The organism is Rahnella victoriana (assembly GCF_004330295.1).
Lineage (GTDB): Bacteria > Pseudomonadota > Gammaproteobacteria > Enterobacterales > Enterobacteriaceae > Rahnella > Rahnella victoriana.
In genome coordinates this window covers 1-57671 of sequence record NZ_SJOJ01000023.1, presented here as the reverse complement: position 1 = coordinate 57671, position 57671 = coordinate 1, and the positions used below count along the sequence as shown (strand labels likewise).

The window sequence follows — 57671 nt, the reverse complement described above, 5'->3', positions numbered from 1 at the left end:
GGTCAATGAACTGATCGACCGTCCGTTCCTGCTGAAAACCGCCGAAACCATCCGGCTCGGCACCGGCATTCCGCAGATATTTAATGATGAAGTGGTGGTTCCGGCGTTTCTCAATCGCGGCGTGCGTCTTGAGGATGCGCGCGATTATGCCGTGGTCGGTTGCGTCGAGCTGTCGATCCCCGGAAAAACCTACGGGCTGCACGATATTGCCATGTTTAACCTGCTGAAAGTCATGGAACTGACGCTGCATGAAAACGAAGGCCACGCGGCGATCACCTATCCGGAACTGGTGGAACATATCCGGCAGAAAATCAGCCATTACGTCAGGCTGATGGCGCAGGGCAGCAATATCTGCGATATCGGCCACCGCGACTGGGCGCCGGTTCCGCTGCTGTCTTCTTTCATCGACGGCTGTCTGGACAGCGGGCGCGACATCACCGCAGGCGGCGCGCGTTACAACTTTTCCGGCGTGCAGGGGATTGGCATCGCCAACCTCAGTGATTCCCTGCATGCGCTGAAAGGCATGGTGTTTGATCAGCAACGCCTGACCTTTGATGAGCTGCTGGCTTCACTGAAAGAAAATTTCGCCAGCGAGGAAGGTCGCGCCATCCGCGCCCGTCTGATTAACCGCTTTGAAAAATACGGCAATGACATTGATGAGGTTGATCTGATCAGTGCCGATTTACTGCGGTTTTATTGCAAGGAAGTCGAGCAGTACCGCAACCCGCGCGGTGGTCAGTTCACACCGGGGTCTTATACGGTTTCCGCACACGTGCCGCTGGGTGCGGTGGTCGGCGCAACGCCGGACGGTCGTTATGCCGGTGAGCAACTGGCGGACGGCGGCCTTTCGCCGATGCTGGGACAGGATCATCAGGGGCCGACAGCGGTGCTTAAATCCGTCAGCAAACTCGACAATATGCTGCTCTCCAACGGCACGCTGCTGAATGTAAAATTCACACCCTCCACGCTCGAAGGTCAGCAGGGGCTGAATAAACTGGCCGATTTTCTCGGCGCGTTCACCCGCCTGAAGTTGCAACATGTGCAGTTCAATGTGGTGAATGCCGAACAGCTTCGCGAAGCGCAAAAACGACCGCAGGATTTCGCGGGGCTGGTCGTCAGGGTGGCAGGATACAGCGCGTTCTTTGTGGAGCTGTCAAAGGAGATTCAGGATGACATCATTGGCCGCACCGCGCATCAGCTCTGAGTTGCGCATTCCGGTAATCAATGCGCCGGAAAGACAGGGACGTATTTTCAATATCCAGCGTTTTTCCCTCAACGATGGTCAGGGTATCCGTACCCTGGTGTTCTTCAAAGGCTGCCCGCACCGCTGTCCGTGGTGCGCCAACCCTGAATCCATGTCGCCACGCATTCAGATCATCAAACGTCAGGCAAAATGTCTGAACTGCCGCACCTGTCTGCAGGATCCCAGCGAATGCCCGAGTGGTGCGATGGAATACGTCGGCGAAGACATCCCGCAGTCCGCTTTAATGACGCGACTGCTGAAAGATGACGTGTTTTTCCGCTCATCGGGCGGCGGAGTGACGCTTTCCGGCGGCGAAGTGCTGATGCAACACGCGTTTGCCGGTGAGTTGCTGAAAGCGTTGCAGAATTTAGGTATTCATACAGCAATCGAAACGGCGGGCGATGCACCGCAGGATCACCTGCTGTCGCTCACCGATCACTGCGATCAGGTACTGTATGACTTTAAAATCATGGATCCCGCTCAGGCGAGATCCGTGCTCAATATGAACCAGCCACGGGTGCTGGAAAACTTCACGGCACTGGCTCAACGCGGCGTTAAACTGCTGCCCCGCTTACCGCTGATCCCCGGTTTCACCCTGACGCTGGAAAATATGCGACACATTCTCGATTTCCTTAAGCCCTTCAACTTACATGAAATCCATCTGCTACCCTTCCATAAATACGGTGAAGCGAAATACCCGTTACTGGATAAAACGTATTCAATGCACAAAATCCCTGTGCCGGATGCCGCAACTATTGCACCGTTTCAGGCGATGGCCGAAAAATACGGTTATAACGTGACACTCGGTGGATAAATTTTTTAATCAGGGGAAATGATATGTCGCTCAAACTGGTTGCCGTGACTGCCTGTATCAGCGGTGTGGCGCATACGTATATGGCGGCAGAAAAGCTGGAAAAACTGTGCCAGCACGAAAAATGGCAGGTGAAAGTCGAAACGCAGGGTGCGCTGGGCGTGGAAAATGCGCTGTCGGAAAGTGATATTGCTCAGGCGGATCTTGTTCTGCTGATCACCGAAATCCAGCTGGAAAACAGCGGGCGGTTTACGCATAGCCGCTGTGTTCAAACCGGCATTCAGCCATTTTTGCGCACACCGGAAAAAGTGATGGCGGCCGTTAGAAAAATCGCCACCTCGCCGCAGGGCACAAAAATCGTGTTGTCTTAACGGCTACGGCTCAATATTTTCAAGCTGACTGCGGTACTGCCGACGGTACTCCGAAGGAGAACGCTCGGTACTTTTCCTGAACTGGCGGCAAAAATAGTTGCTGTCGACAAATCCGCAGGCATGCGCCACTTCCCTGACCTTCATGTCATAGCCTTTCAGCAAATTCTTCGCCTGCTCAAGTCGCACATAATTCAGGTATTCGTTCAGCCCGATACCGCCGCTTTTCTGGAACAAATGCGACAGATAATTCGGTGAAATATAGAAGGCTTGAGCAACAGAATCCCGGGTCAGCGGCTCGCGATAATGTTCCTCAATATGCTGGCGGATAGCCTCAAACAGCGCCTGACTGCGTGACGCGGTTTGTACGGAAGAACTGAACAAATCCAGCGCGTGGCTGAGTAAGCCTTTCACCAGAAACTGCGCCGTCGCCTGATCGCTGTGGTGCCAGGCCAGTTCATTTAGCGCCTGCAACATAAACGCCCCGACCCGGGGGCCGCGTCTGGCGACATTGCCTTTTTCGCTGGCGGTGAACTGCGCACCATCCCAGTTAAGCAGGCTGAAACCCAGCTGTTGCTTGCCAAATAACAGGCTCAGCGTCCGCACCGGTTTTTCCCACTGCGGACTGTTCCAGCCTTTTGCGGGAACGAACAACACATCGCCCGCCCGCAGCCGGGTGGGCTGATTATTCCCCTGCTCATCTTCCCAGTTCATCCGCTGCTCACCGTCGAGGATCAGTTCCAGTCGCGGGAAATCCACCTGATAAGCCAGTTCCGGCACAGGATGCTGAGCACCGGCAAAATACACCTGTCGGATACCGGCCGGATGTTCAAGTACCGGAGACAAAAGGGGAAAAAGAGAAGCAGTCATCGTCACGCCACCTGTCAGCAGAATATTTCTATGATAACCAACCTGCGCCGGAGACTGAAAAGGAAGTCGCAAATTTGCGGGAGGGAATGGAAAATCCGGCGCGCCGGAGAAGTGACGCGCCGGTAAACACCCCGTTTCAGGGGATTACGCCTGCGGAGGCTGGCCGTTAGAGGAAGAAAGACCGCCATCCACCGGCAGGTTTACCCCGGTAACAAAACGGGCGTCATGACTGGCGAGAAAGGCAATTACATCGGCAATTTCTTCCGGCTCTGCGCCACGCCCCAGCGGGATGCGTTCGGCAAATTTTGCCAGCAGCGGCTTATTGTCTTTAATGTCTGCCGCCATATCGGTGAACGTCAGCGACGGGCACACCGCGTTAACGCGCACGCCGTCCTTACCGTGATCCATGGCGATGGCGCGGGTAAAGTTGGTCACGCCGCCCTTGGCCGCATTGTAAAAACTCATGCCCCAGTCGCCGCCCATGCCGGACACCGAGGAGATATTGACGATATTGCCTTTGCTTTTAATCAGCGCGGGCATGAAAAAGCGCGTGCAGTAGAAAACACCGCTGAGATCGATACCCATGATTTTCTGCCAGTCATCGAGGCTGGCCTCTGTCACTTTGCCCTGCACCACGACGCCCGCGCCGTTCACCAGCACATCAACGCGGCCGAATTTATCCTCAATCACTTCTGCCATACGCTCCACATCTTGCGGGTTCGAAACATCCGCCAGATGAATGTAATACTGCGTACTGCTTAAGGTTTTGGCGACTTTCTCCAGCTTTTCTTTTGTCCGGCCGACCAGCACCACAATGGCTCCTTCCGACGAAAAACGCCGTGCCGAGGCAGCGCCCATGCCCGAACCTGCACCGGTCACGACCACCACTTTATCTTTAAATCGGTTCATATTTTCTCTCCCTGTCTGATGAGGCTTAAGATTGCGAAACCTGTCTTAAGCCTAGCGGAGAACCGCGCCGCGCGTGGAAGCCGGCCGGAGATAAGAACAGCAACCGCGCCACAGCCACCGCTGGACGCGGGCTGAAAGAGACGTAACAAAGTGCGAATGAGAACAATAAAAAAGGGGCACCGGAGTACCCCAAACGTGTCAGCAACAACACAACGTCATTTTACTCAGTGCAAAATCAGGCTTTCTCAGCGCGCAGGCGCCTGGCGGCTTTCACCATGTTTTCCAGCGACTCGCGGGTTTCCGGCCAGCCACGGGTTTTCAGGCCGCAGTCCGGGTTCACCCACAGGCGTTCTGCCGGAATACGATCCGCCGCTTTACGCAGCAGGTCTTCAATCCATTCCACGCTGGGTACATTCGGTGAGTGAATGTCATACACGCCCGGCCCGATTTCGTTCGGATACTCGAAGTCTTTGAACGACTCCAGCAGGTCCATATCGGAGCGTGAGGTTTCGATGGTGATCACATCCGCGTCCAGCGCGGCAATCGAGTCCATGATGTCGTTGAATTCGCAGTAACACATGTGGGTGTGGATCTGCGTGTCATCGCGGGCAATCGCCGCATTCAGTTTGAACGCATCCACGGCCCAGCGCAGGTAGGCGTTCCACTCAGACCGGCGCAATGGCAGGCCCTCGCGCAGTGCCGGTTCATCAATCTGGATAATACCGATACCGGCTTTTTCCAGATCTTCCACTTCGTCGCGCAGCGCCAGCGCAATTTGTCTGGCGATGGTTTCACGGCTGACATCTTCACGCGGGAAGGACCAGCAGAGAATGGTCAGCGGACCGGTCAGCATGCCTTTCACCGGTTTTTCAGTCAGCGACTGCGCGTACTTCGCCCACTCAACGGTGATGGCCTGCGGACGGCTGACGTCGCCGATAATCACCGGCGGTTTTACGCAACGTGAACCGTAGCTTTGTACCCAACCGTTTTGCGTGAACACAAAACCGTCCAGATGTTCGCCGAAATATTCCACCATGTCGTTACGTTCAGCTTCGCCGTGAACCAGCACGTCGATACCCAGACGTTCCTGTTCTTTAATGGCTTGTTTGATGTGCTCGCTGATGCCGGTACGGTATCTGGTGTTGTCCAGACGACCCTGTTTGAAGTCCAGACGCAGACCACGGATTTCGGTGGTTTGCGGGAATGAACCGATGGTGGTCGTCGGCCAGGCTGGCAGGTTGAAACGGGCGCGCTGCGCTTTGGCGCGTTCGGTGTAAACATTCGGGCGTTCAATATCTGCGGCAGTGATTGCCGCCACGCGTTTACCGACCGCCGGATTGTTCACACGGGCAGATTCACGGCGGGCGCGGATTGGCGCGCTGTACTCCGCCAGTTTTTGCTGCGCTTCAGCGGTCGGATTGTTCAGTGCCGAGGTCAGCAATGCCAGTTCTGCACATTTTTGCAGGGCGAAGGCGAACCAGCTTTTCACTTCCTCATCCAGACGGTTTTCGACGCTTAAGTCGATCGGGCTGTGCAGCAGCGAACAGGAGCTGCCGATCCAGATATTGCGCCCCGCCGCCAGCGGTTTCAGGCGGTCAAACCAGGTGCTCAGATCGGCGCGCCAGACGTTACGGCCATTGATGACACCCAGAGAAATCAGCCAGTCTTCAGGCAGTTTACTGATGACGGTTTGCAGGTCATCGCGACCGGCGACGGCGTCAATGTGCAGCCCCTGTACCGGCAACTGACGGATAGTGTCGAGGTTATGCCCGACGCTGTCGAAATAAGTGGTCAGCAGCAGTTTGGTTTTGCTCTGTTCCAGCGCGGTATAAGCCGGTTTATACGCATCCAGCCACTCCTGCGGCAGTTCCAGCACCAGAGCCGGTTCATCAATCTGCACCCATTCGATATCACGTTTTGCCAGTTCAGCCAGCACCTGCTGGTAGACCGGCAGAATGTCGTTGAGCAGGGAAAGACGGTCAAACTGTTCGCCTTTCACTTTGCCGAGCCACAGATAGGTCAGCGGCCCCAGCAGAACCGGTTTTACTTTGTGGCCGAGCGCCAGCGCTTCGTCCACTTCTTCCAGCAGTTGTGTCCAGCTCAGTTTGAATTTCTGCCCTTTGACAAACTCCGGCACCATATAGTGATAGTTGGTGTTAAACCATTTTGTCATTTCCGCAGCGGCAGCCGGTTTACCGGTCGGTGCGCGGCCACGGCCAAGACGGAATAAGGTATCGAGATCAACAGAGCCGTCGGCATTCTGGTGACGTGCGGGCACGTTTCCCAGTAACAGGCTGGTGGTGAGTACGTGATCGTACCAGGCGAAATCGCCCACCGGCACCAAATCCACGCCTGCTTCAGCCTGTTGCTTCCAGTGACGGGCGCGCAGTTCACGTCCGGTTGCCAGCAGTTCTTCCTGAGTGGAATTGCCTGCCCAGTAGCTTTCTTGTGCTTTTTTAAGTTCACGACGCAGACCAACGCGTGGAAAACCCAGAGTGTGATTTAGTATCGTCATCTTTTTAATTCCTGTTTAGCCATCCAGATGTTTACACATCCATAATCCGCAGGTACTGTATATTCCACAAGCGCAAATTATTCATGACACAGTGAAGGACTCTCATGATCGAACTGAAACACCTGCGAACGTTGCAAGCACTGCGCAACACCGGGTCACTGGCCGCAGCCGCCTCGCAGCTTCATCAGACACAATCGGCCCTGTCGCACCAGTTCAGTGACCTTGAGCAACGCCTCGGTTTCAGGTTGTTCGTGCGAAAAAGTCAGCCTTTGCGTTTTACCCCGCAGGGCGAAATCATGCTGAATCTGGCTGAACAGGTGCTGCCGCAAATCCAGCAGGCGTTACAGGCCTGCAACGAGCCGCACCAGACTTCACTGCGCATCGCGATTGAATGTCACAGCTGTATTCAGTGGCTGACGCCCGCGCTGGATAACTTCCATCAGAACTGGCCGCAGGTGATGATGGATTTCAAATCCGGCGTGACCTTCGACCCGCAGCCCGCGCTGCAACAGGGCGAGCTGGACATCGTATTAACCTCCGACATCCTGCCGCGCAGCGGTTTGCATTATTCGCCGATGTTCGATTTTGAAGTGCGTCTGGTGCTGGCTCCGGACCATCCGCTGGCGGCCAAAACGGTGATCACGCCGGAAGACCTCAGCACAGAAACGCTGATGATTTATCCGGTACAGCGTCAGCGTCTGGATATCTGGCGTCATTTTCTGCAACCGGCAGGGGTCAGCCCGTCACTGAAAAGTGTCGATAACACGTTGTTATTGATTCAGATGGTGTCGGCGAGAATGGGTATTGCGGCGTTACCGCACTGGGTCGTAGAGAGTTTTGAGCGCCAGGGTCTGGTGGTGACCAAAACCCTGGGCGATGGCTTATGGAGCCGCCTGTACGCTGCCGTGCGTGACGGCGAACAGCGTCAGCCGGTGACCGAAGCCTTTATTCGTTCGGCGCGGCAGCACGCGTGCGATCATCTGCCGTTTGTTCGCGACGCGGCACGACCCAACGCCGGTGTACCCACAGTGAGGACATAATCACGGCCGCACCGATGATAAAGCTCGGCCAGTGCGGCTGCTGTTGCCAGATCGCCAGATTCACCAGCAGCCCGGCCGGGACGTGAAAGTTATTCATAATCCCCAGCGTTCCCGCATCAACCTGCGTCGCCCCGTAGTTCCACATGAAATATCCCAGCCCGGAAGCGCCGATCCCCAGCCACACCAGAATGCCCCACTGTAAATTCGTGGTCGGCAGTTTCTGCGGATTGCCCCACAGGAACCACGCCACGACGGCACACAGCAGCGCGCCAAGATAGAACCAGGAAAACGCCGTGTGCTGCGGCATCGGCCGGGTTTCCATCAGTCGTTTGTAGCCCACCTGCCCGATGGCAAAACAGATATTTGCCGCCTGCACCAGCAGCAAGCCAATGATGAAGTGTTCGCTGATATGGTCGTAACGGATAATCGCTGCTCCGGCCACCGCCAGCAGGGCGCTGAGCGCATAGCCAATGCGGATTTTGCGGCCACTGATCAGGTCATAAATCAGCGTGACATACAGCGGCGTCATCACCGTGAACAACAGGAATTCCGGTACCGACAGGTAGAGATACGCCTCGAAGCTGATGAGATACATGATCCCAAGCTGCATCGCCCCGACCGCCATATACAGCAAAATGGTGGTGAGCTGATGGCCTTTCCAGCGCAGGAAAGGCAGAAAGACCAGCGCCGCCAGCCCTAAACGGACCAGCACGGAAAACACGCTGTCGACCTGTCCGGCCAGATAGACGCCGATCAGGCTGAAGGAGAAGGCCCACAAAATGGTGGTGATAATAAGTAAAGGCACGGCAGTTCGCCCTGTTTGTCAGTGAAAAGTGTGAAAGATGCACGATTGTAACGGAATGAGGGAAACCGCGACGGGTGAAGGTGGTTGACGTCTGTTCAATTATAGAGCAAACGAGAGCCACGCCACGCTTTGAGGGAATCGTGCGCTCAAATGACACGCCCGCCGCCGGGATGGCATACACTTAAACGATGACTGTAAATGGAGGATGACCTGATGAAATGTTTATATGGAATGCTCGCCGCGCTGCCATTGCTGTTTGCCGTGCAAACCGCCAGCGCCGCCGAAAAGGTACCGAATCCTAACGATCCGCTGCTGACCAACCCGTCGCAACAGCGTATGCAGCAGCAACAGCAAAACAATCAGCAGATGCAGAAACGTCAGCAGGAGCAGGATCTGCGTAACAGTCAGCAACAGCAACAACTCAAGCTGAAGTCGCAAATCCAGAGCAATCAGCAGCGTTTGCAGATCCAGCAAAATAACCAGACGCTGGGCCAGAAATTGAATCAGACACCTTAGTTAATCTTTCAGGCGCGGTGGTCACTGCGCCTGTTGTGTACTTTTAGCGCCATGTTCTAGGTAAAATCCGGTCCAATCACATCAATCTTATCGGTACAAATACAGTCCACGCCCCAGCCCAGTAATTCGCGGGCGCGCGCCGGATTATTCACCGTATACACCAGAATATGCAGTCCGGCGTCTTTGATGGCTTTAACGCGTTCTGCGTTGAGCAATTTATGATTGAGATGCAGCGAAACGCATTCCAGTTCGTCGGTCAGCGCTTTCCAGTCTTCGCGCCATTCGTCAATCAGCAGACCGCGTGGCAATTCCGGGGCGGCTTTTTTGGCGGCCATCAGCGCGTCGAATTCAAACGAGGAAAGCAGCGGCGGAATCGCCTGATCTTTCCATAATTCTCGGGCGGCCAGCGCGACGTCGGTGCCGGTTTTCTCATCCAGACCGGTGGTCGGTTTGATCTCGATATTCACCATCATGTGATGACGGGCGCAACGCTCTGCCACCTGCGCCAGCAGCGGCAGTTTCTCGCCTTTAAACGCAGCACCGAACCAGTCACCGGCGTCGAGTTGCTGAAGTTTTTCCCACGGCAAATCCCCGGCGACACCCCAGCCGTTGCTGGTGCGTTGCAGCGTGTCGTCATGCAGCAGGAAGATTTCCCCGCCCTGTGCCAGTTTGGCGTCAAATTCGATCATGGTGTGACCGTATTTTGCGCCCGTGTCGATGGCTGCGAGCGTATTCTCCGGCGCCAGTGCGCCGCCGCCACGGTGTGCCACAATGCGTGGATAGGGCCAGGCTTTCATGTTCATTCCATCCGTAATCCGCTGTGAGTATCGAAAAAGTGTAACGCTTTCGCCGGGAAATCCAAGCGCAACAGCGATCCGGCTGTCGGGAACACTTCATGCGATAAACGCACCACCACGCCGCTGCCCGCCAGCCTGCCGTGCGCCAGATTATCCGCACCCAGCAGTTCCAGCGTATTCAGCACCATCGGAATACCGTTTTGGGTGTCATCGGTCAGATGAATATGTTCAGGGCGAATACCGATCGTCAGCTCACGACCGCCCCATTCCGGACGCGGAACCGGCAGCGGCAACTCAAATCCGCCTTCCATCACCAGCGACGTACCGTCAGTGGTCAGCTGGCCGGGCAACAGATTCATGGCCGGAGAGCCAATAAAGCTGGCGACAAACAGGCTGGCCGGACGGCGGTAGACTTCCGACGGCGTCCCGATCTGCTCGGCGATGCCTTTGTTCATCACGATCACCCGCTCGGCCAGCGTCATGGCCTCGACCTGATCGTGCGTGACGTACAAACTGGTGGTGCGCAGACGACGGTGCAGTTGTTGCAGCTCGAGGCGCATCTGCACGCGCAGTTTGGCGTCGAGGTTGGAAAGCGGTTCATCGAACAGGAATACCGACGGTTCACGCACGATGGCGCGCCCCATCGCCACGCGCTGACGCTGACCGCCGGAAAGCTCGCGGGGCTTGCGTTTGAGCAGCGGGCCGAGTTCCAGAATACGCGCCGCTTCTTCGACGCGGGCGAGGATCTGCGCCTTACCGAAGCCACGAATTTTCAGGCCATATGCCATGTTGTCGAACACGGTCATGTGCGGATACAGCGCGTAGTTCTGGAACACCATCGCGATGCCACGGTCTTTCGGTTCCAGCTCGGTGACGCGCTGGTCGTTGATATAGATATCGCCGGACGTGGTACGTTCCAGCCCCGCCACCATTCTCAGCAGGGTCGATTTTCCGCAGCCGGAAGGCCCGACCATCACGATGAATTCGCCGTCGGCGACGTCCAGATCGATACTTTGAATGATCTGATTTTTGCCGTCGTAGGACTTGGTCACTGCCTGTAATTTCAAATTTGCCATTTCAGTTACTTCTCACTGTCTACCAGGCCGCGCACAAACCAGCGCTGCATCAGAAGCACCACCGCCAGCGGTGGTAATAAGGTCAGGATCATGGCCGCCATCACCTGATTCCATTGCGTCGAGCCATCGCCGGAGGAAATCATGCTTTTAATCCCCGCCACCGCCGTCCCCATCGAGGCATCGCTGGTGATCAGAATCGGCCACAAATATTGGTTCCAGCCATAAATAAAGGTGATGACGAACAGCGCCGCGAGATTGGTTTTCGACAGCGGCAACACGATGTCCCAGAAGAAGCGCATCGCGCCCGCGCCGTCGATACGCGCCGCTTCCAGCAGTTCATCCGGCAGGGTCATAAAGAACTGGCGGAACAGGAAGGTCGCGGTCGCCGAGGCCATCAGCGGCAACGTCAGGCCGGTGTAGCTGTCGAGCATATGCAGATTGGCGATCACCTGTACGGTTGGGAAAATACGCACTTCCACCGGCAGCATCAGCGTCATAAAAATCAGCCAGAAGAACAGGTTACGCAGCGGAAAACGGAAATAGACAATCGCGTAAGCCGAGAGCATCGACACCGAAATCTTACCGACGGTGATCACCATCGCCATGATGAAGCTGTTGATCAGCAAACGACCAAACGCCGGGCTGTTGTTGCCTGCGCCCTGCGTCCAGATGGTGCTGATGTTTTCCCACAAATGCGTGCCGGGGATCAGCGTCATCGGCACATCAAAAATCTGTGTGTTATCCAGCGAAGCCGCCACAAACGCGACGTACAGCGGGAATAAAATCACCAGCACGCCGAGCAGCAGCATGATGTGGCTGAAGATATCCAGCCCTCTGCGGTTTTCAATCATTGGTAACGCACCTTACGTTCGACGAAACGGAACTGAATGAACGTCAGGCCGATCACCAGCATCATCAGGATCACGGACTGCGCGGCGGAACTGGACAGGTCCAGACCGGCAAAACCTTCGCGATACACTTTGTAGATAAGCGTGGTAGTCGCCTGCACCGGGCCACCGGCTGTCGCGGCATCAATCACCGGGAAGGTATCAAAGAAGGCGTAAACCAGATTGACCACCAGCAGGAAGAAGCTCACCGGTGAAATCAGCGGCAGCACCAGATGGAAGAAGCGTCGTATCGGGCCTGCCCCGTCAATAGCCGCCGCTTCTACCAGTGATTTGGGGATCGACTGCAACGCCGCGAGAAAGAACAGGAAGTTGTAACTGATTTGCTTCCAGACCGACGCCAGCACCACCAGGAACATCGCCTGACCGCTGTTTTGCGCGTGGTTCCAGTTGTAGCCCATCGAGCCTAAGAAATGGGTGATCAGGCCCAGACCGGGGCTGAACAGGAACATCCACAAGACGGCGGCCACCGCAGGCGCAACGGCGTAAGGCAGGATCATCAGCGTCTGATAAATCCGGCTGCCGCGTACCACATGATCGACCAGCGCCGCGAAAAACAGCGAAACCGCCAGCCCGATAAAGGCCACCATAAAGCTGAATTTCAGCGTGGTGTAGAAAGAGTCGAGATAGTACGGATCCTGAAACAGCTGCGTGAAGTTAGTCAGACCGGCAAACTCGCTGGATAAGCCGAACGGATCCAGCGTCTGCACCGAATACCACAATGCCTGACCGGCAGGCCACAGGAAAAATATCGCGGTGATTAACAGCTGCGGCAACACCAGCGCGTAGGGCAACCAGCTGCAACCAAAACCGGGACGGTGTGAACTCATGATGGTTTACTCGTTGATATAAAAGACTCCCCGAAAGGGAGCAAACCAGGTTGGTTTTGAATTTAGCTTTTGGCTCCTCCCCCTGCGAAGGGGGAGGTTGGGAGGGGGTTTGGCAAGCGACTGAGTTGTCTTTGATACCCCACCCCAGCCCTCCCCTTCGCAGGGGAGGGAGCAAAACGGGATTACTTAGTAGAAGCTTCGAAGCGACGGAGTAACAAATTCCCGCGCTGTACTGCAGTGTCTAACGCTTCTTTAGCCGTTTTCTTGCCGCTCCACACGCTCTCCAGTTCTTCATCCACGATGGTACGGATCTGCGGCATGTTGCCCAGACGCAGACCTTTGGTGAACGGTAACGGTGGCTTGTTCAGCATCTGGCGGGTAGCAACGTCAGAACCCGGGTTTTTCTCGTAGAAGCCGTCTTTTTTGGTCAGCTCATACGCTGCCGTGGTGACCGGCAGATAACCGGTTTTCTGGTGCCATTCGGCGGCGATTTCCGGCGTGGTCAGGAATTGCAGGAATTCGGCAACGCCTTTGTAGGTGTCTTTGTCTTTGCCGTTCATCACCCACAGGCTTGCACCGCCGATGATGGCGTTTTGTGGCGCGCCTTTGATGTCCGCGTCGTAAGGCATCATGCCTACGCCGTAGTTGAATTTGGAATACTGACGGATATCCGCCAGCGAACCGGAAGACGCGGTGGTCATCGCACAATCGCCGTTGTAAAACTTGGCAGTGGATTCATCTTTACGACCAAAATAGGTGAAATCACCTTTTTTGTTCATGTCTTCCAGCATCTGAATGTGCTTGATTTGCTCAGGTTTATTGAATTCCAGTACCGCATCTGTGCCATCGAAACCGTTGTTTTTGGTGGCGATCGGCAGACCGTGCCAGGCGCTGAAGTTCTCAATCTGGATCCAACCCTGCCAGCCGCTGGCGTAACCACATTTCATGCCCGCTTCACGCAGTTTCTCGGTGTACGCGGCCATGTCCTGCCAGGTTTTTGGCGGCTGATCCGGGTTAAGACCGGCTTTCTTAAAGGCATCTTTGTTGTAATACAGCACCGGCGTGGAGCTGTTGAAAGGCTGCGACAGCAGACGGCCTTTGGAATCGGAGTAATAACCGGAAACGGTCGGCACAAACTGAGAAACGTCTTCTTTAATGCCTGCATCGCTGAACACTTCGTTAACCGGTTTGATGGCTTTGCTGGCCATCATGGTCGCGGTGCCCACTTCGTAAACCTGCAAAATCGCCGGAGCATTACCGGTACGGTATGCCGCGATACCGGCCGCCAGACTTTCGTCGTATTTGCCTTTATAGACAGGCACGATTTTGACATCAGGGTGCGTCTGGTTAAAACGGTCGGCCAGCGAGTTCACTTCTTTGCCTAATTCGCCGTCCATTGAGTGCCAGAAAGGAATTTCTGTCACAGCGAATGCATTGGCGCTGAAAGCCAGCGTCAGCGCGGTGCCGATGACCGTTTTTTTGAGGTTGATGAACATGCCTGTCTCCTGAATTCTGCTGGTGTGCTGCAAGTGCAGAGAAATAATGGATGTTAAGAAACGTTTTTAATCGCTGGTAAAATGACACGGCTAAATGACAGAAAAATAACCGTTAAATGACAATGAAGTGACAGCAGCATGAAGTGCAGGTGACGAACAGATGGCAAAAAATAAGGCGCATCGGGTTAACGATGCGCCTCAGGGAAGACGAAAAAGAGGAATTACAGTGCGCGTTTCAGACGGGCGACCGCCTCGTGCATTTGTTCTTCCGTCGCGGTGGCGAAGGACAGACGGAAGGTCGAGTGATCCGGATTATCGGCATAGAAGAATTCGCCCGGCACAAACACCACGCCCTGCTCCAGCGTCTTTTTCATCCACTCCGCGCAGTTACGCGGTTCGCGGAAGCGCGCCCACAGGAACATACCGCCTTTCGGGTATTCAAAGGTCAGTACGTCTCCCAGTTCGCTTTCCAGCAGTCCGGCCATGATCTGACATTTCTTTTTGTACGCCGCACGGATGGTTTCGATCTGCTTCGGCAGACGGCCCAGACCGAGATAGTATTCCGCGATAGTCTGCGACAGCGCGCTGGCGTGCAGATCCGCAGCCTGTTTGATGATGGCGACTTTATGCAGCAACCAGTCAGGCATAATTACCCAGCCCAGACGCAGGCCCGGTGCCAGAATTTTGGAGAACGTCGAGGTGTAGATGATGTTCTCCGCGTGACCGAACAGCGCCTTCGACAGCTCGAACAGCGTCGGCTGGCGTTCATCGGTGAATCGCAGTTCGCCGTACGGGTCATCTTCGACGATCAGGAATTCATGCTCTGCCGCCAGTTTCACCAGTTGCTCACGACGGGCGCGGCTCAGGGTCACACCGCTCGGGTTGCCGAACGTGGGCACCAGATACACGCCTTTGATTTTCTGCGTTTTCAGCAGTTCCGCCAGTTCGTCGACAATCATGCCGTCGCCGTCAGAACCGACGGACAGCAGTTTGGCTTCGGCCAGTTCCAGCGTCTGTAACGCCGCCAGATAGGTCGGGCGTTCCACCACGAAAACGTCATCCGGGTTCACCACAGCGCGCATCACCAGATCCAGCGCCTGCTGAGAGCCTGCGGTGACCACGATATCGTCCGGGCTTGCGACCACGCCACGTTGCTGACAAAGCTCAGCAATACGCTCACGCAGCGTATAACTGCCTTCGGTCAGACCATACTGGAATGCGTGTTCCGGTTGTTCGGTAATCGCCAGTTGGGTGGCTTCACGCAGACCGTCGAAATCAAAAAGCGCCGAAGAAGGAATACCACCCGCCAGCGAAATAACGCCTTCCATCTTGCTGTGTTTCAGCAATTCCCGGATGGCTGAACTTTTGAGCCTGACCATACGGGCGGCGAGTAAACCTTCTGTGTTCATGACATGTTCCTGATGATGTGCAAAGTTATACGAATGTAAGAGATGTTAATTTATAGACAAAATAAAAACCGCAAAGCGCTTGCCGTGCGGTTTACCAGATTTATCACAGATTTTTAAAATGTGAAGCCACTTTATGCGCCGAGATAGGCCGCACGCACCGCTTCGTTCGCCAGCAAGGCCGCGCCGGTATCTTCCAGTACCACATGACCGTTCTCCAGCACATAACCGCGATCGGCGAGTTTCAGCGCCTGATTGGCGTTTTGCTCGACCAGGAAGATGGTCATCCCTTCTTCGCGCAACTGCTGGATGGTGTCGAAAATCTGCTGGATGATGATCGGGGCCAGCCCCAGCGACGGCTCATCGAGCAGCAGCAGACGCGGCTGGCTCATCAGCGCACGGCCGATTGCCAGCATCTGTTGCTCACCGCCGGACATGGTGCCGGAACGCTGAACGCGACGCTCTTTCAGGCGCGGGAACAGCGTAAACACGCGCTCCAGCCGGGCATGAAACTGATCGCGGGTGGCAAAGAATCCGCCCATCGCCAGATTCTCTTCCACCGTCATGCGGGAAAACACCCGACGGCCTTCCGGCACAATCGCGATATCGCCGCGCATGATTTTGGCGGTCTGCCACTGCGTGATGTCCTGCCCTTCGAAAATGATCGCGCCGTGGGAGGCACGCGGTTCGCCACATAAACTGCCGAGCAGCGTGGTTTTACCCGCGCCGTTCGCGCCGATCAGCGTGACGATTTCGCCTTTGTTAATACTCAGACTGACTTCATGCAGCGCCTGAATTTTGCCGTAATGGGCTGATACCTGATTGAATGACAACATCTTGTTCTGTCCCTTAACCTTCGCCTAAATAGGCGCGGATCACGTCAGGATTATTACGAATTTCAGCCGGTGTGCCTTGTGCCAGCGGCGTGCCCTGATTCACCACGTAGATGCGGTCAGAAATGCCCATCACCAGTTTCATGTCGTGCTCAATCAGCAGCACCGACACGTTGTGCTGGTTACGCAATTCCGCAATCAGCTGGTTCAGCTCTTCGGTTTCACGCGGGTTAAGACCGGCAGCCGGTTCATCGAGCATCAGGATTTCCGGCCGCGTGACCATGCAGCGGACGATTTCCAGACGGCGTTGCTGGCCGTAGGCCAGATTGCCCGCCTGACGGTTGGCCAGTTCAAGTAATCCGACACGTTCCAGCCAGTCGGCAGCGCGATCCAGCGCATCGGCTTCGGCGCGACGGAAACCCGGCGTTTTGAACAGCCCCGCCAGTACGCCGCTTTTCAGGTGCTGATGCTGGGCAACCAGCAGGTTTTCAATCACCGTCATTTCACGAAACAGTCGCACGTGCTGGAAAGTACGCACCACGCCCATGCGGGCAATTTTCTGCCCCGGCAAGCCTTCCAGATGCTGATCACGCAGCTTAATGGTGCCGCCGCTCGGTTTATAGAAACCGGTCAGGCAGTTAAATACCGTGGTTTTACCGGCACCGTTCGGGCCGATCAGCGAAACAATTTCGCCCTGGTTGAGGTTCAGCGCCACGTTGTTGACCGCCAGCAGGCCGCCAAAACGCATCATCAGACCTTCAACCGCTAACAGAGGTTGCGTGCTCATGCCTGTTCCCCCTGATCCGCGATTTGTTTCTTCGATAATTTCAGTTTCAGCTGCGGACGTTTCATCGGCAGCAAGCCCTGCGGACGCCAGATCATCATCAGCACCATTAACGCACCGAGCAGTAACATGCTGTATTCGTTGAGATCACGCATCAGCTCGCGGGAAACCACCAGCAGAATCGCCGCCAGAATGACCGCAAACTGCGAGCCCATCCCGCCGAGTACCACGATAGCCAGCACGAAGGCAGATTCCGCAAAGGTGAAGGATTCCGGGCTGACAAAGCCCTGACGCGCGGCGAACAGCGTACCGGCGAAACCGGCAAACGCAGCGCTGATGGTGAACGCAGTCAGTTTGATTCGGGTCGGGTTCAGCCCCAGCGAACGGCAGGCAATTTCATCCTCACGCAACGCTTCCCACGCGCGGCCCAGCGGCATCCGCAACAGACGGTTGATGATGAACAAGGTGGCGATCACCAGCAGCAGCGCCACCATGTACAGGAAGATAATGCGGTCACTCGGGTCATAGGCAACATGGAAGAAGTTGCTGAAGGTATCCCAGCCGCCGTCGCGTGGCGTCCGGCTGAACTCCAGCCCGAACAGCGTCGGTTTCGGGATCTGGCTGATGCCGTTCGGCCCGCCGGTCAGTTCGGTATTATTGAGCAGCAGGATACGGACGATTTCGCCGAATCCGAGCGTCACAATCGCCAGATAATCTCCGCGCAACCGCAGCACCGGGAATCCGAGCAGGAAACCAAAGGCTGCTGACACCAGTCCGGCCAGCGGCAAGGCTTCCCAGAATCCGATGCCGTAATAGTGATTGAGCAGCGCGTAAGTGTAAGCGCCGATGGCGTAAAAGCCGCCGTAACCCAGTACCAGCAGGCCGGACAGCCCGACCACCACGTTCAGACCGAGGCCGAGCATGATGTAGATCAGGGTCAGTGTGGCGATATCCACCGTGCCGCGCGAGACGATAAACGGCCAGGCAATGGCAGCGATAATCAGCACCAGCGCCAGCAGTTTTTGTTTCGGCGTCGAGCCATCAAAGCTTGGCAACACCCAGCCCGGCCCCGAGACTTTTTTCAGGCCGCTGCTGACCATCGGACGGAATAACTGGAACACGAAGACGATGGCGCAGCCGATGGCAATCCACGTCCAGCGAACCTGACCCGCGCCGTTGACCACCAGTTTTGTGCCATCAAGGCCCAGTTGCAGGCCCATGATGAACGCCGCCAGCACCAGCAGGACGAAAGCGGAAACCAGCGCATTTAACAGATTCAGGCGCTTCATACTTTCTCAACCTCCGGACGGCCAAGAATACCGGTCGGCAGCACCAGCAGCACCACGATCAGTAATGCGAAGGACACCACGTCTTTATATTCAGTGCTCAGATACGCCGAGGTCAGCGCTTCGGCCACGCCCAAAATCAGGCCGCCGATCATCGCGCCCGGAATACTGCCAATGCCGCCGAGAACCGCAGCGGTGAAAGCTTTCATGCCGGCCATAAAGCCGATGTACGGGTTGATCACGCCATAGAACTGACCGAGCAGAACGCCCGCGACGGCCGCCATTAACGCGCCAATCACGAAGGTCAGGGAAATTACGCGGTCAGTGCTGATCCCCAGCAGGCTGGCCATTTTCAGATCTTCCGCACAGGCGCGGCAGGCACGACCCATACGCGAATAACGGATGAACAGGGTCAGCGCCAGCATCGCGACAAACGTGACGATCCAGATGATTAACTGCATGGTGCTGATGGTCGCCGCAAAGCCGTTGGCTTCGCCCAGTTTCCACTGGCCGGTGACGAGGCTTGGTAAAGCGAGATCGCGTGAGCCTTGCGTGAGGCTGACGTAGTTTTGCAGAAAAATTGACATCCCGATGGCGGAAATCAGTGCAATCAGTCGTTTGGAGTTACGCACCGGCTTATACGCCACGCGTTCAATGCTCCAGCCGTAGGCACTGGAAATCACAATCGCGGCGATAAAACCGGCACCGATCAGCAACCAGCTGGCGTCGATACCCATCATCATCAGAGCGGCGATTACGATAAAGGAGACATAACTGCCGATCATATACACCTCGCCGTGGGCGAAGTTGATCATGCCGATAATGCCGTAAACCATGGTGTAACCAATGGCGATCAGCGCATAAGTACTGCCCAACGTGACACCGTTGAACATCTGCTGAATGAAATAGAGGAACTGCTCTGACATACCCTATCCTTATTAATCAAGGGTTTGATAACTTGTGCTACTCCTCCCCCTGCGAAGGGGGAGGTTGGGAGGGGGTTTTGCAAACAACGCCGTTGCCATTAATACCCCACCCCAGCCCTCCCCTTCGCAGGGGAGGGAGCGGAGAACCACTTTGGTGCGGTTTTATTTGATCGGGGTAGACGTGCCGTCTTTATGCCACTCGAAAATACCGAATTCGAATCCTTTCAGGTCACCTTTCTCATCCCAGCTCAGCGGGCCCATGACGGTATCCACTGACGCTGATTTCAGGTTTTTGGCGATATCTGCCGGTTCCATGCTGCCGCTGCGTTCCATACCGGTGGTCAGCGCCTGCAATGCAGCGTAAGTCGTCCAGACGAACGGACCGGTTGGATCCAGTTTCTTGGCTTTCAGGGCATCGACGATTGGCTGGTTAGCCGGAACCTGATCGTAACGTTTTGGCAGGGTTACCAGCATGCCTTCGGAAGCATCGCCGGCGATGTTAGACAGTGAGGAGTTGCCTACGCCTTCCGGACCCATGAATTTCGCTGCCAGACCCGCTTGTTTTGACTGACGCAGGATCTGCCCCATTTCCGGGTAGTAACCGCCGAAATAGACGAAATCGACGTTTTCTTTCTTCAGACGCGCCACCAGTGTGGAGAAGTCTTTGTCGCCTGCGGTCACGCCTTCAAACAGCACCACGTTGCCGCCGCCTTTTTTCAGCGCGTCCTGTACGGAACGGGCCAGGCCTTCGCCGTATTGCTGTTTGTCATGCACAACAGCGATACGTTTTGGTTTGATGGTGTCGAGGATGTATTTCGCGGCAGTCGGACCCTGATCGGAATCCAGACCGGTGGTGCGCATCACCATTTTATAACCACGGGTGGTCAGGTCAGCGTTGGTCGCAGCCGGGGTGATCATCAGCACGCCTTCATCTTCATAGATGTCAGAAGCAGGCTGAGTAGAGGAAGAGCACAGGTGGCCGATCACATAACGGATACCGTCGTTGATCACTTTGTTCGCTACCGCCACCGCTTGTTTCGGGTCACAGGCATCGTCATATTCCACGCCAACCAGTTTGTCACCTTTCACGCCGCCTTTGGCGTTGATGTCAGCGATGGCTTGTTTTGCACCTGTAAATTCCATGTCACCGTACTGGGCGACCGGACCTGACATAGCACCCACAATGGCGACTTTAATATCTTTGGCGAATGCCGCCTGACTCATTGCTAATGCAATACACCCTGCCAGCCAGATCTTACCCTTCATTGCTTTCATCCGATTACCCCGTTCATGTGTGTGTTGTGGTTTGCTCTTTGTTGCCTGTTTAAAACTTCATCACTTAGGAAATTTAGTATAAGTAATAACGAGTTAACGGCTTATTTCGTCTTATTTTCGAATAAGACTTTATAATTCATATCATTAAACAGGAATTTTCTTCTGCAAATCAAATAGCACAATCAGAAATATGAGGTGTAAACAGAATTTTATTTGGGTGAAAAGGCGGAGTGGATGTAAACAATCAGTCGTTAACACTGGCTTTATTGATTAAAGCCAACATTTATCGCTTATGCAGAGATCGCTAAAAAACTTTTCGACCTGTTACTGTACAAAAAAAGTTACGCCCGTTCTGCAGAACGATCCGCTACACTGATCGCCTCCTTTTTCTGACCTTCCGCATCATGAAACTAACTATCCAAAAACTGACGTCACTCAGCGCGCAGGACCTGATCGATCTGGCAAAAATCTGGCCGGAGCAAACCGAAAGTGACTGGCAAGCCAGCCTGCAAAACGACCTTGCGCTGTTTGCGGCGGTGTTTAATGAACGCATTCTGGGCGCAGTGAAAATCACCCTCGACGGCGATCAGGGGCAACTCAGCGATCTGCGGGTGCGGGAAGTGACGCGCCGTCGCGGTGTCGGGCTGTATCTGATGGAAGAGTTGCAGGCGCAACTGCCGCAAGTGAAAAGCTGGACGATGCACGCAGAGCCGGAACCCGTGCTGAATGCCTTTATGCAGGCCTGTGGTTTTGTGCGTGAAGGGAATGTCTGGAAAAAATCCTGAAGGCTGAATTTCAGGTATAAAAAAAGCGACCATAAAGGTCGCTTTTTAACAGAGTAAATCTGCGTTTATCAGGCTTCGATCGCCATACGCAGTTTCTTCATCGCGTTCTTTTCCAGCTGACGAACACGTTCTGCGGAAACACCGTACTTGTCGGCGAGTTCCTGCAGGGTCGATTTGTTATCGTCGTCTAACCAGCGGGCACGGATGATATCCTGGCTGCGTTCGTCCAGACCTTCCATTGCACTGGAAAGTTTGTCGGTCGCGTCCTGATCCCAGTTATCTTCTTCGATGGTTTCTGCAAAGTCAGAACTTTTGTCTTGCAGATACAGCATCGGTGCCATCGCTGCGCCGTCGCGTGGTTCATCATCCGGGGTCGGATCAAACGTCATGTCCTGTGCTGCCATGCGTGATTCCATTTCCAGCACATCTTTGCTGGTGACACCCAGTTCGCGGGCAACATGCTCCACTTCGTCATGGCTGAACCAGCCCAGACGCTGTTTGTTTTTGCGCAGGTTGAAGAACAATTTACGCTGCGCTTTGGTGGTGGCGACTTTCACGATGCGCCAGTTACGCAGCACATATTCGTGAATTTCAGCTTTGATCCAATGCACGGCAAAGGACACCAGACGCACACCGACTTCCGGATTAAAACGGCGAACCGCTTTCATCAGGCCGATATTCCCTTCCTGGATAAGGTCTGCCTGTGGCAAACCGTAACCTGAATAGTTGCGGGCAATGTGAGCAACAAAGCGCAGGTGAGACAGGATCAGCTCTTTCGCTGCTTCCAGGTCACCGTTGTAATGCAGCCGTTCAGCCAGTGCCCGTTCTTCCTCTGCGGTGAGCATAGGATAGGCATTGGCGGCCCGAACATAGGCTTCCAGGCTACCTTGGGGTACTAATGCTAAAGTGCGCATTTCTTTGGTCATTCAAGCCTCTCATGTATGACGTAATGCAGGTTTTATACCACGTTGCTGCGGGATGATACCGCTACGTTGCTGGCCTTAAGGGGCGACAACAAAGCAACGCCGAGCCCTTCATATTCGCTGCTCTACGACCACGAATTTTACATAAAGTTCACGGACAGATTCAACAGTCTGATGACTGTAAGTGACAGACTGACTATTGGATAGTGAATTTGTGCCATTGCAGGGGAAGCAGGAAAATGACGGGACGATATAGCAAGAATCGGCTGTTCCCCTGAACACAAAGACTGAGCAGCAGGGGAACATTATAGCAAATTCTCACTACTGTGGTGTAAATCGCCGTAAATGTTGAACCGTCGCCAGCCAGGCGGCAATCCAGCCAATCATTGCGGACACGATCAGCAGCAGCAGGCTTTCATCCCAGCCCAGACCGTGCAGGTCAAACGTCGTGCCGAACACTTGTGCGACCTGAGTCACCACGCTCTCAAGGCGCAGCACCAGGACTTCCGAGAGGATCAGCGACAGCAACGCGCCGGTGAAACCGAGCATCGCCCCCCCGTTGAGGAACGGCCGCAAAATGAATCCGTCGGTCGCGCCAATCAGCTTCATCACGTTGATGGTATCGCGACGGCTGAAGATACTCAGTCGCACACTGTTACCAATCACCAGGAAGACGGCGATCACCATCAGGATGCCAATCATCGCCGCAATCTGCCCCACCAGACCGGTCAGCGCCGCAAGACGGGCAAACCAGCTGTCATCCATACGCACTTCATCCACGCCATGCACCGCCGCCACGCGGTCGCGCAAGGTGTTGAGTGTGGCGGAGTCCTGGAAATTCATTTTCGGCGTGATAATGGCGACGGCAGGCAGCGGATTTTGCTCCAGCATGTCCATCGCGCCGCCAAAGCCTGACCAGTTGCGGAATTCACCCATCGCTTCTTCTCGGGAGAGATAATTGACTTTATCCACGCCCGCTTCAGTTTTCAGGGTTTTCACCACATTTTCTGCGGCGTCATCATCCAGTGCTTTGTCGAGATACACGGTCAGTTGCGGCGTCGGATACCACTGTTCTGCGGCGGTACTGACGTTTTTCCACACCAGATAGCAGACACTCGGCAACGTCAGGGAGATGGCAATGACCATCACCGTAAGCAGCGTCGCCAGCGGCTGACGCAGCATGTCAGCCAGCGCGTTCATCCACGCATAGCGCCACTGTTCGCGCCAGCCACCCTGCAACGCTTTGCTTTTCGCGGCGCGGGCACTTTTGGCGGTTTTCGCCGGGTTCGGACTGTTCGCCATTAGTACATCCCTCCCGACATACGCCCCTGACTCAGCGTCAGCGTGCGGTAATTACGACGGGCAATCAGACCCACGTCATGCGTCGCCATCAGAACGGTGACGCCGACACGGTTAAATTCTTCGAATAAACGCAAAATGCCTTCCGACAATTCGCCGTCGAGGTTACCGGTCGGTTCATCCGCCAGCAGCACCGCCGGTTTATTCACCACCGCACGGGCGATGCCCACACGTTGCTGTTCCCCGCCGGAAAGCTGGATTGGCAGATTCTTCGCTTTATCCAGTAATCCCACTTTATCCAGCGCAGCCGACACGCGACGGCGGATATCTTCGCTGCTGGCCCCGGAAATGATCAGTGGCATTGCCACGTTGTCATAGACGGTACGATCCATCAGCAGATGGTGATCCTGAAAGATCATGCCGATCTGGCGACGCAGGAACGGCACTTCGCTGGATTTCAGACGGCTGATGTCATGACCGCCAAACAAAATGTGACCGGCGCTCGGGCGTTCAATGCCGCAAATCAGCTTGAGCAGGGTACTTTTCCCTGCGCCTGAGTGTCCGGTCAGAAATGCCATTTCCGCTTGCTGGATGTGAAAGTTGACGCCCTGAAGCGCCTGTCGTCCGCCCAGATAAGCTTTACTGACCTGTTCAAAGCGAATCATCCGTATTAATCCTCTCGGGCAAAAAGTGCCTCAATAAAATCGTCTGCCTTAAACGGCCTTAAATCTTCGATACCTTCACCGACACCAATGTAGCGGATCGGAATGCTGAACTGATCGGCGATGGCAAAGATCACGCCGCCTTTCGCGGTGCCATCCAGTTTCGTCAGCGTTATCCCGGTCAGCCCGACGGCTTCGTTGAACAATTTCGCCTGACTGACTGCATTCTGGCCGGTGCTGGCGTCGAGCGTCAGCATCACTTCATGCGGTGCATCTTCGTCGAGCTTCTTCATCACGCGGACGATTTTCTTCAGCTCTTCCATCAGGTGCGCTTTGTTTTGCAAACGCCCGGCGGTATCGGCAATCAGCACGTCGATATTACGGGCTTTCGCCGCCTGAATGGCATCGAAGATAACGGACGCGGAGTCCGCACCGGTATGCTGTGCAATCACCGGGATCTTGTTGCGCTGACCCCAGACCTGCAACTGCTCAACGGCTGCGGCACGGAAGGTATCACCCGCCGCCAGCATCACCGATTTACCCTGTGCTTCAAACTGGCGTGCCATCTTACCGATGGTGGTGGTTTTACCGACGCCGTTCACGCCAACCATCAGAATGACATACGGGGTTTTCCCGCTGACATCCAGTGGCTCGTCAACTTTCGCCAGTATTTCGGACATTTCTTCCTTCAGCTTGCCGTACAGCGCATCGGCGTCTTTCAGTTGCTTACGCGACGCATGCTCGGTCAGTGAAGTGATGATTTTACGCGTGGTTTCGACACCCACGTCGGCGATCAGCAGCTGTTCTTCCAGCTCTTCGAACAGATCGTCGTCGATTTTCTTACCACGGAACAGCCCCACAAAGCCGGAGCCGAGATTCTGTTTGGTTTTGACCAGGCTGCGTTTCAGACGGGCAAAGAAGCCTTCTTTGGTCGGGCGTTCCTGCTCAGTTTCACCGGCGGGCAGCACAACGATCGGATCCAGCGCCACCGGCAGCGGTTCTTCTTCGGCGACCACATCGTCAACCGAATCAATGGCGTCCTGACGCTGGTCTTCGGCAATTTCTTCTGCCGATTCAACGAACTCGTCTTCCGCGATCTGTGCTTCAATCCTGTCTTCTTCAACAGTATCAGGCCGGGCAGCCACCTGTTCCGTGATGTGAACGATTTCTTCTGCCAGTTCAGCCGCCGCCTGCTCACGCACCGGCTCAGGTTTTTCTTCCGGCTCAGGCTCTGTCAGCGGTTCCGGTTCAATCTCCGGTTCCGGCTCGACGAGTGGCTCAGGCAGGATTTCGGGTTCAGGTTCGACATCCGGTGCAGGTTCAGCTTTTGGCTCTGCGTCAACTTCAGGTTCTGCAACAGGCTCGCGAACGAGCGGGACACCCGGTGCTTCCGTCAGTTGCTCTTCGACAACCGGCTGTTCTTCGCGTGTTTCTTCCTTCTGCTGCTCTTCTTCCTGACGGCCACGACCGAACCAGGAGAAGAAACCGCGTTTTTTGTCTTTTGCCATTTTACAACTTCACTCCTCGCCGTTAATGACTGGCGAACGGATTATTAATAGGGTTATGGTCAGGCAGTCTATCACTTTCCCCTTCAGGCAACACGCCCGCGTGTTGAATTCCGCTGGCTTTTCAATCGACAATGTTAAACATTTGCCCATTGCCCGCACACCGGTAGAATAGCCCTCCAAACGATATGCAACGAAGCCCGACGGCTTTGAATGACACAAGCGAACTATGGCAAAGAAACCCAACACTCCCGCCGCAGGCCAGATCCGAATTATTGGCGGACAATGGCGCGGACGCAAACTTCCGGTTCCACACAGCCCGGGGCTGCGCCCGACCACCGATCGCGTGCGCGAAACGCTGTTCAACTGGCTGGCACCGGTTTTACAAGGCGCGCATTGCCTGGACTGTTTTGCAGGCAGCGGCGCACTCGGTCTGGAAGCCTTGTCCCGTTATGCGGCCAGCGCCACACTGCTGGAGTTTGAACGCCCGGTTGCGCAACAGTTAGAGAAAAACCTGGCGCTGCTAAACGCCAGTGATGCGAAAGTATTTAACGTCAATACATTGAACTGGCTGGCAAAAGCCGGAAATGCCTTTGATGTGGTTTTCCTCGATCCGCCTTTCCGCAAAGGCATTCTGCAAGATACGCTGAACCTGCTGGAGCAAAACCAGTGGCTGGCTGACGAAGCCTGGATTTATGTCGAAACAGAAGCCGAACACGACACTCTGGATGTGCCCGCCAGCTGGCGTTTACACCGTGAAAAAGTCGCCGGACAAGTTGCTTATCGCCTCTACCATCGCGATGTGACGCCTGAAACCGGCTCACCAGAACAGGAGCAGTAAGATGTTGATCAATATTGGTCGGTTGTTGATGTTATGTATTTGGGCGTTTCTGGCGTTTAACCTGATCCACCCGTTCCCGAAACCGATCAAATACTTTTTAGACGTGGCGATTGTGTTCATGTTCTTTATGCACGGCCTGCAGGTGATGCTGCTGAAAGCCACGCAGGGCAAGGAAAAGGACACCATCGGCCCGTGGCTGCAAACCCGCATTTTCCTGTTCGGCGTGTTCGAACTGATGGCCTGGCAGAAAAAACAGCCGCCGTTGCCGACCAAAAAGTGATTCCCGCTTTTACGGCGCGTCCTGCGCCGTAAACTGTCCCGCTATTCTAAACCAACGTGAATCAGACCGGCCGTTACGGGGATTTCTGATTGTCGCCGGTATGCCCTCTCTCCTACACTGAAAACAAGTACAGGAAAACAGGATGTGTTTTCCTGAAGGCAGACCCTTGCATCGGTTTTATGTTCTGTTCTGAAATATAAAAGGATAAACAATGAGTTGGCCATTCCTCGCTGTATTTTTCTCCGGCTGGTTGTTCGTTGATGCCAGCTATCGCGGCCCGCGCTGGCAACGCTGGGTATTCAAGCCCGTCACGTTATTGCTGCTGCTTCTGCTGGCCTGGCAGGCACCGACACTGAATGTTTACAGCTATCTGATCCTGCTGGGTCTGGCGGCGACGCTGGTGGCGGACAGCCTGTTGTTGCTGCCTGAAGAACGCTTTATGTACGCCATTGGCGCGTTCTTCCTCTCGCATCTGCTGTATACGCTGAGTTTCGCCAGCCAGATGACCATTACGTTTTTCTGGCCGCTGCCGCTGACCTTGCTGATCATCGGCGCGATACTTCTTGCGGTGATCTGGACACGACTGGCCGAACTGAGATGGCCAGTGACCACTTACATCGCCATGACCCTGCTGATGGTCTGGCTGGCGGGTGAGCAATATTTTGCCCGCAGCACCGACATGGCGTTTTCGCTGTTCTGCGGCGCGGCGCTGTTACTGCTGGGCAATATTTTCTGGCTGCTCAGCCGCTACCGCTTCACCTTCCGCGCTGCCGACGCGCTGGTCGCCGCCTGTTATTTTGGCGGGCACTTCCTGATCGTCCGGTCTTTGTACCTGTAACCTCCCTCAGCGGAACCGTTCTGGTTCCGCTGATAAAATAAGGGTTGACCTTAGAGCTAACTCCAACGTTTACACTGGGGGTAATTCCACTCGGTGTTGAACCGGAGGCTTTATGATCCCAATGCAAAAAAACAACGGCTGTCGCTGCGGATGTCAGGGCAAACATGCGCCCGCATTACGTATCAACAAAATTGGCGCGATGGCCCGGCCCGGCACACATCCGGCGGGCTGCTGTAGCGAAAAGGCCACACTGGCGGTTTCCGCCTGCACCAGCACAGACAGTTGCTGCGCGCCAGAAACAGGTGAGCACTCACAAACCTCTGACGATGGCAGCGCAGAAGGCTCGCCGGGCGAAGACGCCCCCGGCGCACCGCTTTCCGGCAGCCAGCAATACAGCTGGAAAGTGGAAGGGATGGATTGCCCGGCCTGTGCGCGTAAAATCGAAAAGGCCGTGTCCGGCATTGACGGCATCAGCCGCGCCAGAGTGCTGTTCGCCACGGAAAAACTGGTGATTGATGCCGGTCTGGATATCACCCAACCCGTGCAGCATGCCGTGATGGCCGCAGGTTTCACCCTGCAATCCCTCGATAAAAAACAAAATATCCCGCAACCGGAAGCGTCACGCCTGAAAGAGGCGCTGCCGCTGATCGCCCTCTCGGCGCTGATGCTGCTGAGCTGGGTGCTCGATCACGTCAGTCCGCAGGCCGGTCAGATCGCGTTTATCGCCACCACGCTGGTCGGGCTGTGGCCGGTACTGCGTCAGGCGATCCGCCAGACCCGCGCCGGTTCGCCGTTCGCCATCGAAACGCTGATGAGCATCGCCGCGCTCGGTGCCCTGTTTATCGGTGCCACTGCCGAAGCCGCCATGGTGCTGCTGCTGTTTATGGTCGGCGAACGCCTGGAAGCTTTTGCTTCCAGCCGGGCGCGCAGCGGGGTGAAATCGCTGATGGCGCTGATCCCGGATACCGCCGTTCGCGTGGTAAATGGCCAGGCGGAAACCGTGCCGGTCAGCAGTTTACGCCCCGGCGACATCATTGAAATTGCGGCAGGCGCACGTCTGCCTGCCGACGCCATTTTACAAAGCGCGGCCAGTTTCGATGAAAGCGCACTGACCGGTGAATCGGTGCCGGTGGATCATCTGCCCGGCGAAAAAGTCCCGGCGGGCAGCCTGTGCGTTGACCGGCTGGCACGCCTTGAAGTGGCTTCCGCACCGGGCAACAGCGCCATTGACCGCATCCTGCAACTTATCGAAGAAGCCGATGAGCGTCGTGCGCCCATTGAGCGTTTCCTCGATACTTTCAGCCGTTATTACACGCCGGTCATTATGCTGATGTCGCTGCTGGTAATTATCGTTCCGCCGCTGGCGATGGGACTGTCGTGGGAAACCTGGATTTATCGCGGCCTCACGTTGCTGCTGATCGGTTGTCCGTGTGCGCTGGTGATCTCCACACCTGCGGCGATCACCTCCGGGCTGGCGGCCGCCACGCGTCAGGGCGCGTTAATCAAAGGCGGCGCGGCACTGGAACAACTGGCGCTGATTGAAACCGTCGCGCTGGACAAAACCGGCACGCTGACCGAAGGCAAACCGGAAGTCACCGACGTGTTACCGCTGAACGGTGCCAGTGAAGGCGAAGTGTTATGTCTGGCCTCGGCGGTGGAAGAAGGTTCGCATCACCCGCTGGCGCAGGCGATTTTAGCCCGCGCAAAAACCGGCAATCCGTTACCGCTCACCGCACAAGATCGGCGCGCGCTGGCCGGTTCCGGCGTGGAAGGCGTGGTGTCAGGCCGTAAAATTCAGGTGCTGGCACCGAAAAGTGTGGCCGGAAACAGCCTGACGGCAGAAACCCTTGCGCAAATTACAGCGTGGGAATCCAGCGGAAAAACCGTGGTGGTGGTATTGCAGGAAGACAGCGCAATCGGGCTGATTGCCATGCAGGATCGTCTGCGCGATGACGCCCATGAAGCCTTGCAGAAACTCAAGGCGCTCGGCGTATCCGCGGTCATGCTGACTGGCGACAATCCGCGTGCGGCAAAAACCATCGCTGACCGGCTGGGCATTGATTTCCGCGCGGGTTTACTGCCTGCGGATAAAGTCTCGGCGGTCACCGCGCTCAATGCGCAGAAACCGGTGGCAATGGTCGGGGACGGCATTAATGATGCCCCGGCGATGAAAGCCGCGACGATCGGTATTGCGATGGGAAGCGGGACGGATGTCGCGCTGGAAACCGCAGATGCGGCGCTGACCCACAACCGTCTGAGCGGGCTGGCGCAGATGATCAGCCTGTCACGCGCCACGCGGGCGAATATCCGTCAGAACATCACGATTGCGCTGGGGCTGAAAGCGATTTTTCTGGTCACCACGCTGATGGGGCTGACCGGATTGTGGCTGGCGGTGCTGGCGGATTCCGGTGCAACAGCACTGGTGACCGCCAATGCGCTGAGGCTGTTGCGCAATAAGTCGAAATAACCCGTCAGGGCTGAGCCATCAGCCCTGTTTTTCTGCCAACCCTTTGCACAGCAAATAGCGGTACGGCACGCTTTCGGTATCCGACGCCAGCAGCGTATGTTCCATAAAACGGCAGAAACCGGGGATATCGCGGGTGGTGGCCGGATCATCAGCGATGATCAGCAACGTTTCGCCGTCTTGCATGGTGCGTACCGCTTTACGAACCATCATCACTGGCTCGGGGCAACGCAGACCCAACGCATCAAGCTGATGGTCAGGATTGATAAAGGGGTCGGTCATTTCGTGTCTCAACATCTACATACGTGAATGGGCGGTTGTTTGGCAAAGGCGGATAGTTTAACCCGCTGGTTTTCTGGCGCAACAAACACGGCTCATTGCGCTAAAATTAACCATGGGATCTGTTGCGCAAACGGTGCGCAAACAGGTACTATGCGCGCCGCACGCCATTACGGGTGTGAAAGTAAAAATTTTCTTGGGTTCCCTCACCCCAATTTTTCACAAAAAAAGGTCACATCTATGTATTCCTTTACTGCTCAGCAGCGGTTTTCCGCGCTGATATGGCTTTCGCTATTCCACATCGCCATCATCACCTCCAGTAACTATCTGGTTCAGTTGCCCGTTTCCATTTTTGGTTTCCATACCACCTGGGGCGCGTTCACTTTCCCGTTTATCTTTCTGGCTACCGATCTGACCGTGCGTATCTTTGGCGCACCGCTGGCGCGACGGATTATTCTGTCCGTGATGGTGCCGGCTCTGGCCATTTCCTACATCATCTCGGCGCTGTTCTTTGAAGCGCAGTGGCAGGGCGTGGATGCGCTCAACAGCCTGAATATCATGGTCGCCCGCATCGCCACCGCCAGCTTTATGGCCTATGTGCTGGGGCAAATCCTCGACGTTCATGTGTTTAACCGCCTGCGCCAGAACCGCCGCTGGTGGATCGCACCGGTCGCCTCGATGTTCCTCGGCAATATCAGCGATACCCTGTCCTTCTTCTTTATCGCCTTCTACAAAAGTACCGATGCCTTTATGGCGCAGCATTGGGTGGAAATCGCGATGGTGGATTACACCTTCAAGGTCCTGATCTGTCTGGTGTTCTTCCTGCCGATGTACGGCATGCTGCTGAATATGCTGCTCAAACGTTTGTCCGCTCACGGCAACAACCCGCATTCTGCCGTCAGCGCGCACTAAAGCGGGCCGCCGGAAAGACACAAATCGCGCCATAATCTGACTTGCATTTGTGGTCTGAATAGGTTGCCATAAAGACTGTTAAGTCAACATGTAAGCCTGGTGAACAGGCCACTTAAGGAAGCCCGATGCGTAATATCGCGAAAATGATGGGAATGGCAGTACTGATCGCCGGTCTGGCTGCGTGTGACGGTAAAACCACCGACGCACCTGCAGCGGATAAAGGCGCGCCAGCGGCCGCAGCAACGGCAGCCACCACGCCGGTCAGCCTGCTGGAAGGCAAAGTCACCTTCTCCCTGCCGCAGGGAATGAGCGACCAGAGCGGTAAGCTGGGCACGCAGGCCAACAATATGCACGTTTACGCTGACAGCACCGGTCAGAAAGCCGTGATTGTGATCCTGGGTGATAACACCACGGAATCGCTCGAGGTTCTGGCGGGTCGTTTACAGGATCAGCAAAAAGCCCGTGATACCAATCTCCAAGTAGTGACCAATAAATCCATTCAGGTGAATGGTCAGGATCTGCAACAGCTGGATACGGTGATCACCTCTGCCGGTCAGAAAGCCTATTCTTCTATCGTGCTGGGTAAAGTCGACAGCCACTTACTGACTTTGCAAATCACCCTGCCAGCCGATAATCAGCAACAGGCGCAAACTGACGCTGAAACCATTATCAGTACGCTGAAAATTCAATAAATTCAGTGCGTACGAAAACAGCAGGCGGAGCTTTGGCTCCGCCTTTTTTGTATTATGCCATTACTCAACCTCACCAACCTGCCTCATTTATAAGGTGAAAATATATCGTTATATTATTTACAATGAAGTACAGTGGTATATAACAGAGAGTAACTGATAGTATTATCATATATTTTAACCAGCACATATCATAAAATGGAATAATTAACTTAAGGAATAAGTTATGTACCATAGTGATTTCATTATTAATAAGTTGGCAAATGACGAAATACTTGCAAAAAAATTGGATACAGCTGTTATCGGAGTTAAAGAGCAGATTCTCGATCAATCTCACAGAATTCAGGATGGCGCAACAAGGCTAGTGTATTACACTTCTTGTTTTACGGAGAATTATCAAGATGTTTGCGCAAAGCTGAAACGAGAAGATGTTCGATTCCTTGAGTCTTTACAGCAGTTAATTAAAGACAGAAGAATCATATCTGACATGATACAGATTTATATCGAATCACTTATTAAAAATAGAAACCAAAGTCAACTACACAATATCCAACGAACCTTAATGAAAGCAAGCGTAAATATATCAACGAGTTCTCTGACGACACAATCATTTGCATTGGGCATAACAACATCCATTTGCCTTGGATTCAATATTCATACCAGCTTCAGCCAGAAAATTGGGAAGGTGTCCGCACTTGCCGCTGCCGGAATAGGCTTTTACGGATACGTACAGGAAGCCGCAGAAAGTGCGGAACGTTTGCAGGTTCTGAGTCCTGCATATTACTATGCGTTATATATGCGAAAATTAGAAATGATGTATTTTTTAGTTGAGCCTCTTTTTATGAAAGCTCACGCCTTTAGCACGAATCTTACATCAGATGATGAAGTCGCCAAAACAATAATTGATATGGTAAGGTGAACATCATGATTAATTTTTTAAAGCGATGGTTTAGACATCAACTGTCTTATTTTTTTTGGACTTACATTCCATTAATTATAACTGTGATCTTCGGTGTGTTTATGGTGAGTTTTTTTCCTGACATTGCGATACAGTCAATTGGCGCGTTTTTCCTGCTAATGCTAGTTTTCGTTTTTTTATTCTCGCGGTAAATTTTACACGCTCGGATTATATAAGGATATAAAATATGTCAAACCCAGCTCACATTTGGTTAACTGATGAAAATGGCTCGCCTATTGTTGGGGGATGTCTGATACCCGCCAGGCTCGGTTCCATTGAGTTAAAATCATTATCACACAATGTTAATATTCCTGTTGATCAGCACATGGGAAAATTAACAGGAACAAGAATTCATTCACCGATTATTATGCAAAAAGAGTTTGACCAAACCACACCTATTCTTTTCCGGGCATTATGTGAAGGCCGCACATTGCAATCCGCAATCATAAAAATGTATCACATATTGGATGCGGGGATTGAAAGTGAATACTTCCATATTATTTTAGAAAACGTCAAAATCACCTCTATTTCCCCCTATTTGCTCCCAAATGGTATGACAAGTACACATATAGAAAATATCGAATTACGTTATCAAGCCATAACATGGAAAAATGTAGAAGGGAATATAATATACAAGGATACGTGGAATGAGCGCATGACAGCTTAATGCCGAAAAGAATGTCTGACGATTTAGAATGAGTCTTTTGATATGTCACGAACCTGCCAGGCGGAGCTTTGGCTCCGCCTTTTTTGTTTCTTATTGTCACCCTCGCTCACAAAATCGCCTCCCTCTGTAATAAAAATGTAACATTTCCGTCATAAATCACAGTTCGTTTGTGCGCGAATGGCTAAAGTGATGTTCGTTTTAGAACACACTGGATCCACCATTTCGTCCGTGGCTCATGATGAGTCCGACCTGATTTATGCCATCGGAGGCATTTATGCTCAGTATCTTTAAACCCGCGCCTCACAAAGCTCCTGTTGATGAGGCTCACGTCGATCCGCTTTACCGCCGTCTCCGCTGGCAAATCTTCATGGGGATTTTCTTCGGTTATGCGGCCTATTATCTGGTACGCAAAAACTTCGCACTGGCTATGCCTTATCTGATTGATCAGGGTTTCTCGCGAGGCGATCTGGGTTTTGCGCTCTCCGGGATTTCCATTGCTTACGGCATCTCAAAATTCATCATGGGTTCGGTGTCTGACCGTTCGAATCCGCGCGTCTTTCTGCCCGCCGGTTTGATTCTGGCGGCCGCGGTGATGCTGTTTATGGGCTTCGTTCCATGGGCGACCTCCAGCATCGCCATCATGTTTGTGCTGCTGTTCCTGTGCGGATGGTTCCAGGGAATGGGCTGGCCGCCGTGCGGACGTACCATGGTGCACTGGTGGTCGCAGAAAGAACGCGGCGGCGTGGTGTCGGTGTGGAACTGCGCGCATAACGTCGGCGGCGGTATTCCTCCGCTGCTGTTCCTGCTCGGCATGGCATGGTTTAACGACTGGCACGCGGCGCTGTATATGCCCGCTTTCGGCGCGATTTTGCTGGCGGTGTTTGCCTTCATGACAATGCGCGATACGCCGCAGTCCTGCGGTCTGCCGCCGATTGAAGAATACAAAAACGATTACCCGCCGGACTATGTCAAAGAGTCTGCCGAGCAGGAACTGACAGCAAAACAGATTTTCATGCAGTACATTTTGCCGAACAAATTGCTGTGGTATATCGCGCTGGCTAACGTCTTTGTTTATCTGCTGCGCTACGGGATTCTCGACTGGTCACCGACTTACCTGAAAGAAGTGAAACATTTTGCGCTGGATAAATCCTCGTGGGCGTATTTCCTTTATGAATACGCAGGCATTCCCGGCACGCTGCTGTGCGGCTGGATGTCGGACAAAGTCTTCAAAGGCAATCGCGGCGCAACCGGCGTGTTCTTTATGGTGCTGGTGACCATCGCGACGGTGGTGTACTGGCTCAATCCGGTCGGCAATCCGGGCATTGATATGGCCTGTATGATCACCATCGGCTTCCTGATTTACGGGCCGGTGATGCTGATTGGTTTACATGCGCTGGAACTGGCACCGAAAAAAGCGGCGGGTACCGCCGCAGGCTTTACCGGGCTGTTTGGTTATCTGGGTGGGTCGGTGGCTGCGAGCGCCATCGTCGGGTATACGGTGGATTACTTTGGCTGGGACGGCGGATTTATCGTGATGATCGCCGGTTGTGTGCTGGCCGTTCTGCTGCTGTTACTGACCATGCTGAGTGAGAACAAACATAAAGCGCAGCTGGCGAAAAATGCTTAATTAACGTTGATGTTCGTCGAAAAGGCACCGAAAGGTGCCTTTTTCTATTTAACGCGACACTGCGGGGATCCGCCGCTGTTCCTCATCGAACAGCAACATACCGGACGTATTAAACCCGGCTGTTAGCGTCTCGGATTGGGCAAAAGAAAGCTGTCTGGAGGATTTGATTTTTACGCCATGCTCACCGAATCGCGCATACACCAGTGTTGAGTCGCCCTGCAATTCAGTGAAATCCACCGTCACGTCAAAATGATGATCCGTGGCTTCGTTCAGGCGCAACAACTCAGGTCGGATCGCCAGCGAAACGGACTGGCCCTCCCGCGCCGCCGGAAATTTATCCCCCAGCGGAAATCGTGCTTTTCCGTCAATCACCAGATGGCGGTCCATTACCTGCGCCGGGATCACATTGATTTTCGGCGTGCCAATAAAACCGGCGACAAACAGACTGGCCGGACTGTTGTAGAGTTCCACCGGCGTACCAATCTGCTCGATGTGCCCTTTGTTCAGCACCACAATCCGGTCGGCCAGCGTCATGGCTTCGACCTGATCGTGCGTCACGTAAATCATGGTGTTTTTCAGACGGGTATGCAGCTGACTGATTTCCTGCCGCATCTGCACACGCAACGCGGCATCAAGATTCGACAAAGGCTCATCGAATAAAAACACCTCCGGCTGCTGCACTATCGAACGGCCAATGGCGACCCGCTGACGCTGCCCGCCGGACAGATTTTGTGGCAGCCGGTCAAGCATCTCATCAAGGCGCAGGATCTGCGCCGCCTGCTGAATGCGTCGTTCAATTTCATCCGGCGGTGTGCGGATATTCTTCAGGCCAAAGGAAAGATTCTGACGCACAGTCATGTGGGGATACAGCGCGTAAGACTGGAAAACCATCGACAGCCCGCGCTGACCGGCGGGCAAATCCGTGACATCTTTTTCGCCAATGCTGATGCTGCCGGACGTCAGTTCATCCAGCCCGGCAATCAGACGTAATAACGTGGATTTCCCGCACCCCGACGGCCCGACAAGAACCAGAAACTCCCCGGCATGAATATCGAGGGATAAATCAGGGATAACCGGCGCTTTATCATAATATTTCTGGATATTTTTCAGCGATAAGCCTGACATAACGTTGTCCTGTATGGAGTGAAGGGATTACGCATGGATAAGCGCGAGAAGCGCCCGGGTACTTTCAGCCAGCAATGAAGGAGACTGCCGCGTTTCCACGTTAAGACGCAGCAAGGGTTCGGTGTTGGAAGGGCGTAAATTAAAACGCCAGCACGCAAACTCCATACTGAGTCCGTCCGTTTCACTGATGTTCAGCGCCTGATTTTCGTAATGTTGACGAACCCTTGCGATCACCGTTTCTGGCAGCACAGCCGCAATGTTCAGCTCTCCCGATACCGGGAAAAGGGTTTTTCGCTGAGCGATCAGTTCTGACATTTTCTGAGAACCGCCGCTGAGTTGCTGTAACACCAGCAGGGCCGGGATCATTCCGCTGTCGCAGTAGCCGAAATCACGGAAGTAGTGATGCGCGCTCATCTCGCCGCCGTACAGGGCATTTTCGCTACGCATTCTTTCTTTGATGAAGGCATGACCGGTTTTGGTTTCGATAGCAACGCCGTGATGGGCATGGATCACATCGCGGGTATTCCAGACCAGTCGCGGATCATGAAGGATTTTCTCACCTGGCTCGCGCTGCAAAAACCATTTCGCCAGTAATCCGACAATGTAATAGGCTTCCACGTAGTCGCCCTGCTCGTCAAAGATGAAGCAGCGGTCAAAATCGCCGTCCCAGGCAATACCCAGATCCGCCTGATGCGCCCGTACCGCATCGCGTGTCGCCATGCGGTTCTCCGGCAACATCGGGTTGGGAATACCGTGGGGGAACGTGCCGTCCGGCTCATGGTGAATTTTTATCAGTGTCAGCGGAATGCGGCGTTGCTGAAATGCCTCTTCCAGCGCATCCAGTGTCGGCCCCGCCGCACCATTTCCCGCATTGACCACCACGCGCAGAAGTCGTCCGTTTTGCAGCGTAAAATAGCTGAGCAGATGCGCAAGGTACGCCCGGCGGTTCGACACTTGCTGATAATGGCCGCGTTGCGCCGCCACCGCAAAGACCGGGTTTTCAGCCAGTTGCTGAATATCCTTTAATCCGCTGTCGCGGCTTACCGGCCTCGCCTCTCTGCCGACGATTTTCATGCCGTTGTAATTATCCGGGTTATGACTGGCGGTGATCTGGATCCCACCATCGGCCTGGAAATCACGGGTCGCGAAATAGACCTCTTCACTGCCGGTCATACCGATATCGATGACGTCCGTTCCCTGATCCATTAATCCCCGTGCGACGGCCTGCTTGAGTGCAGCAGACGTCAGGCGGATATCACTCCCCAGCACCACCCGCTGCGGACGGTAAAATTGGGCAAATGCGGCACCAATACGGCAGGCAATATCTTCATTGAGTTCAGAACCCAGCACACCACGAATATCATAAGCTTTAAAACAGGTTAATAAGGCCATATTTCATCCTGAAAATTGACATCAGTAATTCAGACTTCATGGCAATACCGGAAATATCAGGTCGAGCCACGTATAATCAGCGTAAATCCGAGATCGTAATCAATATTCGACTTTCCGCTTAATAACAGACTGGCGGCCATTTCGCCTTTTTTAACCGGATCCTGTGAAATGGTCGTCAGGGCAATTTCATTATCGGTGCGCGGTATATTATCGAAACCGGTAATAGCGATATCCTGTGGGACAGATAATCCCGCTTTGCGGCAATAATTCGCCGCACCCTGTGCAAATCGGTCGGACAGACAAATCAACGCGGTGATGGCCGGATTGCGTGCCAGTAATTCTCTGGCGGCCATTTCACCACATTCTTCATGGTGACGTGTCTCACAAAGAAAACAGGAATTCAGTGCAATATTTGCGGCAAGAAAAGTCTCCACGCAGGCATTTACCCGGGTGAGCATGACGTCATTATCCCCGGCAACAGGATCGGTCAGCGGCTTTATTCCCTTACTGCCCTGCAACGACGGAAATGAAATAATCCCGAATTCGCGGTGGCCTTTTTCCAGCAAGTGCTGGCAGATTTCATGCATCGCCTTGCGGTTATCAATCGACACGCTGCTGTGCGGCGGAATACGGAAATCCGTCGTCACGACCGGCACCTTTTTAGCCAGCGCTTTGGCGATGATCTGATCGTTATTGTGCGTCGCATTGAGTATGTAGCCATCAACGGCCGTATTGATGGCGCTCACGCGCGGGCCTTGTTGGTTATGTAACGGGATCAGGATGAGGCTTACGCCTTCTTTGTCACATTCCGCAGCAATGCCCTGCATCAGTTGTACGTCATGCCTGTCGGTAAACGCATAACTGAGGGTGTCGTTAAAGATAATACCTATCGCATTCGATTTACCGGTGCGTAATGCCCGCCCCACATTATCCGGACCATAAAAATTCACCGAGTGAGCGTAATCGATAATTCGTTTTTTTAATGATTCTGACAACTTCCCCGGATTATTAAAGGCATTAGATACCGTCGTGTGCGTCACGCCTAATTCTCTGGCAATCGACTTCAGTGTTATCTTACTCAGTGTGAATACTCCCTGATGTTTAAATAATACAATCAAAACACAAGCACAGTATTAGACCGCCCACAGTTAGTCATAAGAAATTGTGTTTTGCAATGAATATAAAAATAAAGTTTAACGTTAAACAAAATCATTTGTGTGACGGCAATAACATTTATTCACCAAATGTCCATGCTAGCGTTTAAATAGAAACTAACTCATATAATAAAAATATGAATAATCCATAAATATAATTACGGATTATAAATCCAAACCTAACGGAAATAGGAATTCGGATGAAAACACTCAAACTGGCTGCTATTGCGGGGCTTACGCTATTAATTTCAGGCTGCGGACCGGACGAGAAAGATCAGACGGCGATAAAGATGTGGGTGGCGCCTAATATTACCCAGGAAAGATACTGGGGTGAAATCGTCAAAGAATGGAACAGCCATCCGGAAAACAGAAAAGTGGAATTCACCGCAATTCCGGCGGCGGGAAGTTCTGAAGAAGCCATTATGAATGCGCTGGCCTCAGGGACCGAACCCGACATCTCCACCAATATTTTTATTGGTTTCGCTAAACAGTTATCCGAACTTAAACAGCTTAATGATTATTCTAAAATGCCCGGTTTTCAGGAGCTGGTAGAAACCCGCCATATGGGCAAAGCCGTTTCCAGCTGGCAGTTCGGGGGCCAGCAAACCGTCATCCCGATTTATATCAGCCCGATCGTCTACTGGTGGCGCGGTGATTTGCTGGCCGCTCAGGGATTTGATCATGTGCCGACCTCCTACGACGAGATTTACACCCTTTCCGGGCGTATGGCGTCAAGTAAGCAAGGCTATGGCCTGCAACTCACCAGCGGTAAAAACTGGTGGGATCGCTGGTTTGATTTTATTCCGCTGTATTACGCCGCCTCCGGGGGCAGCCCGTATCTTACGGATAATAAATCCACGTTCGATAACGAAGCGGGTGTGGAAGCCCTGAATTTTATGGGGAAAATGTTCGCCAACAAATGGACGAGCTACGACTTTACCGCTGCGGATGATCCGCTGGCGGCAGGTACCGTGCTGGGTGCGGTACGCGGTCCGTGGGATATCGAGCGTTATCAGAAGCAATTCCCTGAGGTGTTAAAAACCATCCGTATCGGCCCGATGCCGACGCAGTCAGGAGAACCCGGAGCGACGATGGCAGACAGCAAAGGGATCGTGATGTTCAGTACCTCGAAAGTGCAGGACGATGCCTGGAAATTCATTCAATGGGTATACAGCAATCCGAAGAACGACTTGCGCTGGCTGGAACTGACGGGGATGCCTCCGGCCAGGGAAGATCTGCAAAGTAACCCGGTATTCAGCGGTTACCTGCAACAGCATCCGCTGGTGAATGACATCGCATCTTATCTGCCGAAAGCCGTACCCCCTGCCGCCGTCACCAAAACGGTGGAAGTCCAGCGGGCAATGACGCAAATGATTGAAAAACTGGTGTTTGATAACAAACCAGTGCCGGACGCCCTGCATGCGTCGTCGCAAGAGATTGACCGCGTGCTGGAGCAGTAAACCGATGATAAAACTGAAAGATTCCACCACCGGAGGCCTTCTGGCCTCCACTTATCTGGGATATTCCCTGATATTCTGGCTCTATCCTTTTATCTGGCTATTTATATTAAGCTTTACAGACTGGAAATTTATTGGTGTTCCTTCCTTCAATGGTGTGAAAAATATTCTGGCGGTGATGCAGAATCCTTTATTCTGGACGTCGATTTATAACGTATTTAAATTTTTGCTTTATTATCTGCCGATCGTGCTGATTTCTTCATTATTGTTCGCCTTTGGATTACAACGGATAAAATACGGCAAGGCGTTTGTCGCACTGAGTTTTTTACTGGCCAATGTGTCATCGGGCGTGGCGTATTCCATCGTTTTTTCGAAGTTATTCAGTGAGACCGGCCCGGTGAATACGTTTCTGATGCAATGGTTCGGGATCTCGGTTCCCTGGTTTACGCATCCTGATGTGGCGATGTTATCTGTTGCGCTGATTATCACCTGGAAATTTGTCGGTTATTACGGGCTTATTTTTTATTCCGGTTTGATCACCATCCCGAAAGATATTTACGACGCAGCAGAACTCGACCGGACCTCGCGCGCGGGGAAAATCTGGCACGTCACCTTACCGATGATGAATGCGCAAATCGTCATGGTGCTGGTGCTGGCCCTTACCGTCGCCTTTGCCATTTTCACCGAGCCGTATCTGATCACCGGCGGCGGGCCGCTGGAGAGCACCACCACGCCGATGGTGGTGATGTATGAAGCCGCGTTCAGGCAGATGCAGCCGAGCTGGGCGGCCACGATGTCTATCATCGTCGCCCTGTTCAGTTTCTCACTGATCTGGATTGTCCGCCGGTGTCTTGAAAAGAAAATCGAGGTTGTATGATGAAGCCATCCACGTCACTTTCTGCGCCGGGAACACGCAAAAAATTCGGGTTTTCCTCCCTCGTGATCCATCTGCTGATGTTCACGCTGGCACTGACCTGGTTATATCCCTATATCTGGATGTTCATGGGGTCACTGAAAAAGACATCGGAAATATATACCACCGGCCTTTTCTCCGGCCATCTGTCTTTCGATAACTATGTCTTTTTATTTGACGGTTCAGGAAAAGCGGAAAAACCTTTTCTGCGCACATTATTCAATTCAATATTTATTACCCTGACGATCACGGTCTGCGTCACCCTCACGTCGTCTTTCATTGGCTATGCACTGGCGAAAATGGAATTCAAAGGGCGGGATATTTTTAAAAACCTGCTGATCCTGCAAATGGTATTTCCGGCCTTCATGTTTATTATTCCGCATTTCGTGCTGATCCGTGAACTCGGCCTGATGAATTCCTACGGGGCATTAATTTTGCCCTTTGTGATGAACGGCTGGGGGATATTTATGATCTCCCAAAGTTTCAAAGGTACGCCGAACGATTATATTCATGCCGCCCGGCTCGACCACGCCGGTCTGGTGAAAATTCTGCTTCACGTCATGCTGCCGCTGAATAAATCCATTCTCGCCATCGTCGCCTTGTTTACCTTCACCAGCGCCTGGGACAATTTCCTGTGGCCCCTGATCGTCATTCAGGACGCCAGCAAAATGCCGCTTTCCGTGCTGCTGGCGACGTTCAGTAAATCCTACAGCATTTATGTCGGCCCGGTGCTGGCAGGCTCCGTCGTACAGACCCTGCCGATCCTGATACTTTTCATTCTGTTCAGAAAACATTTTCTGCAAGGGATGTCACTTTCACTCAAATAGCAGGATGCGAATGATGAACTGTCAGAAAACATGGCCTGAACGGGTCTTTTATCAGGTGTACCTGCCCTCTTTCTGCGACGGGAATGACGACGGTCTGGGGGATTTTAAGGGGCTGATTTCGAAACTGGATTATCTGGCCGGGCTGGGCATTGGCGGTATCTGGATCACGCCGTTTTATCCTTCGCCGCTGGTGGATAACGGCTATGACATCAGCGATCACTGCGCGGTAGATCCGCGTTTTGGCACGCTGGACACTTTCGATGCCCTGATCGCCGCGTGCCATGCGCGCGATATTCTGGTGGTGACAGACGTCGTGATTAACCACGTTTCAGACCAGCATCCGTGGTTTCAGCAGGCCCTTGACCAACCCGACAGCCCGTATCGTGATTTTTTCTTCTTTCGTCAGGAAATCAACAACTGGACGTCCTTTTTCGGCGGTCCGGCATGGTCTCTGACACCGGATGGCACGACGCATTATTACCATAAATTTTCCCCGCAGCAGGTGTGCCTGAACTGGTCGAATCCGGCCGTCGAACAGGAAACGAAAAAGATTTTCGATTTCTGGATTGCCCGCGGCGTGGACGGCTTCCGTTTTGACGTCATTAATTTTCTGACCACCGACGGCATTGGCGACGATCACCCGCCAGCCGAAGCAGGCGCTGAGCCGCCGCATGAGAAAGACATCAATCAGCCCGGCGTGCTGGAAGTGGTGAAACGGTTATGCCGGCACATCCGTTCACAAGGCGATTTCTTACTGATTGGCGAAGTCGGCAGTGAATCGCTGCCTCTGCTGGTGCCTTATCAGGACAAGGAACGGCTGGACGTGGTGTTCAATTTTAATCTGGGCAGTCAGAAAACGTTCGACATTGCAGCCATTTTCGCCGAAATGCAGGCAATGGAAGCCACTATGTCAGGTTTACCGACCCTGTTTTTCTCCAGTCACGATATGTCCCGCATGATCAGCCGCTTTGGTGAATCGCCCCGTGACACCGGCCGCGCGGTAGCCGTGTTTGCGCTGCAAATGACAGCGCGGGGTCTGCCTTTTATTTTTCAGGGAGAAGAAATCGGCATGACCGATTTTATTCCTGAGAATGTGCAGCAGATGCGGGATGTTCAGGGCATCACCCACTATCACAACGCCATTTCACAAGGCATGAACGATAAGCAAGCACTCACTTATGCATTGCCATTTTGCCGTGATGCCTCGCGTTCGCTGATCCCCTGGGCACCGGCCGGTGAAGGAACGGAACCGCTGAGTGTTGAAAATGAGAGTAAGTGCTCACAATCAATATTGTCGCGGTATAAGCAGCTGATCCACATCAGAAATAGCCATCCGGCCCTTCAGCAGGGCAGTTATCCGTACCTCACCTTGTTTCAGCAATGCCTGATATTCCGCCGCCAGCTCGGCGGGGAATGTCTGGAAGTGATGATCAATTTCGGTCCCCCTGTCGTCAACGTAGGTTACGGCGATGGCAACACTGTCTTATTCGGCGCGGACACACCGGTGCTGAACAAAAATCACATTCTTATCAAAAAGGTACGCCATGAAAATGCACAGAAGTGAGAAAAACCCGCTGTTAACGCCTGCCGACGTGACGCCTTCCCAGCCGGGCTGGAAAGTGGAGTGCGTCTTTAATGCCGGCGTGTGCTCGTATCAGGGGGAAACCCTGCTGCTGTTGCGCGTGGCAGAAAGCGTGAAATCCGCAGAGGAAAATTGTCTGGAGGTGCCACTGTTATTGCCGGTGAATGGCGGCTGGCAGGCAGGGACCAAACGGTTTCAGCGCGATGACCCGACGTATGATTTCAGCGATCCACGCATGATTGTGCTGAAAGCCGATCCGTCACAGGTGTTTCTTACCTCCATGTCGCACCTGCGGTTAGCCCGCAGCCAGAACGGTGAAGATTTCGTGGTGGATGACCAGCCGTTCCTGACGGCAGATACGCAATACGAGCAGTTTGGCTGCGAAGATCCGCGTATCACCCTGATCGACGGTATTTACTACATCAATTATTCTGCGATTTCACCGTACGGGATTTCCACCGCGCTGGCGACCACCACCGATTTTGTCACCGTGACCAAACAGGGCGTCATTTTCTGCCCGGATAACCGCGATGTCTGCTTCTTCCCGGAGAAAATTCAGGGCCGCTATCTGGCGCTGACCCGTCCTTCGCCTAAGCATTTTGGCAAACCCGATATCTGGATTTGTGAATCGCCGGACATGCTGCACTGGGGCAACCATCAGCATTTGCTGGGCAGTGCCTCCGGCGAATGGGATGCGCTGAAACTCGGCGGCGGTGCACCGTTAATCCGCACACCGCGCGGCTGGCTGCAAATTTATCATGGCGTGGATAAAGACCAGCGCTATTGTCTGGGGGCGATGCTGCTCGACCTGAATAATCCCTTCAACATCCTCGCCAAATCCGCCGAACCGCTGTTACAGCCGGAAGCGATTTACGAGAGAGAAGGATTTTTCGGCAACGTGGTCTTTACCTGCGGCGCGCTGGTGGAACAGGACGTGCTGAAGATTTACTACGGCGCGGCCGATGAATGTATCGCGCTGGCGACGATGCCGCTCGACGCATTATGGGCGCATCTCGGACTGGCGGAGTGAGTGCAGCAATTAACTTATTTCGGCAATTCCGCCTCCCGGTATTGCCGTCACCCACCTATAACAGAATCGGATAATTTACAGATAAAAATCATTCATTAACTCACCAACACGGAGGTGAATTAAGTTTATTTCATTATTAATATAATTATAGTATTTGATTTATTTATGAGTCCATAACATCATATTGGAAATCATGTCAAAATATTACTTTTAAATTATTCATGGAATGAATTTTGTGTTGTGTAAACATTATATTTTTAAATGCTTATTATCTATTGTTGTCTCCGGGGTCGCCCTGTCTGCAATGGCTGCGCCCCTGAGCCCGGCTGACCGGGGCCTGATCCGTCAGGAACAACAAGATATTTTAAGGCAGAGCCAGCAACAACGTGATGATCTTCAACGTAGTTTCTCTCCCCGCCCCGTCGACGACTCTCATTCAGAAAAAGATAATGGCCCTTGCTTTAACATTCATAAAATATATATAAATAACACAACACTGCTATCAGATAAAAAACAACACGAGATCACGCAATATCATCTTAACCAATGTGTTGGGATGAACAGCATCGCAGAAATAACCCGTCAAATCTCTGACTGGTATATTCATCAGGGATATATAACCAGCCGCGCATTTATCTCTGAGCAAGATTTATCTCAGGGGGAATTACATATTTCGGTGCTGGAGGGACGTCTTGAGAAAATCACCCTCGAAGGCGGTTCATCTTCGCAGCTCACCATGGCTTTTCCGGGGCTGGAAGGCGGCATTCTTAACCTGCGTGACATCGAACAGGGTATGGAGCAAATCAACCGGTTGCGCAATGAGCCGGTGCAAATAGACATTCTTCCGGGCAAGGAATCAGGCTATTCCATTGTTAATCTCACCGCCACACCGGAGTTCCCCCTCAGTTTCTCACTTAACTTTGATAACAGCGGGCAGAAAAGTACCGGTACAGGGCAATTTGGTGGCTCACTGACAGCCAATAATGTGCTGGGTATTGCGGATAAATGGTTCATCAGCGGCGGGCGCAGCAGCGACGGGGCTACCTCGCATGACGCACAAAATGTTCAGGCCGGGCTGAGCATTCCCTACGGTTATAACCTGTTTGATTACAGCTATAGCTGGAGCAACTACCTCAGCACGATTGACAACAATGGCTTTGGCTGGGCATCGACCGGTGACAGCATCAGCCACCGTTTTACCGCCTCACGTGTGTTATTCCGCGATGGTGATATCAAAACCGGTGCCTCCGTCGGGCTGACACATCAAATCAGCAATAACTACCTCAATGACGTGCTGCTCGACAGCAGCAGCCGCAAACTTTCCAGCCTGCTGTTTGGCCTGAACCACACGCAAAAAATCTTCGGCGGTGTCGCAACGTTAAACCCGACATTCAGCCACGGCGTGTCCTGGCTCGGTGCGGAAGACGACAGCGGTAAACATGACGATATGCCGAAAGCGGGTTTTAAAAAATGGAACCTGAATGGCAGCTTCCAGTTGCCCGTCGCGAACCATTTAGGATGGCTGACCAGCTTCTACGGTCAGTGGTCGCCGGACCGCCTGTACGGCAGCGAACGCCTGACCCTCGGCGGCGAAAGCTCGGTACGCGGCTTCAAAGAACAATATCTCTCCGGCGATAAAGGCGGTTACTGGCGTAACGAGCTGAACTACACACTGTTCACGCTACCGCTTATCGGCCAGGTCAGCAGCGTGGTTGCCCTCGACGGCGGCTGGCTGCAAAAAGATCCCAAAGACCCCTGGGCTTCCGGCACGTTGTGGGGCGCCGCCGCCGGACTTTCCGCGGCAAATCGTTATTACTCCAGCCAGCTGACCGTCGGCACACCGGTGAAATATCCCGACTGGCTCGCGCCTGATCATCTCACTATTTATTACCGCATCGCGTTTGTTATTTAAGGGAAAACGATTATGGATAATCATCAAAAACCAACGTGTTTTGCGCAAAACCTGTTGAGTTACCTGATCTGCGGCTTGCTGGCAGGACAACCGGTTTTCCCGGCGTTTGCCGCACCGACCCCGGCGAATGCTGCCACCGGCATCGATAAAGCCGGAAACGGTGTGCCGGTGGTGAATATCGCCACCCCTAACGGGGCGGGAATTTCCCATAACCAGTTTCAGAATTACAACGTCGGCAAAGAGGGGCTGATCCTCAACAATGCCACCGGTCAGCTAAACCAGACACAGTTAGGCGGGCTGATTCAGAACAACACGAATCTGAAAGCAGGCCATGAAGCGCGCGGCATCATTAATGAAGTAACGGGCGCGAACCGCTCACAACTGAACGGCTACACCGAAGTGGCCGGAAAAGCGGCAAACGTGATGGTCGCCAACCCTTACGGCATTACCTGTAACGGCTGCGGATTTATCAACACGCCGAATGTCACGCTCACCACCGGTAAACCGGTATTCGATGCCAGTGGCAACGTGCAATCCCTTGAGGTGAAAAAAGGGGCCATCACCCTTGAAGGCCAGGGGCTGAATGCCAGTCAGACGGATGCGCTGTCAATCATCTCGCGGGCGACCGAAGTGAACGCTGAAATTCATGCTAATGCGCTGAACGTTATCGCGGGCGCTAACCGTGTGGATAAAAAGGGCCGTGTGACCGCGATAAAAGGTGAAGGCGCGGCACCGGTCGTGGCGGTGGATACCGGTGCGCTCGGCGGCATGTACGCCAATCGTATTCATCTGGTGTCCAGTGATAAAGGCGTGGGCGTCAACCTCGGCAATCTGGATGCCCGTCAGGGCGATATCACTCTGGAGGCTAACGGCAAACTCACGGTAAAAAACAGCCTTGCCCGTGGCAGTCTGAATGCCAAAGGGGAAAGCGTGACGCTGAGCGGGGAACATAAAGCCAGTGGCAATATGACTGTCAGCGGGCACGACATGACTCTCAGCAACGGGACCTTTGCCAGCGATAACAATATTGTCCTGAACAGCGAGGGCAAACTGGCCATCAATAACACCCGTTTAACCACCGGAAACAACCTCAGTCTCACCGCGCAGGATTTCACGCAGGACAGCCGAAGCAGCGTCAATACGGCCCGTGATATCTCCGCGCGCGTCACAGGAACCGCGACCAATCAGGGCCAGCTGATAGCCGGTCACAGCGCTGCCATCAGCAGCGGTTCCCTGTCCAACAGCGGTAAAATCGCCGCCAAAAGCACCACTTCGATCACCGCCACAAAAACCCTGAGCAACGCAGCGGGAGGAGAAATCCTCTCAGATGAGGCGCTGGTCGTGTCTGCGGAAGATACCCGGCAGAGCGGAACGTTGTCCGGCAAAAAATCACTGGCGATAAGCGGACGCTCACTGACCGCGACGAAAGGGTCACTGTCGACCAGTCTGGGCGATGTTTCCCTGAAAACCCATGAGGCAAATCTGGGTGGCGACGTTATTGCTCATGGTGACCTTGCCGTGCAGGCAGAGAGTCTGACCAGCCAGCGCGATGCCCGGCTTCAGTCCGATGGGTCAATGACGCTGACAGCGACGGATGCGACGCTTTACGGGACGCAGGCGGCACAGGACGCCCTGACGCTTACGGCACAAAGTCTGGTTCACGGCGGCGTAACCACAGCGGCGAACCTGACAGTCAGCAGCGGACAATTTAATAACCTGAGTGAAGGCTTGTTTTTAAGTCAGGGGTCTCTGGACGTCAGCGCAAACGCCCTTCTCAACACCGGGCAGATCATGGGGGATAACCTGTCTCTGACGTCAAAAACCCTCAGTAACGAGGGCCTGTGGCAAGGAACCTCTGCGCTGACTCTGACGGCGGAGGAATTGCGCACGGGTAACACCAGCCGCACGCTGACCGCAGGCGATCTGACCCTGAATGCGGGTTTACTCAATACGGCAGGTACGTTGCAGGGGCAACATGTTGTTATCTCTGCCCGCGACTGGATGCACAGCGGTTCCCTGCTGGGAACCGGCGATGTGGATGTCTCGCTCGCCCGTACACTGGATAACAGCGGCGACATTTTAAGCGAGGGCAACACCACCCTGACCGCGCAAAGCATCACGAACCGTGGCTCGCTGCTGAGCAATACAGACCTCACCCTGACGGGCGATATGCTGGATAACCGTGGCGCGTTGCAGGGCAATAATCTGCTGATGAATCTGATCTCCGTCGCGAACTCCGGCACGGCGGTTGGCTTGCAATTGTTGCAGCTTGCCGGACATGAACTCCTTAATGACGGGCAGTTATTGAGTGGCGGCGCGTTAGCGATCCGCAGCGAAAACATCACCAATAACGGCATCTGGCAGGGACAGAACATTGTGCTGGATGCGCACCAGCTGGTGAACCGGGGCACATTGCAGAGCGCCGATGCGCTGACGCTAAAACTGACCGGTGACCTGACCTCCGCTGCCGGCAGCAAAATTATCGCCAATGGCAACGCGGCGTTGCAGGCGCTAAACCTGACCAACGACGGCCAGTGGCTCGCCAGTAATCTGGTGATTCACGGCGCGTCGCTGAATAACAATGGCGACATCAGCGGCGTCAACGGGCTGGTTGTGGCACTGACCGGCGCATTTACCCAGCAGCAGGACAAAACGCTGTTAACGGGCGGAACTCTGGAGCTGAGCGCGGAGACCGTCAATAATGCCGGGCAAATTCAGGGGGCCGATATTGCGCTGACAAGCCATGCTGTCGGCAACAGCGGGCGTATTCAGGCGAACGCTGACCTCACCCTGAGCGGCAATCTGACCAACCGCGCGACGGGTAGCGTGCTGAGTCAGAACACCCTGAACCTCGCCATGGCAAAGCTTGAGAATGACGGTTTGATTCAGGGTGGCGGGACAACAAAGATTGATGCCTCAGCATCCGCCCGCAACGACGGCAGAATACTTTCCGGCGGCGAACTCACGCTTCACACGGCGAAGCTGACCAACAACAACTGGCTACAGGCCACGTCCCTGCTGCTGAATGCCAATTCCCTTGATAACACGGGAACCCTGTTTGGCACCTCGAATCTGACGATTCATGCTGACCAGATTGAACACCGAACCACTGGCAAACTTTACAGCGGCGGCAATCTTCTGCTGACCAGCGGCGTTTTTGATCAGCTTGGTCAGGTGGTCGCGCTGGGTAATTTGACCCTGAAACTCACCGCTGCCTTCACCGCTAAAAATGTGCTGGCAGCAGGTAACGTGCTGGATATCACCAGCAATGGCGCGATAACGAATCAGAGCGTGATGCAAGGTCAGGCAGTGAATCTGACGGCCGGAGCGGCGCTCACCAATGACGGGCAAATCACCACCGGCAGCGGCGCCAGCACCCTTTCCGCTGACAGTATGGCGATGAACGCCTCCGGCACCTTACAGGCCGGTGGCGACGTGACACTGAACAGCCGTGGCAATATTACGGTGGACGGTTTTGTCGGCACCGCAGGCTCACTGACCCTGAATGCCGCCAGCAGCATTCTCAATACCGCCCTGCTCTATGCAGGCAACAATATGTATCTGCTGGCCAACAGCATCCGCAATAACCACGGCGATATTCTGGCCGGTGACAGCCTGTGGATGCAGCGTGATATGGCGGGCCATGCCAACGCCGAGGTGGTGAATACTTCCGGGAATATCGAGACGGTAAATGGCGATATTACGGTGAAAACCGGGCATTTACTGAATGAGCGGGAAAAACTGGAAGTGACAAGCTCTGGCGAAGAGGATCTTACTCAGCAGTATGATTGGCTGACAACAACTGAAGCCTATATTCCTCTGGATATGCTTACAGAGAGCGACTATGGGTATATTTATGGAGAGTCGTGCTCCGGAGGCGGTAGCCCCGGGCATGGTGCTTCACCAACCTGCCACGACTACGCTGTGGCCGCGCCTTACATCAATACGCCTGACAGAGAATTTGCAGTTTCACGTTATTCCGTCACCGTGGATAGCAAAGGTGCAGCCGGACGGATTTCATCCGGCCGCAATATGCTATTAGCAGCCGATTCTCTGGAGAATATTGCCAGTATTGTGCTGGCGAATGGAAATATTAACTTATCCGGAACAACGCTGAGAAATGAGTCATATATTTCAGGTAGTCGCACCCGCTATCAGACTTATGAAATTTTCACTCCAACAAGCTATGCAGAAACGGATTTTTTAGATCCTTCCGTGGATTTCAGAGGAGGCTCTCTTCATTTTGTTGCAAACGGTGAAAACAGAACTGAAAACAATGACTCGACACTCTACCGTTCCGTCATTCAGGCGGGGGGGAATGTCATTGCCAATTTCACCCGCAACATCAGTAACACCACGACCACGGCAAATGCCGGGAGCACCAGCAACACCCTCACGGTTCCGACCCTCGACACGCTTAGCCAGCCTGATGGCGCTCAGCAGCAAGATCTCGCCAACACAGATAGCGCGGATATCACTTCGCCGCAGTGGTACGACAGCCTCACCGATGCAGTGGCGAACATCACCGGTGGTGGCAGCTTGTATCCGCTGCCGTCGGGGAATAACGGCTATTTCGTGCCTGCAACCGACGCGAACAGCCCGTATCTGATCACCACTAACCCGAAACTTGATGGTCTGGGCCAGTTGGATCAAAGCCTGTTTGGTGAACTGTATTCTCTGACCGGAATGCAGCCGGGGAGCGCACCGCGTGAAACCAACAGCGCGTACACCGACCAGAATCAATTCCTCGGTTCGGCGTACTTCCTCGACAGACTCAACCTGCACCCGGAATACGATTACCGCTTCCTTGGGGATGCGGCCTTCGACACGCGCTACGTCAGCAACGTGATGCTCAACCAGACCGGTAACCGTTACATCAACGGCCTGGGTTCCGATCTGGAACAGATGCAATACCTGATGGACAACGCAGCAGGTGCGCAGCAGTCGCTTGGATTAGCGTTCGGCGTGGCGCTGACGGCGGAACAAATCGCCGCGCTCGACAGCAGTATTTTGTGGTGGGAATCGGCCACCATCAACGGTCAGACGGTGATGGTGCCGAAAGTGTACCTGTCACCCAAAGACGTAACGGTGAATAACGGCAGTGTGATTTCCGGCAACAACGTTCAGCTTACGGGCGGCAACATCACCAATAGCGGCAGCAGCATCAATGCCAGCAACAACTTGATCCTCGACAGCCAGAACAGCATCAGCAACCTGAATGCCGGTCTGATGCAGGCAGGCGGTGGTCTGCAGCTTAGCGCCCTGGGCGATATCAATAACATCGGCTCCACCATCAGCGGCAAAACCGTCCAGCTCGAAAGCGTGGGCGGCAGCATCAATAACATCACGCAAACCGAACAATGGCAGGCAGGCGGAACGGGCAGACGCGGCGAGTCTGTCAGTTTCAGCGAGACTCAAAGCGGCCCGATGGCGGGGATCATCGCGCAGGACGACATGATCCTGAAGGCCGGACAGGACATCAACATCACCGGTTCGAATGTGGCAGCAGGAGACGATCTGCTGATGCTGGCAGACGGCAATATTCATGTCACGGCCAACACAATGACCGACAGCGAAAGCCAGTCTGGCTTCCGGCGTAAAGACGCCACACACAGTGAATCGGTGACGTCTGAAGGCAGCAGCATCACCGCCGGAGGCAGTCTGGGTATGCAGGCGGGGAATGATGTGACCATTGAAGCCAGCCAGATTAATGCCGGTGAAAACGCGGTCCTGATTGCCGGCAACGACCTGAACCTGAACGCAGCGGGAACGCGTGAAAACAGCCGCCAGGGCAAAAGTGAAACCCACAGCACGGATGTCGCAACCACGACGATCACCAGCGGTAACGATCTGACACTGGTCGCCGGGCAGGACATCAACAGCCATGCCGCAGGGCTGGCCGCAGAAGGCGATGTGGCGATGCAGGCTGGTCGCGATGTGAATCTGATGGCGGAAGAAATCACCGACGGCAACAGCTACAAAGCGAAGAAAAAAGTCGAAATCAATGAATCGGTACGCCAGCAAAGCACCGAAATCATCAGCTCCGGCAACACCACGATTGTCGCCGGACGCGACGTTAACAGCGCAGCGGCGCAGGTGATTGCCAGCGGCGATATCAGCATCGGCGCAGGCCGTGATATCAATCTCGACACCGCGACAGAGAGCGATTACCACTTCAAAGAAGAAACCAAAACCAAAAAAGGGTTCATGAAAAAAACCACCACGCACACGGTGGAGGAAGACAGTGCAACCCGCGAGGCAGGCACGCTGCTCAGCGGCGATAACGTGACTCTCGTCGCCGGAAATGATCTGCGGGTGAAAGGCTCTGCGGTGGTGGGCGACGGCAATGTCAGCCTGAATGCGGGCAACAATATCGACATCGTGGCGGCGACCAACACCGATTCAACCTACCGTCTCGAAGAGAAGAAAAAGAGCGGCATGTTCAGCGGCGGCGGCATTGGCGTCACCATCGGCACCAGTAAATCACGCTATGAAATGAACGATGAAGGCACCACCCAGAGCGAAAGCTTCAGCACCGTCGGTTCGACGGGCGGAAACGTCAGTATTAACGCCGGCGGTCAGGCGCATATCGGTGGCGCAGATATTATCGCCGGAAAGGATTTAAGCATTCGTGGCGACAGCGTACTGATTGAACCGGGCCGCGATGCGCGCACTCACGATGAATCGTTCGAGCAGGAACAGAGCGGGCTGACGATTGCCCTTTCGGGTGCGGCAGGCAGTGCCGTAAACAGCGCAGTCACAACGGCGCAGTCGGTGAGTGACGAAAGTGACGACCGGCTCGCCGCGCTGAAAATCGCTCAGGCCGTGATGAACGGCGCATCAACCGGTCAGGCGATGGAACTGGCGCAGGCCACCACCGGCGATGCTTCCACCGCCTTCGGCATCAGCGCCTCGCTGGGGACACAGTCATCCAAATCCGAGACCCACAGCGGACAAAATACGGCCACGGGCAGCACGCTGACGGCGGGCGATAACCTGTCGATAATCGCCACGGGCGGCGATATCACGGTCATCGGCAGCCAGATTAAAGCCGGGCTGGACGTGGCGCTGAACGCCGCAGACGACATCAACCTGATTTCCTCACAGAACACGCAGTGGCTGGACGGAGAAAACAGCAGCAGCGGCGGCGCGATAGGAATGGGCATCGGCATGGGCAAGGACGGTGCCGGGATAAACATCTCCGCCAGCGGTAACGCCTCCAGAGGCAGCGAGTCTGGCAACGGCACGCAGCATAACGAAACCACAATCGATGCGGGCAACCGTATCAGCATCAACAGCGGCGACGACACCACGATTGCCGGTGCGCAGGTCAGCGGCAACAGCGTGGTGGCGGATATCGGCGGCAACCTGACCATCAGCAGCCTGCAGGACAGCGACTATTACGACAGCAGCCAGAAGAGCATCAGCGGCGGTGCCAGCTTCTCCTTCGGCACCATGACCGGCTCCGGCAGCATCAGTGCCAGTCACGACGGCATGGACAGCGACTATAACTCGGTGGTTGAGCAGTCCGGTATTTATGCCGGTGACGGCGGCTTTGATATCACGGTAGGCGGGCATACCCAGCTCGATGGCGCGGTGATTGCCAGCACAGGTTCGGCTGATAAAAACAGCCTCGATACCGGCACGCTGGGCTTCAGCGACATCGGCAATAAAGCGGAATACAGCACCGAACATCAGGGCGCAGGTATCAGCACCGGTGGCAGTATTGCAGAGAACTTTATCGGCAATATGGCGAATGGCGTACTGGTCGGCGCAGGCGGTGAAGGTGAGGCATCAGGCACCACGAAAGCGGCCATCAGTGAAGGCAACATCACCATCCGCGATACCGAAAACCAGCAGCAGGACGTGGCAGATTTAAGCCGCGACGTGGAACATGCCAACGGCAGCATCAGCCCTATCTTTGATAAAGAGAAAGAGCAGAAGCGGCTGGAAATCGCGCAGGCGCTGGGCGACGTGGGCAGTCAGGCGGCAGATATTGCACGGACGGCTGGCGAGATTAAAGGGCTGGAAGCCGCGAAAGCCGCACATCCTGAGCTGAGCGGCAAAGCTCTGCTGGAGACTAAAGAATACAAAGACACCCAGAAACAGTACGGCACCGGCAGCGACATCCAGCAAGGTATCAGCGCAGCCACTATGGCACTTCAGGGGCTGGCAGGCGGTGATATGGCAGCGGCACTGGCAGGCGGCGCCGCACCGTATCTGGCAGAGCAAATTAAGAAACAGGTCGGCGAAGATAACGTTGCCGCCAATGCCATCGCCCACGCCATTGTCGGCGGTGTGATCGCAGAGCTACAGGGACGTGATGCCGCAGCCGGAGCGGCAGGTGCCGCCACCGGTGAGCTCATCGCCCAGGTGCTTTATCCGGGCGTAAAACGCGAAGATCTGGATGAAACGCAGAAGCAGAAAATCGTGGCGTTGAGTACGCTGGCCGCGGGTCTGGCGGGTGGAATTGCAGGTGATGATACGGCGGGTATTATTGCTGGGGCACAGGGTGGGAAGAATGCGACGGAATACAATCACTTTAATCTGCCCTCAGGGATGATGGATTATATTGATACAGCAGGCTCGTGGAATCAGTTTGCGGTAGATAATAATCTCTCGCCCGAACAGATACAGGCCGGGCTGGATAAAATAGCGAAAGGAGATTTGCCGGAAGGAGCGAATATCACCAAAGCGATAGTCGAAGGTTATCAGGATGGCGTATTTATGGCCGGTGCTTTTTACCTTGGTCCGACAATAGCCATAGGAAAAGGCATTACCGGGGCGGTGATTGGTGGCGGTGCTAACTCTGCATTCCAGTATATGAATATGGCACCGGGCAGTGAGTTCAGTTATTACAGTGCAGCGGTTGCGGCAGGAGCGGGCTATCTTGCTCCGGGTTATAAAATCGGTGGCAACACGCTTATTAATATGGGTGGCGCATTTATGACGGATGGACCGAGCTTGTCTGGTCAGGGTGGAGCCATTGCAGGCTCTGTGTTCGGTGGGGGTTTTGGGAAGTATGCGCCTGATTTGATTGCACCGTATGCGGGTAATGCTTCTGGTTTTATTGGGGATATTGGTGGTGCATTTACTTTCGAGTATTTCAATAAAAAAATGAAAGATAGTATGGAGAAGGAATAACTAATGAAGAAGAAACCATCATTTTTTATTCTCGTTCTAACCATAGCTTATTGTTGGCTATGCTTCTTTTGTTTGGGCCTTGTGATTGATGTTGTTGTAATGCTGATTAATATGAAAGGATTTGATTTCAGCATTACAGGATTTATATATTTAGCCAAAATGAGCGGGGTAGCGGGTTTTGCGGCAGGGTTAGGGTCATGGATATTTGCTAAAATAGACGAATACAACGCCCGAAAAAAGCCTCCAACCGATCCTGATAAATAATCTCATTAAGTCACCGATCCCGGCTTTTAAAGGAGAAAGAGCAGAAGCGGCTGGAAATCGCGCAGGCGCTGGGGGACGTGGGCAGTCAGGCAATGGATATTGCACGGACGGCTGGCGAGATTAAAGGGCTGGAAGCCTCGAAAGCCGCGCATCCTGAGCTGAGCGGTAAAGCGCTGCTGGAGACAAAAGAGTACAAAGACACCCAGAAACAGTACGGCACCGGCAGTGACATCCAGCAAGGTATCAGCGCAGCGACGATGGCACTTCAGGGGCTGGCGGGCGGCGATATGGCAGCCGCACTGGCAGGCGGTGCGGCACCGTATCTGGCGGAGCAAATCAAGAAGCAGGTCGGCGAAGATAACGTTGCCGCCAATGCCATCGCCCACGCCATTGTCGGCGGTGTCATCGCAGAGCTTCAGGGACGTGACGCCGCAGCGGGTGCCGCAGGCGCGGCCACCGGTGAGCTCATCGCCCAGGTGCTTTATCCGGGTGTGAAACGCGAAGATCTGGATGAAACGCAGAAGCAGAAAATCGTGGCGCTGAGTACGCTGGCCGCGGGTCTGGCGGGTGGAATTGCGGGTGATGATACGGCGGGTATTATTGCCGGTGCGCAGGGTGGGAAGAATGCGGTTGAGAATAACAATCTTAATCTGCCTTCAGGGATGATGGGTTATGGTCAGGCGGCAGCTTCCTGGAATCAGTATGCTGTAGATAATAATCTGACGGCAGAACAGACACAGGCTGGGCTGGATAGTATTGCTATAGGAGAAGGGCCATCTTGGGGGGTAACTTATAAGGTTAAACCTTATGCTAAAACTGATGCTGCTGGAGGTTTAGGACATGCTGGATTTGCCGAAGCAACTATTGATCCAAACCAATTTTCAATTAACGGTGGAATGACATCGGCTCTTGGTGTGAAAGGAAGTGCAACCGTTGGTTTAACATTTGGACCATATTTTTCTGGTGCATTAGGATCACCTGATAAAAGCTACTCTTTCGATCTAGGATTGGGTTATGGCACGGTTGGCATATCAGCAGGGAAAGATGGGATTGGACTATCATTTGGTATTGGACCATCTTTGGGATGGGCTGGGGTTTCAAAAAATACCCCATTAGGAGACGTGGACATGAATGGTTCCGCAGGCTCAGAAATATATAATTATAATTTTGAAGGGAGAAAGTAATAATGTTATATATCGTTTTTACCTTAATGACTTTCAGCTTAATAATTTTCATTACATGCTTCATTATTTTTTGCCGCTATAGAAACATTCCTTTTGGGGATGCAATGGCTCCTTTGCGATTTTTTGATTATTGTTTTTTTGAAAACAAAAACACCTCCAATTGCTCGATGGCTTCACTTTTATTTGTTTATGTATTTGGAGCCTTCCTTGGTTTTATAAAAATGGATGAAAGCAGTCTTGTTATTTCATATGTGATTAGTGTACTTT

The 57671-nt window shown here is 53.9% G+C and carries 48 protein-coding genes (1 of these 48 running past the window's edge); 25 read left to right on the top strand and 23 right to left on the bottom strand.

All coding sequences use genetic code 11. The features are described from left to right. The 3 genes in view from EYY67_RS18370 to EYY67_RS18360 are tightly spaced (at most 23 nt apart) and all read left to right on the top strand, a layout consistent with a single transcriptional unit that may run on beyond the window. Positions 1 to 1204 carry the 3' portion of a formate C-acetyltransferase gene (locus EYY67_RS18370; protein ID WP_131694081.1) on the top strand. Its footprint begins 1094 nt before the window's first position, so 1204 of the gene's 2298 nt are visible here — the last part of the coding sequence; its start codon lies off the left edge, out of view; the stop codon is at positions 1202 to 1204. Continuing rightward, positions 1170 to 2057 (top strand): [formate-C-acetyltransferase]-activating enzyme, encoded by an 888-nt coding sequence (locus EYY67_RS18365; RefSeq protein ID WP_131694080.1) that lies wholly within the window; start codon positions 1170 to 1172, stop codon positions 2055 to 2057. The genes EYY67_RS18370 and EYY67_RS18365 overlap by 35 nt, the downstream gene beginning before the upstream one ends. Positions 2058 to 2080: 23 nt before the next feature. Beyond that, positions 2081 to 2425, top strand: coding sequence for a PTS fructose-like transporter subunit IIB (locus tag EYY67_RS18360; RefSeq protein WP_095924256.1), 345 nt, complete (start codon positions 2081 to 2083; stop codon positions 2423 to 2425). A 3-nt stretch (positions 2426 to 2428) separates the two neighbouring features. On the opposite strand, the gene EYY67_RS18355 is transcribed toward EYY67_RS18360, so the two are convergent. The 3 genes from EYY67_RS18355 to metE form a co-directional block, all read right to left on the bottom strand. Further along, complete coding sequence (locus EYY67_RS18355; protein ID WP_131694079.1) at positions 2429 to 3292, bottom strand: helix-turn-helix domain-containing protein; 864 nt, start codon at positions 3290 to 3292, stop codon at positions 2429 to 2431. A 144-nt stretch (positions 3293 to 3436) separates the two neighbouring features. Next, positions 3437 to 4201: a meso-2,3-butanediol dehydrogenase gene (gene budC, locus EYY67_RS18350; protein WP_131694078.1), complete on the bottom strand. Its 765-nt coding sequence runs from the start codon at positions 4199 to 4201 to the stop codon at positions 3437 to 3439. Positions 4202 to 4436: 235 nt separating this feature from the next. Beyond that, positions 4437 to 6716 carry a 5-methyltetrahydropteroyltriglutamate--homocysteine S-methyltransferase gene (gene metE / locus EYY67_RS18345; protein ID WP_131694077.1) on the bottom strand — a complete coding sequence of 760 codons (2280 nt, stop codon included), beginning with the start codon at positions 6714 to 6716 and terminating at the stop codon, positions 4437 to 4439. 104 nt (positions 6717 to 6820) lie between these two features. Between metE and metR the strand changes: the two genes are divergently transcribed. Beyond that, entirely contained in the window at positions 6821 to 7756 is a 936-nt protein-coding gene (gene metR / locus EYY67_RS18340) for an HTH-type transcriptional regulator MetR (RefSeq protein WP_095924245.1), read from the top strand. On the opposite strand, the gene EYY67_RS18335 is transcribed toward metR, so the two are convergent. Next, complete coding sequence (locus tag EYY67_RS18335; protein WP_095924244.1) at positions 7662 to 8561, bottom strand: carboxylate/amino acid/amine transporter; 900 nt, start codon at positions 8559 to 8561, stop codon at positions 7662 to 7664. The two genes, metR and EYY67_RS18335, sit on opposite strands and share 95 nt — an antisense overlap. 213 nt (positions 8562 to 8774) lie before the next feature. On the opposite strand from EYY67_RS18335, the gene EYY67_RS18330 reads away from it, so the two are divergent. Beyond that, positions 8775 to 9077: a DUF2756 domain-containing protein gene (locus EYY67_RS18330; protein ID WP_131694076.1), complete on the top strand. Its 303-nt coding sequence runs from the start codon at positions 8775 to 8777 to the stop codon at positions 9075 to 9077. A 56-nt stretch (positions 9078 to 9133) separates the two neighbouring features. On the opposite strand, the gene ugpQ is transcribed toward EYY67_RS18330, so the two are convergent. The 11 genes from ugpQ to EYY67_RS18275 all read right to left on the bottom strand — a co-directional run bounded on the left by ugpQ (position 9134) and on the right by EYY67_RS18275 (position 20691). After that, entirely contained in the window at positions 9134 to 9874 is a 741-nt protein-coding gene (gene ugpQ / locus EYY67_RS18325) for a glycerophosphodiester phosphodiesterase (RefSeq protein ID WP_131694075.1), read from the bottom strand. 2 nt (positions 9875 to 9876) lie between these two features. After that, a complete protein-coding gene (locus tag EYY67_RS18320) occupies positions 9877 to 10950 on the bottom strand; it encodes a sn-glycerol-3-phosphate import ATP-binding protein UgpC (RefSeq protein ID WP_131694074.1) in 1074 nt (357 codons plus the stop codon). Between the two features lie 5 nt (positions 10951 to 10955). After that, entirely contained in the window at positions 10956 to 11801 is an 846-nt protein-coding gene (gene ugpE, locus EYY67_RS18315) for a sn-glycerol-3-phosphate ABC transporter permease UgpE (RefSeq protein ID WP_119825620.1), read from the bottom strand. Further along, positions 11798 to 12685, bottom strand: coding sequence for a sn-glycerol-3-phosphate ABC transporter permease UgpA (gene ugpA / locus EYY67_RS18310; protein ID WP_131694073.1), 888 nt, complete (start codon positions 12683 to 12685; stop codon positions 11798 to 11800). Before ugpA ends, ugpE begins: the two co-directional genes overlap by 4 nt. Positions 12686 to 12867: 182 nt before the next feature. Then, the gene (gene ugpB / locus EYY67_RS18305; RefSeq protein ID WP_131694072.1) at positions 12868 to 14181 is read right to left on the bottom strand and encodes a sn-glycerol-3-phosphate ABC transporter substrate-binding protein UgpB; all 1314 of its coding nucleotides are present in this window, start codon (positions 14179 to 14181) and stop codon (positions 12868 to 12870) included. 221 nt (positions 14182 to 14402) lie between these two features. Next, entirely contained in the window at positions 14403 to 15590 is a 1188-nt protein-coding gene (locus EYY67_RS18300) for an aminotransferase-like domain-containing protein (RefSeq protein WP_131694071.1), read from the bottom strand. A 131-nt stretch (positions 15591 to 15721) separates the two neighbouring features. After that, a complete protein-coding gene (gene livF, locus EYY67_RS18295; protein WP_095924236.1) occupies positions 15722 to 16423 on the bottom strand; it encodes a high-affinity branched-chain amino acid ABC transporter ATP-binding protein LivF in 702 nt (233 codons plus the stop codon). Between the two features lie 13 nt (positions 16424 to 16436). Further along, complete coding sequence (gene livG / locus EYY67_RS18290; protein ID WP_013577465.1) at positions 16437 to 17207, bottom strand: high-affinity branched-chain amino acid ABC transporter ATP-binding protein LivG; 771 nt, start codon at positions 17205 to 17207, stop codon at positions 16437 to 16439. Continuing rightward, entirely contained in the window at positions 17204 to 18493 is a 1290-nt protein-coding gene (locus EYY67_RS18285; protein WP_119825616.1) for a high-affinity branched-chain amino acid ABC transporter permease LivM, read from the bottom strand. The genes livG and EYY67_RS18285 overlap by 4 nt, the downstream gene beginning before the upstream one ends. Next, positions 18490 to 19416 (bottom strand): high-affinity branched-chain amino acid ABC transporter permease LivH, encoded by a 927-nt coding sequence (gene livH / locus EYY67_RS18280; protein ID WP_095924234.1) that lies wholly within the window; start codon positions 19414 to 19416, stop codon positions 18490 to 18492. The genes EYY67_RS18285 and livH overlap by 4 nt, the downstream gene beginning before the upstream one ends. 162 nt (positions 19417 to 19578) lie before the next feature. Beyond that, positions 19579 to 20691 (bottom strand): branched-chain amino acid ABC transporter substrate-binding protein, encoded by a 1113-nt coding sequence (locus EYY67_RS18275; RefSeq protein WP_131694070.1) that lies wholly within the window; start codon positions 20689 to 20691, stop codon positions 19579 to 19581. A gap of 404 nt (positions 20692 to 21095) precedes the next feature. On the opposite strand from EYY67_RS18275, the gene panM reads away from it, so the two are divergent. Next, positions 21096 to 21476 (top strand): aspartate 1-decarboxylase autocleavage activator PanM, encoded by a 381-nt coding sequence (gene panM, locus EYY67_RS18270; protein ID WP_131694069.1) that lies wholly within the window; start codon positions 21096 to 21098, stop codon positions 21474 to 21476. Between the two features lie 68 nt (positions 21477 to 21544). On the opposite strand, the gene rpoH is transcribed toward panM, so the two are convergent. From rpoH to ftsY, 4 genes are all read right to left on the bottom strand, one after another. Continuing rightward, positions 21545 to 22402 carry an RNA polymerase sigma factor RpoH gene (gene rpoH / locus EYY67_RS18265; protein ID WP_131694068.1) on the bottom strand — a complete coding sequence of 286 codons (858 nt, stop codon included), beginning with the start codon at positions 22400 to 22402 and terminating at the stop codon, positions 21545 to 21547. Positions 22403 to 22720: 318 nt separating this feature from the next. Then, the gene (gene ftsX, locus EYY67_RS18260; protein WP_095924230.1) at positions 22721 to 23701 is read right to left on the bottom strand and encodes a permease-like cell division protein FtsX; all 981 of its coding nucleotides are present in this window, start codon (positions 23699 to 23701) and stop codon (positions 22721 to 22723) included. Further along, entirely contained in the window at positions 23701 to 24363 is a 663-nt protein-coding gene (ftsE, locus tag EYY67_RS18255) for a cell division ATP-binding protein FtsE (protein ID WP_095924229.1), read from the bottom strand. Before ftsE ends, ftsX begins: the two co-directional genes overlap by 1 nt. A 5-nt stretch (positions 24364 to 24368) precedes the next feature. Next, positions 24369 to 25868 (bottom strand): signal recognition particle-docking protein FtsY, encoded by a 1500-nt coding sequence (gene ftsY / locus EYY67_RS18250; protein ID WP_131694067.1) that lies wholly within the window; start codon positions 25866 to 25868, stop codon positions 24369 to 24371. Between the two features lie 226 nt (positions 25869 to 26094). Here ftsY and rsmD point away from each other — a divergent pair, with 226 nt between their 5' ends. The 4 genes from rsmD to EYY67_RS18230 all read left to right on the top strand — a co-directional run bounded on the left by rsmD (position 26095) and on the right by EYY67_RS18230 (position 30291). Beyond that, a complete protein-coding gene (gene rsmD / locus EYY67_RS18245; RefSeq protein ID WP_131694066.1) occupies positions 26095 to 26706 on the top strand; it encodes a 16S rRNA (guanine(966)-N(2))-methyltransferase in 612 nt (203 codons plus the stop codon). A 1-nt stretch (position 26707) separates the two neighbouring features. After that, the gene (locus EYY67_RS18240) at positions 26708 to 26986 is read left to right on the top strand and encodes a DUF1145 family protein (RefSeq protein ID WP_095924226.1); all 279 of its coding nucleotides are present in this window, start codon (positions 26708 to 26710) and stop codon (positions 26984 to 26986) included. A gap of 211 nt (positions 26987 to 27197) precedes the next feature. Further along, a complete protein-coding gene (locus EYY67_RS18235; protein ID WP_013577476.1) occupies positions 27198 to 27824 on the top strand; it encodes a lysoplasmalogenase in 627 nt (208 codons plus the stop codon). Positions 27825 to 27936: 112 nt separating this feature from the next. Beyond that, entirely contained in the window at positions 27937 to 30291 is a 2355-nt protein-coding gene (locus EYY67_RS18230) for a zinc/cadmium/mercury/lead-transporting ATPase (RefSeq protein WP_131694065.1), read from the top strand. An 18-nt stretch (positions 30292 to 30309) separates the two neighbouring features. On the opposite strand, the gene tusA is transcribed toward EYY67_RS18230, so the two are convergent. Continuing rightward, positions 30310 to 30570: a sulfurtransferase TusA gene (gene tusA / locus EYY67_RS18225; protein ID WP_013577478.1), complete on the bottom strand. Its 261-nt coding sequence runs from the start codon at positions 30568 to 30570 to the stop codon at positions 30310 to 30312. Between the two features lie 237 nt (positions 30571 to 30807). Between tusA and EYY67_RS18220 the strand changes: the two genes are divergently transcribed. The 5 genes from EYY67_RS18220 to glpT all read left to right on the top strand — a co-directional run bounded on the left by EYY67_RS18220 (position 30808) and on the right by glpT (position 35420). Beyond that, complete coding sequence (locus tag EYY67_RS18220) at positions 30808 to 31479, top strand: 7-cyano-7-deazaguanine/7-aminomethyl-7-deazaguanine transporter (protein WP_095924224.1); 672 nt, start codon at positions 30808 to 30810, stop codon at positions 31477 to 31479. A 125-nt stretch (positions 31480 to 31604) separates the two neighbouring features. Continuing rightward, on the top strand, positions 31605 to 32171 hold the full coding sequence (locus EYY67_RS18215) for a DcrB family lipoprotein (RefSeq protein ID WP_095924223.1): 567 nt from the start codon (positions 31605 to 31607) through the stop codon (positions 32169 to 32171). 223 nt (positions 32172 to 32394) lie between these two features. Beyond that, positions 32395 to 33087, top strand: a complete 693-nt coding sequence (locus EYY67_RS18210) for a hypothetical protein (RefSeq protein ID WP_131694064.1) — start codon at positions 32395 to 32397, stop codon at positions 33085 to 33087. Between the two features lie 226 nt (positions 33088 to 33313). Next, entirely contained in the window at positions 33314 to 33793 is a 480-nt protein-coding gene (locus EYY67_RS18200) for an Hcp family type VI secretion system effector (protein ID WP_131694062.1), read from the top strand. 274 nt (positions 33794 to 34067) lie between these two features. After that, positions 34068 to 35420 carry a glycerol-3-phosphate transporter gene (gene glpT, locus EYY67_RS18195; RefSeq protein WP_095924222.1) on the top strand — a complete coding sequence of 451 codons (1353 nt, stop codon included), beginning with the start codon at positions 34068 to 34070 and terminating at the stop codon, positions 35418 to 35420. Between the two features lie 48 nt (positions 35421 to 35468). On the opposite strand, the gene EYY67_RS18190 is transcribed toward glpT, so the two are convergent. The 3 genes from EYY67_RS18190 to EYY67_RS18180 are packed head-to-tail and all read right to left on the bottom strand — an operon-like array spanning position 35469 to position 39019. After that, positions 35469 to 36545, bottom strand: a complete 1077-nt coding sequence (locus EYY67_RS18190; protein ID WP_119822762.1) for an ABC transporter ATP-binding protein — start codon at positions 36543 to 36545, stop codon at positions 35469 to 35471. Between the two features lie 27 nt (positions 36546 to 36572). Further along, a complete protein-coding gene (locus EYY67_RS18185; protein WP_131694061.1) occupies positions 36573 to 37937 on the bottom strand; it encodes a phosphohexomutase domain-containing protein in 1365 nt (454 codons plus the stop codon). Between the two features lie 56 nt (positions 37938 to 37993). Continuing rightward, positions 37994 to 39019: a LacI family DNA-binding transcriptional regulator gene (locus tag EYY67_RS18180; protein ID WP_415838654.1), complete on the bottom strand. Its 1026-nt coding sequence runs from the start codon at positions 39017 to 39019 to the stop codon at positions 37994 to 37996. 272 nt (positions 39020 to 39291) lie between these two features. Here EYY67_RS18180 and EYY67_RS18175 point away from each other — a divergent pair, with 272 nt between their 5' ends. From EYY67_RS18175 to EYY67_RS24610, 10 genes are all read left to right on the top strand, one after another. Then, positions 39292 to 40551, top strand: a complete 1260-nt coding sequence (locus EYY67_RS18175) for an ABC transporter substrate-binding protein (protein ID WP_131694060.1) — start codon at positions 39292 to 39294, stop codon at positions 40549 to 40551. 4 nt (positions 40552 to 40555) lie between these two features. Further along, positions 40556 to 41425 carry a carbohydrate ABC transporter permease gene (locus EYY67_RS18170; RefSeq protein ID WP_095924218.1) on the top strand — a complete coding sequence of 290 codons (870 nt, stop codon included), beginning with the start codon at positions 40556 to 40558 and terminating at the stop codon, positions 41423 to 41425. Further along, positions 41425 to 42288 (top strand): carbohydrate ABC transporter permease, encoded by an 864-nt coding sequence (locus EYY67_RS18165; protein WP_165497976.1) that lies wholly within the window; start codon positions 41425 to 41427, stop codon positions 42286 to 42288. The genes EYY67_RS18170 and EYY67_RS18165 overlap by 1 nt, the downstream gene beginning before the upstream one ends. Positions 42289 to 42301: 13 nt before the next feature. Further along, entirely contained in the window at positions 42302 to 43852 is a 1551-nt protein-coding gene (locus EYY67_RS18160) for an alpha-amylase family glycosyl hydrolase (RefSeq protein ID WP_131694090.1), read from the top strand. Further along, positions 43839 to 44900, top strand: coding sequence for a glycoside hydrolase family 130 protein (locus EYY67_RS18155; protein ID WP_119823011.1), 1062 nt, complete (start codon positions 43839 to 43841; stop codon positions 44898 to 44900). Before EYY67_RS18160 ends, EYY67_RS18155 begins: the two co-directional genes overlap by 14 nt. Before the next feature lie 304 nt (positions 44901 to 45204). Beyond that, positions 45205 to 46812: a ShlB/FhaC/HecB family hemolysin secretion/activation protein gene (locus EYY67_RS18150; RefSeq protein WP_242675612.1), complete on the top strand. Its 1608-nt coding sequence runs from the start codon at positions 45205 to 45207 to the stop codon at positions 46810 to 46812. Positions 46813 to 46824: 12 nt separating this feature from the next. Then, positions 46825 to 55956 carry a hemagglutinin repeat-containing protein gene (locus EYY67_RS18145; protein ID WP_131694057.1) on the top strand — a complete coding sequence of 3044 codons (9132 nt, stop codon included), beginning with the start codon at positions 46825 to 46827 and terminating at the stop codon, positions 55954 to 55956. Positions 55957 to 55959: 3 nt separating this feature from the next. Continuing rightward, the gene (locus EYY67_RS18140; RefSeq protein WP_113878393.1) at positions 55960 to 56220 is read left to right on the top strand and encodes a hypothetical protein; all 261 of its coding nucleotides are present in this window, start codon (positions 55960 to 55962) and stop codon (positions 56218 to 56220) included. Between the two features lie 77 nt (positions 56221 to 56297). Next, complete coding sequence (locus EYY67_RS18135; RefSeq protein ID WP_131694056.1) at positions 56298 to 57404, top strand: polymorphic toxin type 25 domain-containing protein; 1107 nt, start codon at positions 56298 to 56300, stop codon at positions 57402 to 57404. 2 nt (positions 57405 to 57406) lie between these two features. Further along, the coding region (locus EYY67_RS24610) for a hypothetical protein (RefSeq protein ID WP_207391096.1) at positions 57407 to 57671 on the top strand (265 nt) is incomplete at its 3' end.

Coding starts and splice junctions, on each gene's coding strand:
- EYY67_RS18235 (WP_013577476.1), top strand. CDS start 27,198: ATGAGTTGGCCATTCCTCGCTGTATTTTTCTCCGGCTGGTTGTTCGTT.
- EYY67_RS18285 (WP_119825616.1), bottom strand. CDS start 18,493: ATGAAGCGCCTGAATCTGTTAAATGCGCTGGTTTCCGCTTTCGTCCTG.
- EYY67_RS18165 (WP_165497976.1), top strand. CDS start 41,425: ATGAAGCCATCCACGTCACTTTCTGCGCCGGGAACACGCAAAAAATTC.
- EYY67_RS18140 (WP_113878393.1), top strand. CDS start 55,960: ATGAAGAAGAAACCATCATTTTTTATTCTCGTTCTAACCATAGCTTAT.
- EYY67_RS18150 (WP_242675612.1), top strand. CDS start 45,205: ATGGCTGCGCCCCTGAGCCCGGCTGACCGGGGCCTGATCCGTCAGGAA.
- EYY67_RS18300 (WP_131694071.1), bottom strand. CDS start 15,590: ATGAACACAGAAGGTTTACTCGCCGCCCGTATGGTCAGGCTCAAAAGT.
- EYY67_RS18320 (WP_131694074.1), bottom strand. CDS start 10,950: ATGGCAAATTTGAAATTACAGGCAGTGACCAAGTCCTACGACGGCAAA.
- ftsY (WP_131694067.1), bottom strand. CDS start 25,868: ATGGCAAAAGACAAAAAACGCGGTTTCTTCTCCTGGTTCGGTCGTGGC.
- panM (WP_131694069.1), top strand. CDS start 21,096: ATGAAACTAACTATCCAAAAACTGACGTCACTCAGCGCGCAGGACCTG.
- EYY67_RS18210 (WP_131694064.1), top strand. CDS start 32,395: ATGTACCATAGTGATTTCATTATTAATAAGTTGGCAAATGACGAAATA.
- ugpA (WP_131694073.1), bottom strand. CDS start 12,685: ATGAGTTCACACCGTCCCGGTTTTGGTTGCAGCTGGTTGCCCTACGCG.
- EYY67_RS18365 (WP_131694080.1), top strand. CDS start 1,170: ATGACATCATTGGCCGCACCGCGCATCAGCTCTGAGTTGCGCATTCCG.
- glpT (WP_095924222.1), top strand. CDS start 34,068: ATGCTCAGTATCTTTAAACCCGCGCCTCACAAAGCTCCTGTTGATGAG.
- EYY67_RS18155 (WP_119823011.1), top strand. CDS start 43,839: ATGCACAGAAGTGAGAAAAACCCGCTGTTAACGCCTGCCGACGTGACG.
- ftsE (WP_095924229.1), bottom strand. CDS start 24,363: ATGATTCGCTTTGAACAGGTCAGTAAAGCTTATCTGGGCGGACGACAG.
- tusA (WP_013577478.1), bottom strand. CDS start 30,570: ATGACCGACCCCTTTATCAATCCTGACCATCAGCTTGATGCGTTGGGT.
- EYY67_RS18200 (WP_131694062.1), top strand. CDS start 33,314: ATGTCAAACCCAGCTCACATTTGGTTAACTGATGAAAATGGCTCGCCT.
- EYY67_RS18145 (WP_131694057.1), top strand. CDS start 46,825: ATGGATAATCATCAAAAACCAACGTGTTTTGCGCAAAACCTGTTGAGT.
- EYY67_RS18240 (WP_095924226.1), top strand. CDS start 26,708: ATGTTGATCAATATTGGTCGGTTGTTGATGTTATGTATTTGGGCGTTT.
- livG (WP_013577465.1), bottom strand. CDS start 17,207: ATGAGCACGCAACCTCTGTTAGCGGTTGAAGGTCTGATGATGCGTTTT.
- ugpQ (WP_131694075.1), bottom strand. CDS start 9,874: ATGAAAGCCTGGCCCTATCCACGCATTGTGGCACACCGTGGCGGCGGC.
- EYY67_RS18355 (WP_131694079.1), bottom strand. CDS start 3,292: ATGACTGCTTCTCTTTTTCCCCTTTTGTCTCCGGTACTTGAACATCCG.
- EYY67_RS18175 (WP_131694060.1), top strand. CDS start 39,292: ATGAAAACACTCAAACTGGCTGCTATTGCGGGGCTTACGCTATTAATT.
- EYY67_RS18215 (WP_095924223.1), top strand. CDS start 31,605: ATGCGTAATATCGCGAAAATGATGGGAATGGCAGTACTGATCGCCGGT.
- EYY67_RS18230 (WP_131694065.1), top strand. CDS start 27,937: ATGATCCCAATGCAAAAAAACAACGGCTGTCGCTGCGGATGTCAGGGC.
- EYY67_RS18160 (WP_131694090.1), top strand. CDS start 42,302: ATGAACTGTCAGAAAACATGGCCTGAACGGGTCTTTTATCAGGTGTAC.
- ugpE (WP_119825620.1), bottom strand. CDS start 11,801: ATGATTGAAAACCGCAGAGGGCTGGATATCTTCAGCCACATCATGCTG.
- EYY67_RS18190 (WP_119822762.1), bottom strand. CDS start 36,545: ATGTCAGGCTTATCGCTGAAAAATATCCAGAAATATTATGATAAAGCG.
- metE (WP_131694077.1), bottom strand. CDS start 6,716: ATGACGATACTAAATCACACTCTGGGTTTTCCACGCGTTGGTCTGCGT.
- EYY67_RS18185 (WP_131694061.1), bottom strand. CDS start 37,937: ATGGCCTTATTAACCTGTTTTAAAGCTTATGATATTCGTGGTGTGCTG.
- rpoH (WP_131694068.1), bottom strand. CDS start 22,402: ATGACCAAAGAAATGCGCACTTTAGCATTAGTACCCCAAGGTAGCCTG.
- livF (WP_095924236.1), bottom strand. CDS start 16,423: ATGTTGTCATTCAATCAGGTATCAGCCCATTACGGCAAAATTCAGGCG.
- EYY67_RS18170 (WP_095924218.1), top strand. CDS start 40,556: ATGATAAAACTGAAAGATTCCACCACCGGAGGCCTTCTGGCCTCCACT.
- budC (WP_131694078.1), bottom strand. CDS start 4,201: ATGAACCGATTTAAAGATAAAGTGGTGGTCGTGACCGGTGCAGGTTCG.
- metR (WP_095924245.1), top strand. CDS start 6,821: ATGATCGAACTGAAACACCTGCGAACGTTGCAAGCACTGCGCAACACC.
- EYY67_RS18330 (WP_131694076.1), top strand. CDS start 8,775: ATGAAATGTTTATATGGAATGCTCGCCGCGCTGCCATTGCTGTTTGCC.
- livH (WP_095924234.1), bottom strand. CDS start 19,416: ATGTCAGAGCAGTTCCTCTATTTCATTCAGCAGATGTTCAACGGTGTC.
- rsmD (WP_131694066.1), top strand. CDS start 26,095: ATGGCAAAGAAACCCAACACTCCCGCCGCAGGCCAGATCCGAATTATT.
- ftsX (WP_095924230.1), bottom strand. CDS start 23,701: ATGGCGAACAGTCCGAACCCGGCGAAAACCGCCAAAAGTGCCCGCGCC.
- EYY67_RS18220 (WP_095924224.1), top strand. CDS start 30,808: ATGTATTCCTTTACTGCTCAGCAGCGGTTTTCCGCGCTGATATGGCTT.
- ugpB (WP_131694072.1), bottom strand. CDS start 14,181: ATGTTCATCAACCTCAAAAAAACGGTCATCGGCACCGCGCTGACGCTG.
- EYY67_RS18275 (WP_131694070.1), bottom strand. CDS start 20,691: ATGAAAGCAATGAAGGGTAAGATCTGGCTGGCAGGGTGTATTGCATTA.
- EYY67_RS18360 (WP_095924256.1), top strand. CDS start 2,081: ATGTCGCTCAAACTGGTTGCCGTGACTGCCTGTATCAGCGGTGTGGCG.